Below are 57671 nucleotides of genomic sequence, written 5' to 3'. Positions count from 1 at the left end.
TGCTGTTCGAAAAGCAAAAAACACTATTTGTGGTCGATTGGATAGTCATTGGCAGAATGCCATGGCAAAAACTGTGGAGCTACGATATTCAAGGTATGATTAATTCAACCCAAGCGGTATTAAATTACGACTTTAATACCTTTGTGGGCGGCCATGCCGATATGGGTAATAAAGCCGATGTTGCACGTTATTTAAGTTATATAGAGCAACTGTACAACCAAGTAACCGCCGCAGCGCTTGCAGGGCAAAGCCTAGAGCAAATAAAACAAAACGTTAAGCTCGATGAATTTTCAGATTTAAAGCAATATAAAGCATGGCTGCCACTTAATATTGAGGGCGTATACGAGCGCCTTATGGAAGAGTCGGGCATGGGCTGGCGCAGCGATTTATAAATTGTATGTGTATGCATTTATAGCTTAAATACAAGTGCATACGTATTCACATTGAATTAACAATGCGAGCTTGTGATAGTGCACTTTTTGTATGCTAAGGCGCCACCATGAAATTAGTTGCTTTACTGTTTAGCTTATCAATATTTGTAGTGCATACCAGCTATGCAAACACGGCCAAAGTGCAAGTAAGCAAGGGCCAAATTGAAGTGATCGACAATATAGAATCACAGTTTGTAAAAAACCGTTTTTTAAATGTATGGTTACCGCCAGGTTACAGCAAAAACACCACCTACGATGTACTTTACATGCACGATGGCCGCATGCTGTTTGACGCCAATAGCACATGGAACAAACAAGAGTGGCGCGTAGATGAAGTAGCCGGCTCATTAATAGAGCAAGGCAAAGTACGCCCATTTATTGTGGTAGGCATTCCAAACGCCGTTGAAAACCGCCACAGCGAATACTACCCACAACAACCGTTTGAGGCCTTGAGCAAACAAAAGCAAAATGCCCTATACCAGTTAGAAAAATACCCAGGCCACAAATTATTTGCCTCTAAGGTGTACTCAGACAACTACTCACGCTTTTTAGTTAAAGAAGTTATTCCTTACATAGAGTCTAACTACAACGTAAACAAAGGCGCGCAGCACCGCTATATTGGTGGCTCTAGCATGGGTGGGCTTATATCGTGGTATACACTACTTAATTACCCTAACGAATTTGCCGGCGCTATTTGTATGTCGACCCACTGGCCGGGTATTTTTAGCCACGACGACGAAGTATTTGCCGAGTTTAAAAATTACATTGCCAACAACATCGCAAAGCTGAGTAACCAAAAAGTGTATTTTGATTACGGCGACAGCACTTTAGATGCCATGTACCCTAAGCTACAAGCGCAAATTGATGATTTATTTATGGTGCAACAATACCCAGCAAAGCTATGGCAAAGCCAGTATTTCCCGGGGGAAGATCACACCGAAAACGCGTGGGCAAAACGCTTACACATTCCCCTTGAGTTTATGTTTAGAAAAACCAAGCAAGCTGCCCCCGAATAATCATTTACAAGTATTATCCTATCAGTAATCACAAAAAAGCGGCTTAATGTTTACTACGTTAAGCCGCTTTTTTAATAGACTTTTAAACCGTTTTAAAACGTAGGTCGGAAGCGCAGCACCGTCCGACAATTAACGGCGCTTAAAGCTCATTAGTCTTACCAAGCATTCATAGGAACCTCTAAAGGAACTTGGCTACCATCCTCATTTTCTAAAACTAACTGTAAGATGTCCCCTGACTCCTTTCGCATTAATTTTTTTGCTTTACTGGCAGGGCAGCCCGGAATTTTACAGCCTTCTATAGAAATAATTTTTTGCCCTGCAACAATCCCTGCTTTTTCAGCGGGTGAATTAGGCTTTACGTTTTCAATAATAAATGACATTACTTTTGGGCTAAAAAAGCCATCCGCCCCAACGTTCCCTACAACTCCAAGCTTCACTTCTTCTGCTGCCAAGGCATTAAAAGAAATAATTGATATTAAAATAATTATAATTTTGAACATAAAAATAAACACTCCATGTTATCCAACACTAAATATGTTGGTATCGTTTTTTGTATTATTTGCTAAATATATGACTATTAATCATTCTCTGGGTCGCCGCGTTTGTTATATCGCTCTTTGAATGACTCATAGTCTTCGCTTTCAAGTAATAAAACATTTTGTAAAGTATAACTAGCCGCACCATATGTAAAATCAGCTGAAACAGAAACACTTTCCCCTATTTCAAAATCAGAACGATTAAACCCGCTAATTTCAGACTTGTTTATAGCAGCACACAACGAAGCTAACTTCTTTGGACCACTATTAATACTTATGCATAACTCAGATATTGGTTGGCCTTGCTGATCAACTTCGGGATACATTAGTATTATCCAGCTATCGTCCAAATTTTCACTATTTCCATCAACTAGTCGATGAATGTGTAATTTTTTTGCTTCATCTGAGCTCAGTACATTTTCAGAAATAACAAGCGATGTATTTTCAGCACTACATACCCAAAATGGGCAAAGTAATATAAAAACTAAAAGTATCTGCATACATCTCCTAAAATAAAACATTCAATAATCGCAACTAGTTTGTACTGGATTGCCCTGATTACTATAGAGCAATTTCCCATTCCCAGTTTCACACTCCACTATCGCATACTATTCAATCAAATGTTTAATTTCACATAAAAAACCGCGCTAACACTTTATAAAAAGCCTTAGCGCGGTTATTAATACTTTAAACCTAATTAACCAAATAACTAACTAAAATCGACCACCACTTCATAGCGCCCTGGCTTGTCGTTTACATCGTAAATCCAGCCGTGGCGTTTTATTATTTTTTCGCTTAATTGCAGGCCTAGTCCGTACCCTATGCTGGCGTGTTTTGCTGAAGGCGAGCTCGCTTTAGGGGCCTCGTCCTGCTTACTACAATTAACAATAGTCACTTTACTTCCTTGCTGCGTAATATGTACTTGGCCAAATTGGGTATGTTGGTAGGCATTACGAATTAAATTAGTCAGTACAATGTGGCACGCAGTAGCATCGGTGGTAATAACGCTCTCTTGTTGGGTGTTTAAAACCACCTCAACGTGCTTAGCATTAAGCAGGTAGTTAAGCTCATTACTCAGGGTCGTTATTTTATCACTAAGGTTTACAGGTTCTGGACTACTTTGCTGATCTTCGTTGCGGCTTAGCCATAATAACGTATCGGTTAAATCGCTCATGGTTAAACCGGCGCGCTCTATACGCTCAAGTGTAAGCTGCTGTTTATCACTTAACGGGGCTTTTTCGCTCAGCCGATTGAGTAGCTCAACGTTACTGCGAATAACCGAAATTGGCGTACGCAGCTCGTGGCTGGCATAGCTTAAAAAGCGCTGTTCACGCTCTACGCTTTCATTTGCCGAAAGTAAGCTGCTGCGTATTAATGTGGCTAAAGTGTTTAGTTCGTTATATGTAAAATCGGGCGGTGTTTGCTGTAGATTAGTTTGGTTTAACGATTTAGCCCAACCCCTTAACGACTCCACTGGCTTGGCTATTTTTTTCATTACCATAAACAAAAAAAACGCAAATAACACAATGGCAGCAATGCCTGTAATGGCAATCCATAGCATGCGTTGTTCGGGCTCTATATTAGCGAGCAATTGTGGTTTGTCTTTTTCGAGCATAATGCGCGATATATAACGCGGCTCGCCTTCGGGGTTTGGATAATACACCACAAAAAATAAATTTTGCGGCATAGAAAACATCGATGGCCTGTCTTTTGTTTTATGTAAAAGCCCCACCTCTGTTGGTTTTTTAAAACGCTGCTGAATTGACGCAGGCATGTCTTCCCAGAGACTTGCTATATTAAAGCCCACCAGCTCTTTTGTTTCCCCAGGCTTTACTTCAGTGGTTTGCGAAAGCTTTAACATAACTCCGTTTAAGCCTTTATCTAGCCCATCAATAAAGTAATTTACACTTAAAAACGAAAAGCCAATGGCCATAGCAGAGCTAAGCACCACCATACTGGCAAAAAAGTAGAGCCTTAAACTAGGCCTTATTTTCATTGTGGTTGCCCTTCATTTGCTGTTATTGCAAAGCCCACACTAGGAATGGTTTCAAGTGTAACTTGGTGTGTGGTTGCTTCTAATTGCTTGCGCAAATGATGCACATGCACTTTTAAACTGTTGCTGTCGGGCTGCTCTTCGCCCCATATAGCTTGCATAATGCTACTGCGCGTAACAGGCTGCGGCGCATGGCGTACTAAGGTTTCTAGCAATTTAAATGCAATGGGCGATAACTTTAATGTTTGCCCCTCTACATCGGCACTGCGCTTTGCTAAATCTAAATTTAAATTAGCTAAGGTGAGGCGTTTTGCCTCACCACTTTTGCGCTTTGCCAGTACTTGTACCCTCGCTACTAACTCTTTCATAGCGAAGGGTTTTACTAAATAGTCGTCGCTACCGGCGGCAAAGCCCTCAAGTTTATTATCGAGGCTATCGCGTGCGGTCAACATTAATACCGGAATATCTTTACCTTGTTCACGCAATGTTTTGCACATTGTTAAGCCGTCCATTTTGGGCATGTTTACATCTAAAATAATCATTTGATAATCATTAATTTGCAGTAAATTTAAGCCCAAAACGCCGTTGTTTGCATGGTCACACTCAATGTCTTCTATATCGAGGTAATCAACAATTGTTGTTGCCAGGTCTATGTCGTCTTCAACCAGTAGTACGTTTATCATTAAGAGGCAGCTCCTTGGGTGCGTTTACCACTTAAAAAGTCTAACACATTGGCAAGTAAGCGCTTAATGTCTATTTGAATCATTAATAATGCCGGAATAAGGATTAATGTAATAACCGTGGCAAACAAAATACCATAACCAAGTGATGCCGCAGCAGGGATTAAAAACTGTGCCTGCATTGAGGTTTCGCTTAATAACGGCACTAAGCCCGCATAGGTTGTAATTGAGGTAAGCATTACCGCGCGCAGGCGGCTTGTGCACGACTCTACAATGGCATCGTGCGTGCTCATGCCTTCATCTTTTACCAGCTCGTTAAAGCGCGATACCAATAATAGGCTGTCGTTTACAACGACCCCACTGAGCGCCAAAATACCATTTAAAGAAAGTATGCTGATGGTTAAGTCGTTCCACCAATGGCCTAAAATAGCACCCACAATACCAAACGGAATCGCCACCATAATCAACATAGGTTGAATGTACGATTTAAGTGGAATCGCCAGCAATACGTAAATAACTAATAACGCGGCTATAAACATAGTGGCCATTGAGCCTGTTGTTTCGTCTTGCTCTTCGGCTTCTCCGGCAAAGTGAATACTTAAGTTAGGAAATTGCGCGTTAAGCTCAGGTACTAAATCGCGGCTTAAGTTAGCAACTAATTCGTTAGATGCCACAATGTTTTTATCTACTTGTGCGCTTAAGTAAATTGCACGTAGGCCATCAATGCGGGTTATTTCATCTTGCTGATATTCGCTACTTATATTGGCTACGTTAACCAAAGGTACTACAGTGCCATCGGGTAATCTAATACGCGATTGCATTATATCGGCTGGTGTTTTACGGGCGTTTTCTGGGTAACGCACACGTACTTTTACTTCGTCTTTATCGCGCTGGTAACGCTGTACAATTGCTCCACCAAAAGCTTGTAATACTTGCTCTGATAGGCTCGCCGTATCCATACCTAAAGCGCGCCCTTGTGCATTTAAGGTAAATTTAAGCTGTGGCTGACCTGGGTTTAAATTATCATCTATGCCATTAACACCAGCAGTATTTTGTAAGCGCTCTTTAAACAGTGCGCCTGCGGCCATTACGGTTTCGTCATCCCAGGCTTTTAGCTCCACTTTAAAGTTATCGACCATTTTACGTGTAGCCAATACTTGTAGTTTTTTGCTGCCCTCTGGCATACCGGCAAGGCGCTGCCATTCTTGTGCAAATTCGCTTGCAGTAAAGTCGCCCTCGTTTAATAGCTCAACACTTACCGTACCGCTAGTATCGCTACTGCTCACTAATTGTAAGCTCGTTATTTCGCTCTCTTGCGAGTCAAACTTATCCATTAAATTTTGCTGGGCTTGTAGTGCACTTTGCTCAAGCGCTAACAAGTTTTTATTAGTTTGCCCATACGCTGCATCGTTTTGCATAACAAGTTCAGCGGTTACGGTATCGCCGGCAATACTTGGGAAAAAACCTACTTTTACTGCACCGGTCATAGGCATACCAACAACCAGAATAAAAAAGGCCACAAATGCAGCAACAATGGCGTATCTAAATCGTAACGAGTATTCAATAACGCGGCGGTACACTTTATCGCTAAACCAAGTTAGACCGCTGTCGGCGCCGTGCTGCACCTTTGACCACAAGCCACTAAGGCCCGACTTTAACTGGCGTTTAGTGCTTACGTGGGCTAAATGCGACGGTAAAATAAGTTTTGACTCAACAACCGAAAGCAGTAAACAAATCGTCACTACGGTCGCAAACTGAGAGTAAATTTTACCTAAATTGCCAGATACATTCGAAAGCGCAACAAACGCAGCTACCGTGGTTAATACGCCAAATATGGTGGGGACAGCCACCTTCATGGTGCCTAAAATCGTGTTATTAAGGGTGTCGCCGTGTTTTTTGCGAGTGGTGTAAATACTCTCCCCCACAACCACGGCATCGTCGACCACGATCCCCAACGCCATAATAAAACCAAAGGTGGTCATTTCATTTATGGTCAGCGCGGTGTAGTTGTCGGTCATAAAGTACAGTGTGCCAAAAAATACAAATGGCAAGCCACCTGCAACCCATAGCGCAACGCGTACATTTAAAAATATCGCTAAAATAACAAACACCATAATAATACCGGTTACGGCATTTTTAGTAAGCAGCGATAGGCGCTCGGTGATCATGGTGCTTTTGTCGTGCCAGCTTTCAAGCTCTACATTTTGCGGTAATAAGCCGCGCTCGTGCCATGTATCAATTACGCTTTGTGCTTGCTCAACTATGGTGGTTATATCGCTATTTTCATCCATTAAAATTTCAATGCCTACGGCATTTTGTTGGTTATAACGACTTAGTGAGTTGGTATCTTCTGCGAATGTGTCGGTAACGGTTGCTACATCACCTAATTTAATTTGTGTGCCTGATTGCGTTGTAAGTAACACTATATTGGCAAAGTCGCGCTGCCAGTAAGCTTGATCTGCCGCTTTTAGGCGCATTATTTTATTGCTATCGCGCAAGCTAGTAGAAAGCGGGCTCGATGATTCGTTGTTAATCACCTCGCTTACATCGCTAATTGTTAAACCGTAGGCTTGTAGTTTGCCTTCGTCGATTTCTACCGACATCATAGGGTCAAGCACGCCCGATTGCTCTACATCGCTAATGCCCGATTTAGCTAATAAATCGGCTTTTAGTTTTTCACCTAGGTTTTGCAACGTATGGCGGTCGGCATCACCAAATAATTGTAAAGTTAATGCGTGATCTTGCCTGCGCGCTTTGTCGATCACCGGCTCTTCGGCATCTGCCGGAAAGTTATTTATGGCATCAACTTGGTTTTTAACATCGGTGAGTAGCTCATCAAGCGAGTAATCGGTTTTTTTCTCAATGCTTACATGGCTGCCGCTGGCATCGGATGTAGAGGTAATGCGCTTAATACCCGGTACGGTTTCAAGGGCTTCTTCTACTTTTAGGGCGATGCCTTCTTCTGCTTGTAAGGCATCGCCACTGTCGTAAACCACCGATACCGAAATAGTATCTGGCTCAAGGCTTGGAAACGCCTCTTTACGCAAAGTAGAAAGCGACATTATCCCCATTACTATTACGCTAATGAGTAATAAATTGGCGGCCACTGAGTTGTTAGCAAACCAGCTAATAATGCCGTGCAAAGGGTTAGTATTATTAGGTAATTGCGGTGCTTGATGCGGGCTCATTATGGCATCTCCTCAACAATTGGGTTTACTAACATATCGTTTAAATAGCTTACGAGTGGGCGAGCCACCACACGTAAATTAGTGTGCCCTTCAATAGGAGAGATATAAACGTAATCACCGCGCTCAAATAGTTTTTGCGCTTGAATGCTCACTAACGTGTTTTGATCGTTTACGTACCAAATTAAGCCTTCTTGCGATACTGCTGAGGCGGGTAATTTAATTACGTTGTTAAGCGCTTTACCGGCAATTTGTACCGCTAAAAATGTACCTGGTAACAATGGTGTTTCTTGCTCAAAAGGTTTGTCTAGCGCAACCACTACACTGCGCTGGCGAGAGCTATCGTCAAGATGCTGCTCAAAACGAGCAATGTAACCTTGCCACTGATTCTGTGTTGTTACATCACTTAAAATAACCTCGCCCGACTTATCGCTTGCCAGGTTTTGCCATTGGCTTAATGAAAGCGGTACGCTAATTTCTACTTTGTCGGTGCTGTTTAATGTAGCAAGTGTATCGCCGATGCTTACGTAAGTACCTAAATCTACATCGCGCGATAAAATAACAGCATCAAACGGCGCACTTATATGGGTGTTTTTTTCATCACGCTGCGCAGTTTGTAGTGCGTATTGGGCGTTATCGGCCGTTGCTTGGGCAGCTTCTAGCTGTAGCGTTCTAAATACTAAAGGTGAGCTTGGCGCTTGTGTTACACCCGAGCGCTGCCATTCACGCTTTGCTTGGTTTCCTAAGTCTTGCTCTTCTTGTAGGGCAAGTTTGGCATCTGCTAATGTGGCTTTAGCGCTCGCAACTGCTTGTAAGTATTCGGTGTTATCTATTTGTGCAAGCACTTGGCCTTTTTTAACTACATTACCGGTAGCAAATTGCTCGCTCATATTCGTTATTTCGCCCTTAACTTGTGCTTTTAAGCTAAGCGCCCAGTGTGCTTTAGCCTCACCGTGGCCGCTAACATAGGCTTGATACGTACTTGGCACAGCGTTAATAACCGATACATTGGGTGCCACAGATTTAGCCGGCTCAGGCTTTGGGCCATTTGCTTGCTGCGCCATTTTTTGGCCGTTATATGAAATAGCAAGCCCTATACAAACAATGGCAACAAGAGTTACAACAACAGGTACTGGCGAAATTTTCATGACGATACTCCAAGGCCCAAGGCAAGGCCTAAATCTATACGGTTAGTTAAAAGGGTGTAATTTATTTGGCTAAGCTGAGCTTGTAGGTCGTACACCTGCTGCTGCACGGTTAGTAGGTCTAAAATATCAACCAAACCTTGCTGGTATTTGCTTTGGTAGTTGCTATAACTGCGCTTAGCACTGGCAAGTGCTTTACTAATTTGTAGCTGCTGCTGTGTTAATGATTGCTCTTGGCCTAGTGCGTTTTCTACTTCGTTTACGGCGCTAAGTAGCGTGTCTTGGTATTCCCAAAACGCCTGTTCGGCATTTAATTTTGCAATATCAACTTGTGCACGAAGTGCCCCGCCTTGAAACAACGGCGCACTTAAACTGCCTAATAAGTTCCAAACTGGGCTGGTTAATAATGCTTGGCTGGGTGTAGTTGCTAAATCGCTAAGCGAAGCCGAAAGCGTAATGCTTGGCAGTAAATCTTTGTAAGCAACATCCACTAAATAACGTTTAGATTGAATATTGTAATAGGCACTTTGTAAATCGGGGCGACGCGCTAAATCTTGCTCTGGTAGCGCGCTTAGCGGCTCAATAACCTCAGGTAAAACAGAGGTAGTAGGTAAGTTTTCAAGTTTATCAACGCCCACTAATAATACTAAACCACGTTTAGCTTGCGCTATTTGTTCTTGATAATCGGCAATAGTGGCTCGGGTAGAAGCGGTATTTGTACGCGCGGTATCAAGGGCTTCTAAATCACCTAAGCCGTATTGGTAACGCTCAACAATGCTTTGCTCGTTATTTTCTAAAACCGTTAAGCGCTGCTGCTCAATGTTAAGTAAATCTTGCTGCAAAATAATGTTTAAATACGTGCGCATCACGCTGGCTACTAAGGTGTCTTTAGCGCCTTGGTAAGTGGCCAGATTACTGGCTATGGTCATGTCTTGCGCGGCTACGTTATCAGCAATTTTTTGCCATACGTCGGCCTCCCAGCTAACCCCTAGTGATGAGCTGTACTGTGTGCCAGTTGTTTCGTTGCGCTGAGCGTCAAAATCGGCATCTACACTAAACCACTGGCTTGCTGCGGTAACATCGCGCTGCGCATAAGCAAGTTTTAGCGCCACATGCACTTGGTTAAATGAAGGGTTATTTGCAACGGCTTGGTTAATAAGCGAATCAAGCCCCGCTATATTCACTAAATCAGTGATATAACTTACCTCGGTTGCATTATCTTGTGTGTATTGCCAATTTGCATGCTGCTTTAGCGATTGCTCGGTGCTATTACCTGTATAGCTTGGCTGGCTACTACACGCAGCAAGCGTGCAGCTAAGTGCAAGCAATAAAACCGTTGAGCGCTTTTTAAAATAAACCATTTAACTGTGCCTAATTTACATCATTACACACAGTGTATTAGGGCAAGGGTTAAGGATGGGTTAAAAGGGGTTAACTAAAAACCTCAGTGAAGTATTTTTCACTGAGGTAGTAATATTTAAAGTGAGCGCGAGTAGCTTAGCGATATAAAATCGAGGCCTGGGTTGGGCTTTTTAATACCAGCGTTTGAATAATGAAAATACTTAAGCGACACGCTATGTTGCTCAGCCTCACCAAATTTCATGGCAATGCCTAGGCGGTCTTCAAACTGGTAATGTGTGCTTATGTTTTTTCCCGCAAATTTGGTGTCGTCTAATAAGCTTAAACCAATACCAAACTCGGCAAAAACGCGGTTCCCAGCAATACTGCCAATAGGATAAAAAATAACAGGTGAAAGCGATAAGCCTAAATTAGCGTCGTAGCGTTTTGGGTCATCGTATTCAAAAAAGTTGGCATTGGCTTCTAGGTAAATCTCTAGCTCTTCAAAGCCTTCTATTTGATAATCTAAGGCATATTGATAAGCCACCTTAATCCCTCGCACGTCTCCTTCACCTTGAATATAGCTCATCGAAAAGTAATCTTGTGCAGCCGTTGCAGCGCCTGCGTATAGCGTTATAGCTATTAAAAACAATTTATAAAGTTTCATGTTATTCACCTCAAGCAGCTCTATTTTTATTGCAATTGCTTGACCTAAACACAGCAAATTTAGCTGCTATAGATTAAGTAATGATTCAATGAGGTGCATACTAATTGCATTTAACTATTTTGATAATTGCAATTTAAGTGGAATAACTTTCTTCAATATATTGATAATTAAACAGTGATTGAGCGCACGCTAACGTGTGTTGTTAACCGCTTATATTGCTGCTTAAAAAGCTGCCAACCCACAATACCCGACAAGGTATTACCGCATGCCATACCGATAAATAACCCTGTTAAACCGTAAAAATACGAGCCTAACCAAAGTAGTGGTAAGTAACACAAAAATAGCCGCAATATGGAGATAAATAAGGCCGTGGTCGCAAAGCCCAGCGCGTTACATACCGATACCGTGATCATACATACACCCAAAGCCGCGTAGCTCAGGGGCACAAATGCAAAGTAATCTGTTAGGTTAGCTACTATTTCACTATTATTGCTAAGCGCATTTGCAAGCGGGTTAGCCACACCTAGCATAATAACCGCTAATAAAATTTGTATGCCAATTACAAAACCGCACGCAAGTTTTACTACGCTTAATATTTGCCTAAGCTCGCCCCGCCCTTTTAAATTTCCAACAATGGGGGGCAGCGCCATGGTAAGCGCTAAAATTAAAATAATCGCAATATATTCAATACGGTTTGCAAGCCCCCAAGCTGCTACAGCAAACCCACCATACGCGGCAATCAATGCCGTTACTATCATGGCTGAAATAGGCGGAATAAACTGTGAAAGTAAAGCCGGCGCCATCATTTTGGCAATGGCTTTTATTGCCTGCTCGGTGCGGTTTTTTAAAATGTCAAAGGTTACAAGTTCTCGTTTAATAAGCGTGTAAAACACCACTACTAAGCCTATTGAAAAAGCAACACAGCTTGCCCATGCAGCACCCGCTAACCCCATATCAAAGGTAAACATAAACAATGGATCGAGCGCTATATTTAACACACTGGTTAGCACCATAATTCGCCCAGGCAATAAGGTTTCGTTATGAGCACGGCAAATGCTGTAACCAAAATAAAGCAGCGCTCCAAGCCAGCAGCTTATTAGCCAAGGCAACCAGTAAAGCTCGGTTAAATTAAATAACGAAGGCGTTGCACCCAGCACTAAAATTATAGGCTGCTGAAAAAGCCACAACGCCAAGCACAATAGCGTTACTATTACGGTGCCAATAAATACGATTAAACTACCTAAGTAGCGTGCGTAGTTAACTTTATTTTCCCCAAGTGCAGTAGAAATGGTCGCAGTTGCCGCAATACCTAAGCCTACTTGTACTCCCACAATTACCTGAAAAATAGCAATACTAAAGGCAACTACAGCGAGCGGCTCAGCGCCTAGCTTAGCAATAAAAATACTATCAACCAGCTGGCTTCCCATAATAGAAAACAAGCCAACCAACATAGGCCATGTCTGCTTAAATAAATACTTTAAAAGTAATGATGTATTACGGCTCATAAGGCAGGCTCACTCTAAACTTAAAAATTTAAACGAGAAAAATACCGAAAAAAAAGGCGCTTATAGTAAGCGCCACAGGAAAAGTCACAATGAATAAGCTGCTAGTATATTTACACAACTAAGTATTGATAATATAGTTGTTTAAATAATCAGTTTATTGAAAAATTTGATAATGAACATTGCCCATTTAAATCTGTTTGTCAGAATCGCAACAACACATAATATTAGCTTAGCTGGCAAGGAGTTAGGTTTGTCGGCCGCGGTTTCTAGTGCCCAAATGAATAAGCTTGAAGAAACGCTCGGCGTTAAACTTATTCATCGTACAACCCGAAAAGTATCGCTAACCGAAGAGGGCCAAGCTTTTTTACCCCACGCCGAGGAAGTGCTTGCCAATGTTGAAATGGCACGCGCCTCGGTAGGTATTGGCAGTGTAACTCCACAAGGAAAATTGCGCATTACTGCTCCTGCTTCGTTCGGGCGAATGCATATTATTCCTGCATTGGCTGGATTTATTGAGCAATACCCCGACCTGACAATTGATTTACGCTTAAGCGATAGCATTATTGATATGGTTGGCGGAGGTTTTGATATAGCAATACGCGACGCCGCCCTAAACGACTCAACCCTAATTGCTCGAAAAGTTGCCCGCGATAAACGCTTAATTTGCGCATCGCCTAATTACCTTGCAAAACACGGCACCCCAACAACACCGCAAGATTTAAAAAATCATACCTGTGTTAATTTACATGGTTTAACTACGTGGTCGTTTATTACACCCGAGGGCACACAAAACATTAAAACCAATAACGTATTACAAGCCGATAACGGTGAAGCGGTGCGCGACGCGTGCGTGCAAGGCCTAGGTATTACGTTAATGTCGAGCTGGTGTGCCTATAAAAAACTACAAAGTGGTGAGCTGGTACAAATTTTACAAGACTACCCACTTGCATCCGACACCGCTATTTGGAGTGTTTACCCAAGTTCGCGTTTATTAGCACCAAAAGTAAGGGCCTTTATAGACTACTTTAGCGGCTACTTTGGTGACGAACCCTACTGGGAAAAAATATAATTATTTAACCGTAAAATATAAAAGCACAAACCTAGGTTTGTGCTTTTTGCGCTTTAAATATATGGAGCTTTATTGGTAAACCTTGGGCAAGTAAAAACAGCAGTTGCTAACTTGTACTTTTATACTTCGTATTTAATCGTGTAAGTTTATTAAATAACTTAATAACAACTCCCAATAATGTTAATTAAAAGCTAGCCATGCATCTCAAACATATCATTATCTCTTTTAAAACTTTCATTTTATTTGCACAATTTATTGCCATACTAAAACCTTCGTATATAAATCGTTTTGGGGTAAGTATGAGAACAATTAAACGAAGTCGTTTAAAAGCGCCTAGCGTTAACACTACAAAAACTAAGCTCTCATTTTGCCTGCTTAGTGCCACGGTACTTTTAACTGCATGTGGCGAGCAGATAAAAAGCGAAAGTACACCTGCCTCCCCAGAAGCTAAAAGCGCTAAAAACACGCTTATTAATACCGATGATTTTAATATTAAAGCCATGGTAAAGCTGCCACAAACTGTAGAGTGTACGCTTGAAAACGGCCTACAAACTCAGTGTGCTCAAGTGGTTTTAAAATATCAGCCCGACAACATTGAAGTCGGCCCTTTTTGCCCAGAAACACTCGACGACGTAGGCGGAATTTGGGATTGGGATGGCACCGATGCGGGGCTATATAGGTTAGATAAAGCATTTTTAACCATGCTTAACGAGCAAGGTTTTACCTTTTACGATGAAGACGGCAAAGTGCATATTGTTGATAACGCGACCATTCACCCAACAGTTGATCATGCATGTATTAATGTATCGGTAGATAAAAGCGTAGAAATTACCGCCCTTTTACCACTCCACCCTGTTATGTCTGAGCAATCAACAGCGCTGGGCACTGTATCTAAAGTGGGTATAGCGCTTGCGGGTGTGCCTATTTTTTCGGATGCGCCAAGTGTGCAACATACTGGGCATTTACCCGCGCTTGATACCTGCGCAGGCCATATTGATCCGGGCGGTTGGTACCACTACCACGGCACCGCTAGTGATATAGACAGCGTATATAAACACGAACATGTAAACGCCAACTGTAATAATTTAGCGCAAAAGCCAAGCGCCCTATTTGGTTATGGCTTTGATGGCTACCCAATTTACGGAAGCCAAGAAATTGATGGTACATCCCCAACCGAGCTTGATAGCTGTAATGGCCACACAGGCCCCGTGGGTGAAAGCGGCATAGTTACTTACCACTACCATGCAAGTAATACATTCCCTAACTTACCTAAGTGCTTAAAAGGCGTGGTTGCACAAAACAACTTTACGACCACAGCACAAGCGGGTGTAGGGGCCAAGCCACCTGAAGGCACTATAATATCTCGCCATGAACCACCTGGTGGCGGCGGTCCAAAGGCGGGTGGCCCTAACGGCGGCATGTCGCCACCGGGGTTTGCTGAGGCAGCTAACAAACTAGGCGTTAGCGAAAAAGTGCTTATGCAAGCAATGCAAAAAGCCGGCGGCCCTAATGCCGATTTAACGGTTGTAGCAAAGGCACTTAACGTAACACCGGAGCAATTAAAAGCCGCCTTACCAGAAAAACCTAAACGCTAATTAACCTGAACTCTGGTTAGAGATTTGCTAACATATTGAACTATGGTGATATTTAAGTTTATTTTCTCTAACCAGAAACTTTCAGTGAAAATAAGGCAAATTTACGCGTCAATAGCTGGCCTATTGCAAGTAAGTTAAACGCGGTTTGCACTGAATATAGCTGCCCGAGATAGATTTATTATCCAAATTCAGGCTAATTATAAATTACGTCAAGTGTTAAAAGCACTTGCCGTAACAATTAGTTACGCAACTTATAGCCTATAAAAGTTCCTAAAATCGTCAAAAATGTGAGAAAACGTTGGCTTGTGTCAAGAACAGTAAACGTTAGTAAAAAGCTGTAAACACGCCCCTGTTATCGGTTACATGTCAGTTACCATTCAGTTTAAAGCGCTAGTATTGAACCCAGTTATGTAACAACATACACGAGGCACTAGTATGAAACTGACTCAATTACTCCCTGCTCTACTTGCCATAAGTGCAGTATCTGGCGCTGCATATGCAGCACCCAATGAGCGAGAACACGCAAAAAGTTTTAATAATGAGCGCGCAAAACGCATCGAATACAAACGAGATGAGCGCCGCGATGACAAAAAACAGCGTATAGAATATAAAAAAAACGACCGTAAAGAGCGCAAACAAGCCAAACGCGAGCACCGCAAAGAGCAAAAGCGCAAAGTTGCCCATTACAAACAGCAGCAACGCACTCGTAATTATTTTAAACATAATCGCCACAACGTAGTGACCTACCGGCCTGGGCATTATTTTAATCATTTACCGCGCAATAGTGCTTCAATCAGATTTAATGGCATTACGTTTACATTTAGTGATGGTATTTACTATAGAAAAGCAAAAAGAGGCTACCACGTAGTTAAGCCACCAAGAGGCTTAAGAATACGCTCACTACCAAGGCATTATTCACACTTTAAACGCCATAATACCACTTACTATACCTACCAAAATGTATATTACGTGGCAGATAATAATGGTTATAGAGTAGTTGATGAGCCTAAAATAGTGGTTAATCAGGCTATTAAGGTAGGCAGTGCTAAAAATTATGATTTAGGGCAAACCTACGACACCCTCCCTATTTCGGCAGAGGCTGTCACGATTAACGATCAACAATATTTTAAGTACCAAGATATTTATTTTTTACCGCAAATAAACGGTGACGAAATAAAATATTTAGCGATAAATTTAGGGTAAACAATTTAGCTAAAACGCAGGGCAAGTTGCGCTAAGCATCTTGCTCTTTTGACATTAAGTCGGCCATTCGTTGGTTAATTTCTTGCTCACTTAAATCTTCTTTATGGGTGCCTATGGTCCAAATATGCCCGAATGGGTCTTGTAGGGTGCCGGCTCTATCACCGTAAAACTGGTCGTGCACTGGGCGTACTTCTGTAGCGCCAAGTTCAATTGCCTTTTTAAATACGCTGTCTACATCTTCTACGTAAAGCATTAAACTTACCGGTGTGCCACCAAGTGCATTGGGGCTTTTAAATGACTCATCCGGGCATGAGTCCGAAATCATAATGTGGGAGTCGCCAATTATAATTTCAGCATGGGCTATACCGCCCTCTGGCAGCGGCATTTGCATTACTAACTGCGCACTAAATGCATCACGATAAAAACAAATAGCTTGCTGAGCACCTTCTATAATTAAGTACGGTGTTATCGAACTAAACCCTTTGGGAATTGCTGAAACAGTCATAACGCTCTCCATTATTTTTTATGGGTGTATGCATTTAGCCTATAGGTTAAAAACACTTCTTTCAACGTGTTAACTCATTTAAGTTACTATAAATAAATTAGCCAATTTGTGGTCAATAACTATACTAGCTGTAATATATATCTTACTTTTACTTGCTTAGGACTTTTATAATGTTAGCTAAAATTAGCCTAGCCGCTAAAAAGTATAAAGTTCTGAAGTATTTAGTTTTAAGCTGGTGTGCTTTATTTGCCCACCAAAGCGTGGCTAAAGTTGTGATTGCCATTGTAGGTAAAACAAAAAACGACTCCTTTTATCAGCAAGCCTTTAAAGGCTGTTTGCACTTTAGTAGTGAGCACCCAGAAATAGAATGCAAGTACGATGGACCAAAAGACTTTCAAGACATTCGTAGCCAATCTATGGTCATTAATAGGTTAGTTGATCAAAAAATAGATGGGTTAATTGTAGCAACAACCGACTCTCAGCATTTGGTCACTCGTTCATTAATGGCGCTTAAAAGCAAAAACATTCCTGTTATAACGTTTGATTCTGACCTGCTAGAAAAACACCAACAGTACCGCCTAGCCTACGTAGGCAGTAACAACTTCGACTTTGGCGTTGCCTTAGGCGAGCAAGTAAAAAAACTGACCAACAAAGCAAATAATACGCTTTGCATGCAGTCGGGGCACCATACAACCCCAAATTTAAACAAGCGTATTGCTGGGGTTAGGTATGCGCTGTCTGATCAAGCGACAGCGCACCTATCAGGTAAAAACGGCTGGCGCGAACATAGTCGCTGCCCCTTATTTAGCTTAGGTAAGCGCGAAGAGTCACTAAAGCAGTTAATGCATTTATTAAAAATGGACAACCCACCCATTTTTTTAGCTGTGGCGGGGTTTGCACAATTTAACCCTCATTACGTAAATGCCTTAGCGCCTTTTAAGCAACGTATTGCCGATAAAGACATTATTATTGTTTCTGCCGATACAGAAGAAATACAGCTCAATGTGTTAAGCAGGGGTCTATCTTCGGCTAACATAGGGCAAAACCCTTTTGAAATGGGCCGCTTGAGCACCAAGCTAATGCACGACTATATTTTATATAATAAAAAGCCTGCGCAATCTCACTACTACACCGACTTTCATTACTGTACCCAAAGTAACGCCTCACAGTGCACTGTTAATCATTAAAACTTTACCCTGTTAACTGGGGGTATGCCCTTTTAAGTACGATGCAGTGCACTTTAGCCAGCGTATTATTGCTCTAAGTTTAAACGTTGGTGCCACGCTGCAATGCTTTCATCGGGGTATTCATCAAACTGTTTATCATTCTTTTGAATATGCGGGGTAACCCAATTGGCCTTACTGGCAAGCATTAAATGGGTGTGCTCTGGCGGTACGGGTAATTCGCTGTCTATTGCGCCAGCAAAGGGATGAACTTGCTCAGGCCATCGCGAATCATATAACCACAAGTTACTGCTGCAGTGCTTACAAAAATGGCGCTCAGCGGGGCTGGTTTTATCACCCACTTTGGCATGGTAAATAGTAATATGCTCACGCCCTGTAACCTTAAGCGTGCTGTATTGTGCGTTCAAGTTTATAACAAACCCGCCACTGCCGGCCGTTTTACGACAAATAGAGCAGTAACATAAGTTATAAGGATAAGGGTGTTTAGAGCTCACACTAAACGTTACTTTGCCACAGTGACAAGCGCCTTTAAGCTTCATAATAAATCCAATTAGTTACTGTTTAGAGTTAATACCATAACCAGTTAGCCATAAAAAAACCACACCCTTTACAGGGTGTGGTTATTATTTGCTAAAGCGTTTTGCTCTAACGCTGCCAAAATCTTAAATTGCGCAATGTTTCAATAAATTTATCTGCAGAGTGCATGTTTAAATCTATCCAACCATTGTCGGCTTTACCATCAAGCCCTGCGGCTTCAAATAGAGCCATGGCATCTTTTGTGTAGCCTATGTATTTCATGTGCGCGAACGCATCGCTCACAAAGTCTTTTGCCTCAGGGATACCAGCAAGCTTCTTAGCGCCCTCTTGCGTTGCAAGTACCATAACCGCATCGTAAAGCACCGAAGGGCCGCCATTAATTACTTGATCCGCTGCTACATGCTTACCCTTACTGCAACATGCACCACCTACTTGTGCGGCAACAATTTCGTAGTTAGCACCTTCAGCGTCTAAGGCATTTGTAACCGAATTAAAAATATCAGCATCAAAGCCATCGCTTACTAAAATACCTAACTTACGACCTTTAAAGGTATCTGGCGCATTTTTTAAAATACTTAGCGCATCTGATACAGGTAAATCGTTACGCGTTGGCATAGCAGCTTCAGCCGGCTCTGGCATATCTTGCAGGCGCAGGCCTTTTGCAACTTCTTGCGCTAATGTGTTATCTACATTTAATAAGTGCGAAACCACACGCTCACGAATCGGCACATGCTCTACTTTTGAAAGCTCAAATACAAACGCATATTGAATGTGCGCTTGCTCTACTTCTGTTTGACTTAAGTAAAATTGGCGCGCTTGGCTGTAGTGATCGCTAAATGTTTCTGAGCGATAACGCAGCTTATCTCCACCGCTTACTTCTGGCTCGCTTGAGCTTTTAAAGCCATGCACTGGGCATTCGCGGGGGTTATGCTCATCGCCGCTCCAGGAGTTTGGCTCGTAGTTAGCACGCCCTTTAGGGTTATGCATTGCCATGTGGCCATCTTGTTGAAAATGACGCATTGGGCATTTAGGCGCATTAACCGGAATGTGCGTAAAGTTAGGACCGCCTAAGCGTTTGGTTTGAGTATCTAAATACGAAAAGTTACGCCCTTGCAGTAATGGGTCGGGTGTAAAATCAAGCCCAGGTACAATGTTTTGTGTACAAAAAGCAACTTGCTCTGTTTCGGCAAAAAAGTTATCAACTACACGGTCAAGCACCATGCGGCCCACAATTTTTACTGGTACTTGCTCTTCAGGTATAAGCTTCGTGGCATCAAAAACATCAAATTCAAATTCATCAGCAAATTGCTGATCAAACACTTGCACACCTAGCTCCCACTCTGGGAAGTCGCCTTTACCAATAGATTCCCACATGTCTCTGCGATGAAAATCAGGGTCTGCACCATTAAGTTTAAGTGCTTCGTTCCACACTACTGACTGCATACCGGCTTTTGGTTTCCAATGAAACTTAACAAATTTTTCATCGCCATTTGCATTAATAAATTTAAAGGTATGAACACCAAAGCCTTCCATAAAGCGTAAAGAGCGCGGTATGGCTCTATCTGACATGGCCCACATAATCATATGAATTGACTCAGGCGATAAACTTACAAAGTCCCAAAAGTTATCGTGCGCGGTTTGCGCTTGTGGAAAACCACGGTCTGGTTCAGCCTTAGCTGAGTGAATTAAATCAGGAAACTTCATTGCATCTTGAATAAAAAATACAGGTATGTTGTTACCCACTAAATCCCAGTTTCCTTCTTGGGTGTAAAATTTAACAGCAAACCCGCGAACATCACGTGCTAAATCGGGAGACCCTTTATTCCCTGCCACAGTTGAGAACCGTGCAAATACCGGTGTTTTTTCACCTTTGCGCTGAAAAATATCAGCACAGGTTAAGTCTTCAAGCGTATCGTAGGTTTCAAAATAACCATGAGCACCGTAGCCTCTGGCATGTACCACACGCTCTGGAATGCGTTCGTGATCAAAGTGAAACAGCTTTTCGCGCATTACATGATCTTCTAATAAACCTGGGCCGCGCTTGCCTGCACGTAATGAGTTTTGATCGTCGCTAACAGGGCACCCTTGCGCGGTGGTCATCGTTGGGTATTCATCAGAAGCCTTTTGATGTAATTCGCCACCATGCCCTTTATTGCCTGAGTATTTAAATGATTCAGCCATGTTTAGTCCTTCATACAATTTGATTTAATGGGTCGATAGTTTTTATGGGCTTTAAATTAAAAGCGACTATGCAAATGCAAAATAAAGACCAGCCATCCAACCTAGTAAAAAAGGGCTGTACAGACAAAAAAGTAGTATTTGAGGTAATTTATAAAAGAAAAAATTACACAGGCGTGTAACTTTTTCAGACAAAAAAAGAGCACTTAAAAAGTGCTCTTAGGTTTAAGCCTTAATCTTTATTCTCGTTAACTAAAATAACTTTACGATGTGGGAATGGAATTTCAATATTGTTTTCATCAAGGGCTTTTTTAATCAGCTCTGGCACCGTGTATAAAATTTCGAAGTAGTGCTCGCCTTTACAAAAAGGTCTTACTAAAAAGTCTACCGAGCTGTTGTTTAGTGTTTCTACTTCAACAAAAGGGGCTGGGTCTTTTAGTATGTATGGATGAGCCTCAAGCGCGCTATCAATAACTTTGCGAACAGCGTCGGTGTTTTCATCGTATGCCACACCAAAGTGCATATCTACGCCGCGAATAGGATGATGAGAATGATTAATAATTTGCGCTCCCCAAATTTGGCTATTTGGGATAATAACTTGCTGATTATCGAACGTTTGCAAAATAGTTGTAAACATATCAACCTCGGTCACTTTACCGAAGCGCCCTGCGGCTTCAATAAAGTCGTTTACTTTGTAAGGTCTAAATATAAGTAACATTACACCTGCAGCTAAGTTAGACATAGCACCTTGCAGCGCTAACCCAATAGCTAAACCTGCCGCACCTAATAGCGCAATTATTGAAGCTGTTTCCACACCAAAGCGGTTTAACACGGCAATAAATACAAACGCTAAAATAACATAGCGCGCCATACTGCCTAAAAAGCGAAACAGCGTGTCATCAAAGTGAGTGTATTTATGGCATAAACTAATAATCATATTACGCACTTTACCCGCAAGCCATAAGCCTATTAGTAATATAACAATTGCCATTAGAATATTTGTTGCCCACATTACTGCTGCCGGCAAATACTGATTTACATCAATATTATTTATTATCTCGTCCATTTATTGTTCCTGTTAGGCTGGTTGTAAATATAAAAGCACATCAAAAACCCCATATTAACTTTTTATTAACCTGCCTACGAGTTTTATATCGTATTTTTATATAAAGCAGCTCTATTACGTTTTAAATTTAAATAATCCTTTAATACAAATTACCTCTGGTTTTAAAAAGTAAATTTACCGATAATTGCACCTGTAAATCTCGTGTAGCAGTTAGGTTACTGCTCGCTAAATATTAAAAAGGACTATTATGAAAAAACATTCCCTTCTACTTATGGCCTCCGCACTTACCTTCTTTGTAGGCTGCACAACAACTGTCCCAGTTAAAAATTTTGAGGACCATCCAATTCCAAAAATTTCTTCAACGAATAGCGATCTTCAACAGGTCGAAAAAGGGATAGTTAAAGCCTGTATAAAACTAGGGTGGGATTGTACACCTGAATCTGCAGGAGTAATTAATGGTGTTTTGAACATTAGAACCCACCAACTAACAGTTGCAATTAACTTCGATGAAACTGCTTATAGTGTTAGCTACGTTAGCTCTAAAAACCTTAATTACAATGGCAAAAAAATTCACCGTCAGTACGTAAATTGGGTCACAAACTTAATACGTCACATCGACGCTGAAATGATCTAACTTATTATTGTTTACGGTTGTAGCCTACCTACTTGGGCTACAATAATTCTTTAATTTAGGCATGACACAAAATAAACCGACTACTTAGTGAACAATTCAAGATTTTCATTCGTATAGTTTTACCTATAAACAAAAAAATTAAGTTATTGATACCCAATAATTAAAAATTTCTCTTTAATTATTCAATCTCTAATTTTACTCAGCCCTTACATTTGTAAATAAAGCCAATGTGTTCTAAACCTTTAAGAGACACCTTGTTAAGGAGCGTTGTTATGCCAACAACAAATACGATTAATAAACACTCTGAATTTGCCCGCTGCATTGAATGCAATAAGGTAAACACATTTGCGGCTTTTCACTGGCTAGCACTGGCATTTAAAGACATGTCCCGTGCGCCCATATTGAGCCTTATTTACGGGGTAATATTTACCCTTATTCCTGTTGCTATTGTTTACTGGGCAATGTTTACAGGTACATATTTAGTAATACTGCCTGCAACCGTGGCGTTTGCATTAATAGGCCCAGCCTTTGCGGCAGGCCTTTACGATGTAGCATGGGAGCTTGAAAAAGGTCATAAACCCACACTTAGCCACTCTATAAAGTCGATGTTTAGAAACCCAGTAGGCGAATGGGGCTTTGCAATAATGCTAATGGTTATCATGATTGCTTGGATGCGTTTAGCCGCGCTTGTGCATGCTTTATATCCTAGCCACGCCAATCCCACCTTTGAAGAGTTATCGGCGTTTTTAACATTAGGCAGCATAATAGGAGGGGTATTACTGGTGACTGTATTTTCGCTTTCTGCTTTTGCTCCACAAATAATGATGGAGCGCCGAGTAGATATTATGACCGCTGTAATAAGCTCTATGAACGCTGTAAAAACTAACTTTGCCGCTATGGTGGTATGGTCAATTTGTATATTTTTATTGGTAGCTGTTGGTTTTGCTACCGGCGCCACGGGCTTTATTGTAATTATGCCTTTGCTTAGTTACGCCAGTTGGCATGCTTATATTGCAGTTATTAAAACCAAAAAACCTCGTGGTTACGAGTAGCAACCAACCATTTAAAGTTCCAACCACACTGACTAAAAATAGCGCCAAAAGGCGCTATTTTTTATCAACCTAGCAAAGCAAGCTGTGCTTAAAATACCCAAATAGCATGTAAAAAGGGCTGGTTTTCTATTTTATTAGTCCCTAACTTGTTGTACCAATAGCGCCATTCTACCCCTACCATTAACTGCTGCGGGTTTAAATTAAAGTTTTGCCCTACATCCCAATGCACAGCGGGTTGAGCAAGCAACCACTCATTAACTTTATTGCCTAGTTCGTCATCACGCCCAGAAATATATTCTACGTGGCCGGTAAAATAAAATGCTTGGCTAGCTAGTGTAAAAGGAGCACCCCATGCAAGGTCTATAAAAATGCTGTTGTCTTGCTTGGCTAGCTGATCTTTTTGCACGCCGCCGTTGGCATCAATGTAACCTGCAAAAGTGGTTGTTAAAAAATCAAAACCTGGGGCATCCCAGCTGAGCTTGATGCCTGGGGTGTATTTCATTAACCCCTCTTCACCGGCGTTTATACCAAACACTAAACCTGTGTCTTTTATTGCACCATAACGCACAGAGGTATCAAAGGCTTTTGATAAGCTAAGTGTTGTGTACCACTCGCCATATATACCCGTATCTTGAAAACCATCACTAAGGCTGTCGTTTAAAAAGTCGATAAAAAAGTAGTTATCACCTAAGTCATGCTCTGAGGCATGCTCTATGGTGTAGGTGCGTGTAAATGACGACTCCCCGGTAAAGGGATTTAAGGCATCGCCAAAATTTGTGTGAAGCTGTGTGACGCTCCAATTTTCTGCTAGTGCTGAGTGAGACAAAAGCAGTATAGATGTTGTAAACAGTGTTTTTAAAAAATTCATGATTTATTTACATAACCCCAATTAAAATGCGGCGGGAGTATATCAGTGAGCATTCACCAACTAAAGAGATTAAATAAGTACAAAGGCTGATTTTTAAAATCTAAGCAGTAAAGCCCAGTAGCGCGGCTTTAAAAGAGCAGCGTTAGCCCTTTATAAAACACCTGAATTAATCATTACGCAGGTAATAAATAAGCGCCTTTATATTTTGTATACCCTTGCTTAGCTTATTTACTGGGTTTTATTTAGAGGTTGTAGCGCGTGCAATATTAAGGTGAGCTTTAAAGGCAATTTAATAACGGCGTGAATTGTAAGGCTAGGTACTTTAGGTAGATGTATTACACAGACTACGCCTTATTGAGCATAAACAAATTTCAACTCTTTCGATAAACAGCCACAGCTTTTTTACTACTGTGCACAATTTACAAAAATAAGTGCATAAAATTCATATTCTACGCCTCTCCCTTTTTAACCTTACGTACCCAAGTAAAAACAAAATATTAAATATCAATAACTTAAACAAATAAACTTGGTAGGCATAGGCTTTGCTTCATGTATTGCAAGTTAAATGGTAGCAATGGCTACATACAACAAATTACACAACGGGAGACATTATGAGTAACTCACAACACCCAATTGAATTTACAGCCCCAGGTATGGATAACGAATCAGCAAAAAAAACAATTGAAACACTCGATAACCGACTCGTAGCGCTTTTAGACTTACAACTTACTTTAAAGCATATTCACTGGAATGTAGTAGGCCCAAGCTTTATTGGTGTGCATGAAATGTTAGACCCACAAGTCGATGCTATTCGCGAAATGACCGACACCATCGCAGAGCGTATTGCTACATTAGGCGGTACGCCACAAGGTACACCTAAGTCAATTGTAGATCGCCGCACATGGGAAGAATACTCATTAGGTAAAGCCTTTGTAGTAGAGCATTTAGGTGCATTAGACAAAGTATACAGTGGCGTAAACGCCGACCACCGCAAAGCCATTGGCACGCTGTCTGAATTAGACCCAGTATCAGAGGATATGATCACCAGCCAGCTAGGTGACTTAGAGCAGTTTCAATGGTTTGTACGTGCACACATTGAATCGTCTGCAGGTAAACTAAATCATTAATTTATTACCCACTTTGCCATACAAGGAATGTTAATAAGAGTTAAAGGACTAATAAAGATACAAGGATACGTTACATAAGTAGGTACAGGATGAAGTGCAAACTACAAGGACTCGTTGCTTATTACATAAAGGATGTAGTAAATGCACCAAGGATGACTAAAGCTTGCTAACGGATTTGGTAAACCTACAAGGATTGTTAAAATACAAACGCCTAGTATAAGGCATACTAAGCGTTTGTATTTTTTACCACTTTAAAGCTTAAAACTATCCCAAGAACCAGTAATAGCCAACGTTTTAGTTGGCATGTATACGTTTACAAACAAGGTTTGTCCGTCTGGTGAAAAACACGCCCCAGCAAGCTCTGTTTGCGCATGCAATTTAGCAAAGTTATACACCTCTCCTTTGGGTGTTACCCCGCGTAAATGGTTATTCACCGTGTCTGTGTATTGATCCTCACATACAATTAAATGCCCGTTAGGTGCTACCGTTAAATTATCACCAAAGTTGTATAACGACTCGTTTGTACTTTCTACAAATAGTTGTATTTTACCAGGCTCATTTTGCTCTAACTCAGTGCCTTCGTTTTTTGAAGGTGTGTACTTCATTACCTGACCTAACTGCTTTTTGCCCCCATTAGTACAGCAAAAATAAAGCTCATTTTTACCCCAATGTATTCCCTCTCCTCGTGCAAATAAGGCTGCACCTTTTTTATAACCTTGCTTACGTAGGTCATCATTTGGGCTTTTAGGGTCTGTGAGCGTTATCCATTCAACTAAAAGGTCGCTGTGTAATGGCATGGCCGGTGAATCCCAATTTCGGCTATCAAACTGAGGTTGGTTTTTAATTACCATAGCTTGCAATGTGCCGCCTTTATTTAACTTACCGCGATGATGAGGAATAAACCGATAAAACAAACTATCGCCTCTATCTTCAGTTAAATAAACAATACCGGTTTGTGGGTCTATTGCTGCGGCTTCATGATTAAAGCGGCCCATATCATATAATGGCTCTGGCTTAATTAGGCCTTTGGCGCTGGCTGGTACCTCAAAAATGTAACCGTGAGATTGAGACAAGCCATCGCTTTTATCCATAACGGTTTCTTCGCAGGTTAGCCAACTACCCCACGGCGTAACACCGCCTGAGCAGTTTCTTATTGTGCCACATAGCGATAAATACTCTTGCTCGCGCTTTTGCTCTTTTAAGTTATAAATTATATGGCTAGTGCCCCCAGGCAAAGCTACACCATTTTTAAATGAATCATAGGCTAAGGGGGTTTTGTGGTTACTAATTAAATCAGATGCTTTATTAATGTGTTTAGGTTGTAACTCATGGTTACGTATAAGGGCTACGCGTTCGTTATCTAATACAATACAACCCATGCCATCGGCACGGTCGGGTACGTCTAAACCATCATCCATTTTATCGCCAAGTGCCGATATAACCCGATAACTAAAGCCTTCAGGTAAATCTAATAAGGCCTGAGGGTCGGCTATTAATGGGCCATAAGCAGGTAACTTTGTTGTTACTTCAGGTAAAGCAACGTTACCCATTGCGCTGCGCGATAAGCCAATAAACGCAAGCGAGCCTGCACTAAATAAAAACTCTCTTCTAGAAACCATTATTTTATTCCCGTGTTTTTTATTAAATCTATAGTAAAGGAAATAACCCGCTAGAAGTGCGGCGCTTTGCTAAATTCATCAAAATGTAATAATGTAACATTCCATCCGTACCAGATATCAGTTAATTCAACTTTAAATAATTGCCCTCACTGTTTAATAGTAGGATAGTAAGTTACCCAAATAACAACGGCTTAATTAGGAGTATCATGATCAAAGTATTACTAGCAACCAGCTTAATGGCCTCTTCATTCGCAGCTTTAAGTAATCCACTCACCGTTGAAGAACAACGCATCAGCAAAGCACAAACAGCTATGCCCACTGTGTTAAACGCCTTTAATAAAGAAGTAACCACCTTTGAGCAACAGTTTAAAGCACTCAATAACTTTAAAGAGGCAAAGCAGCTCATTCAAACCTATAGTTTTGAGCTGTGGGAAAGCGCTAAGCAACGCATTATTAAAACTAACAATTACGACGACCGAGCACTTTACTGGGCGCGCTTGCTTTCAAGCAAAATAATACGTACAACCGCAGCTAACGTTGAGCTATCTGACGCGCAAATAAATACGCTGCTAAGCATGCTTGAAGAGGGTAGCCGAGGCCGCACCGATTTAGCTTTTTCATCAGGCAGTGATAAAAAAATTATACTTACCGGATTTGACCCTTTTTTACTCGACAAAAATATCAACCAAAGTAACCCATCTGGGGTCGCCGCATTGTTACTCGACGGCCAAGTTATTAATTACAATGGCGTTAGCGCCGAAATTAACACGGTTATGGTACCAGTACGCTACGAAGACTTTGACCAAGGTATAATAGAATCACTCCTTGCCCCCTACTACGCACTTAACAACGTCGACATGGTTGTAACGGTTAGCATGGGCAGAACCGAGTTTGATTTAGAGCACTTTCCTGGTAAACGCCGCAGCGTAACCGCGCCAGATAACGCTAATATTGTCTACGGCGGTACGCAAACAAGCCCTGTTATACCCAAGCTAAATGGCCGCCCACTACCTGGTAATGAGTTTGTAAAATTTAGCCTACCAGTAAGCGCCATGCAAAACGCCAAAGGCCCATATAAAGTAATCGACAACCGCGAAGTAACTACACTTAATAAAACCTTTAAAGCCGGCTCGTACGGCGCGCTTAAAAACAGTGTTGCGGTAAATGGCGGCGGGGGTGGTTATTTGTCTAACGAAATATCGTATCGTAGTATTCGACTGCGTGACGCGCTAAATTCGAGCATTCCTACTGGGCATATCCATACCCCGCGTATTCAACAATTTGAACCAGAAACAGAAGCCAACATAGTTAAACAAATTAAAGCAATGCTCACGCAAAGCTTAGTGGCATTATAATAAAGCTAAGCAATTAATATACATAAAAAAAGGGCAATATTAATTGCCCTTTTTTACTTTTTAAGCGTTAGCTCTTCGGGTAGTTAGATGGGAAAAACGCACGTTTGGCTTCTTCATCAAACTCTTTTTTAAAGGCGACATCGGTGCCAATTTTGCGTGCACGCGCAACTGCTGGGCGGCTATCAATGCTTTCAAACCAACGTTTTAAATTAGGGTATGGCGCTAGGCCTTCTTCACCAAGTACTACTGGCGCTTTATCAATCCAACCCCAAGCAGATACATCAGCAATAGTGTATTCATCACCCACTATAAATTCGCGACCTTCAAGGTGTGCATCAAGCACTTCGTAATGGCGCTGCGCCTCACGCAAGTAGCGATTAACTGCGTAATCAAGCCCTTCAGGCGCCATGTGTCTAAAATGCACACTTTGCCCTGAATACGGCCCAAGGCCCGATGCTATAAACATTAACCATGAAAGCATTTCGGCGCGATTCTCTACCTTACCTGCTAACTTACCGTGTTTTTCACTTAGGTACATTAATATAGCGTTCGAATCAAACACACGTGTTTCACCATCAACAATGGCAGGTGCTTTTGCATTAGGATTGATGGCTTTAAACTCAGGTGTGTGTTGCTCACCTTTTAAGGTATCAAGTGGCACAAGTTCAAACGGTAAGCCTGTTTCTTCTAAAAACAAAGCAACCTTCATTGGGTTAGGTGTATGGTGAAAATAAAATTTGATCATAAAACGCTCCTAAAAGTAGTAGCTACAATTAAACCACAACTTGAGCAGTCGTTCAAAAAATAGTTAGCTAAAGTACTTAACCAAACAGCTCACTTGTATTAACCCTGCACCAATATAAGCAAATATAAAACGCGCTTCTTCTTGTGCCTTTTTAATAAATGCCACGGCAAAAGTAACTACAATAATAATTACACTTAATGCTAAGCCATATAAAAAAGAGCCACAAAAGTGAGGTAAAACAGCAAGTAAACACGCAATAATTACTGCGCCATAAAAAGCTACAAGCATACGAACGTTAAACAATATCCCAAGCAATGCAGTTATAAACGCAGACGCATATAAAATTACAACCTCCCTAGGCCACGCGTAACTTAGTGGATGTTTAAAATTAAAGTTTGTAGAGTTTAAACTAGTAACCGCAGACGAAGTCGCGTGTATAAAAATACTAACTAATAAAGCGCCGATAAAAAATGCAGCAAATGCCGAAACAGCACCACCGCCTGTATACCCTGCTTTCTCTTTTTCTATCACTATAACCACAACACTCAGTGCCGCACTAAGCTGAAACCATTGCCAGTAATCGTTACTAAAAAGAGGGATTGCTGCAAAGCCAATAACGGGAACTAATATTTTGGCTTCTTCGTTTTTGTGTAATAAATAAAAAGCCATAATAGCTATATAAAACAGTGCCGTTACATCAGGCATAAAATCTACTTCCTTTTAAATTTCAACACTATTTCTACATTTAGGGAATGCACTACAGCCAAAGAACGTATTTCCTATATTAGTACCTTTCTTTGCTTTACGTAGTACCATTTTCTCACCGCAACGTGAGCATATCTGAGTTTCTGAGCGTTCTTTTTTTGGCGCCTGCTTATGTTCAATAATTGTTTTTACATGGCTTACATGTTGGCGATTTGTTTTAAAACTTGGCTTTAATTTTCCGCTTTCAATTGTATTTACTATATCGTTTTTAGTATTAGCACTAAGTACTCGCTCGGTTTTACTTTTAATGTACTCAATACCGCCGCGTGCAAACCTAATATTTTCAGGTAGTTTAGTTTTAAATGTGCTGTCGCCAATAAAAATAATAACCGAAAATAATGCGTTACTGTTTATACCTAAACACGACTCAAGTGTTTTTAAATGCTTGTAGTTTTGATGCAGGGGGTTTTGAAATTTTGATGAGTGTTTAAAAATTTTTTGTGTCCACATTTTTTGATTCGCTGAACCAAAAATCCAACCTTTCATGTTTTTAGTTTCCACCACAAACACACCAAACTCAGACACAATAATATGATCAATTTGCGTAGTACCATTTTCGATGCCGTTTTCAAAAGTAGGCAGCGTCACATTTTTAATTAACGTGTAATCTGCCTTATTTAAAAACAGTTTAATTAGCACATTAACTTGCCACTCTCCTATCGCTCCTTTAAACCAAGGTGTTTTAAAAACCCCAATACAAATAAACAGCGGTATAAAATACCAAAGCTGGCCTAATAACGTGGCCAAAATCGTAGAAAAATCCATATTTAGTTAATCCTTTAAGCTATACAAATGGCATAATAGAGCCGCGAAATTTAACAAAAATAAACTAGCAGTACACGTAATAATGCACGTTCAATATTAAACACATTTAAGCATTGTTTTTAATACGCCCTTTCTAAGGCATGTTCATTAACATGTTCAATTAACTCAGGAAAAAATGCTAAAAATACCGATTCTAACTCATGGTAGTTTTGCGCTATATCCTCAGCGGAACCTGCAAAGTTATTAGTAAAACGAATGCGTTTGGCTATGTTATCAAGCGCAAGCCCTACCCCTTCTATAGTTTCGTATTCTTTAAACCAATCGTTTGTAGTCATGCTGGTTACAACATGCTGCATGCGCGCTGGCATAACCGCTATGCGCTCATTTAAAAGTGCGTAGCTGCTGCGTTTAAAATCATTTAAAGGGTGTTTGTTAAATTGCTGCCAATGCCTAATTAAAAAGTGATCAAACAGCACGTCAATCGCTACGCCTGCAAAGCGCTTACGCTCGGGTGAAAAGTACTGCTTAGTGGTTTTTACTAACGGGTGAGAGTCGGTAAATTTATCGACTAAGTAATGGTTTTCTAGTGCACTTTTAACGCTATTGGGCAGGTATTCTGCGTGCCTGCGTCCACCAAAATCACCTAATAAATTGCCAAAGTGTGAATCGGCAGTTGGTTGTGCAAAGTAAAGGTGAGCTAAATAATTCAACGTAATCCCAATGGGTTTAAACAAACTTAATTTTGCCAAATAGTAACGCACATTTAAGCGAAACTCACACGAGTGTTTAGCGCGCTCCCTGTGTAATTACCTAACACTTTAGTTTGAAAATTATACAAACACTCTGTAAAGCCGTTGCACTCAATTCAGCATTAAATATTTAAAATAGAATTATCAATAACTTAAAATTTAAAAATCGCTGGAATATATATTGCTACTTAGCGTATTTAGCACTCAAACATGTATAGCTCTTTTTATTAGTGAGTAGTTTAAAGGAGCATAAAACATAGGTTAAATCAGTTATGGGTATAGCTATATTTTTTAAGTCGTTACTACTACTGGCCTTTTTTTTAACGCTAGGTAATTTAATTAAGTACACATTTTTAAAGGGCTTAATTGTGCCCTCATCTTTAATTGCTGGCGTATTAGCTCTTTTATTAGGGCCACAATTACTTGGTGAGTATATTAATTTGTCGCTCCAAGGCACTAATTTATGGATAGATGAAAAGGTCACAAGCATATGGAAGGAGTTACCTGGGTATTTAATTGTAGTGGTGTTTGCAGGTTTATTTTTAGGTAAAAAAATACCTACAATTAAACAATCGCTAAATCAAAGCCTACCCAATTTAAGCTTTGGCTACAGCATTGCTATAGGCCAATATGTGGTGGGTATGATCACGGCATTATTAGTACTTGCCCCTTTATTTGATACCAACGAAGTTGCCGGCGCACTCATTGCGGTGGGATTTCAGGGCGGGCATGGCACCGTAGCTGGCCTGCAATCCACTTTTGAAAGTATCGATTTTGCAAAAGGTATGGACTTGGGGTTAGGTATAGCAACAATAGGCCTTATAAGCGCCATCATATTAGGGACTATTATGTCTAACCGCACCGATGGGGGCGACCAAGAACTTGAAATTAGCCACGACGAAAAAGTAGAAGTAAAAGACCGCCCATTTGGCCTGCACTTTGCTATTTTAGGCACGGTTGTTATTGTTGCTTGGCTTATTCTTAGTGGCTTACAAGTAGCCGAAAAAAGCCTTTTTGCCGATTCATCGGTAAAAATACTTGAGTACATGCCTTTATTCCCCATTGCGATGATGGTGGGTTTAGTGGTGCAAATAGTGCTTAATAAATCAGGCATGGGTAACTTAATTAGTCACTATCAAATAAACCTGCTTTCTAACCTCTCCCTCGATTTACTAATAATTGCCGCACTGGGTGCGCTTAACTTATCGGTACTTGCTAAATATTGGCAAAGTATTTTAATTTTAGGCGCAGTGGGGGTTGCCTATAGCGCAGCTATTTACTTTTTCTTTGGTGGGTGGTTTTTCCCAAAAGATTGGAAAGTGAGAGGAATTGGCGAGCTTGGGCAATCTATGGGCACTACGGCGGTTGGGCTGTTAATGCTAAAACAGGCTACCTCAAACCCAAGCGAGCATATTCGCCCCTTTAGTTACAAACAACCACTTTATGAGCCCGTGGTTGGCGGCGGTATTGTTACTGCCCTTGCACTTCCTGCCATTGCTAATTTTGGGCCGTGGGCATTTACTATTATTATGGCGGTTATATTAACCTGTGTAGTGGGTGGTTTTGCCTTTTATAAACGCCGCAAACACAAAAGCGAGTAGCCTAATTGCGCTATAAAAAAGCCGCTATAACTTTTGTAGCGGCTTTTTTATGCATTGGTTTTTTTACTTGTACCAGTAACTAATTATTCGACTTAACCCAATTTCCATTATCATTTTTACTGTAGCTATTTTTAACCGCAGACCAAGCCACTTTATGCGCTGTGGTTTCGCGGTCGTCGTCGTTTTTTCTATCGCTTGAGTCCTCGTAGGTATCCCACGCGCTATTAAACGCTTCTTGATATATCTCTTGGGCATGTTTAGGTAAGTTACTTTTTACCGAATCCGGTAACTCGTTTGTGTTTTGATAAGGCATAAATAATCTCCGTATTACTTAATTACGCCGCACGCAACACGTTTACCGCCACCACCTAATTTCTTGGGTTCGTCGGCATAATTGTCGCCCCCTTTGTGGATCATCACTGCGTGTTGTTTAAGCTGCTCAAGCTTGAGTCTTGGCGCTAAAACAGGCGATTTAGCTTCGCCGCGCTCATTTACAAATAACGCAGGTAAATCGCCTAAGTGGCCATTACTCCAGGGTTCATCGTGGTGTTTAGCGCTGTTAGGATCAAAGTGCCCACCAGCAGCACCGGCCGGTACAACTTTACCGTTTTTTTGCTTTGGCTCGCAGCTAGCATATTGATGAACATGAAAGCCATGCTGCCCAGGCGTTAAGCCTTTAAGCGCAGGGGTAAATACCACCCCGTGCTCATTTTCTGTCAGTGTAACGGTGCCAAGTAGCTCACCTTGCCCCGACTTACTTACTGCATGCATATCAACATCTACATTCGCCAATGCGCTATTTTGTAGCATTGCAGCGGTAAATAATATGGCGCAAGCTGGTTTAAAAATACGTGCTACGCTTTTTTTAGCGGTTGAATCAAACTGTAAACAATTCATCGTGATCTCCTCATGTAGTATCAGGTTTGTAAATAACGCGACTGCTCAGTTATTAGGTACAATCTCTATACCAAGCTCACTGTAGGCAAAAAATTTCACCTGCGCTAAACGTAACGCATTGATTAAAAATAAAATAAACAAAGCTAGATAATTAGCCACTACACATACTTAAAATTTACTGCGTGTTTTTGTTTAAACGCTGTACAAAAACTAGTGCAAATTTACAAAAGAAATGACAACTTTACAGGCTTAACACGCCCACCCGCCTAATACTAAGTACCGCTCAAAACGGGTAAAAAAGCAGCTTAAACACTTAATAGTGCATTAACTAATACCGCGCTAAGCCAATAGCACAGCGCGTTTAATCAAAATACGCGCCTATGCACACGCTAAAATAAACCATGCTCACCACGCCTGCTGCGCTATCGGTATGCTAATTGCTGAACATACTAGTGTTATTAAACGGGTTATAGATGACCCTATCGCTATTAAACAATCGAGGGAATTATGAGTAACAAGCAACTAATTAAAACACTAGGTATAGGCCTAGCCGCCGCATCAGCTGGCATGCTAACCAGAAAAAGTTTACAAAAGTCGTGGGAAAAGGTAACCAACGAGCCCGCCCCAAAAGACAAGCCAAGCGAGCATACAGATCTTAAAGAAGCCGTTACATGGGCGGTGGTATCTGGCATTGGTGCAGGCGTGGCAAGAATGGCCGTACATTATGTGCTCGACAAACGTAAATCTAAGTAAGCCAATAGCTACTCAAGTGCAACGTAAAAAAGCATAAAAAAAGGTGAAACTAAGTTTCACCTTTTTTATTACTTTAAACTAATTAGCTTTACGCGGTAGACACACTACTCGCGCCTGCATTTTTAAGTATTTCTTCAATCGCGCTTTTGTTATCGCTGTCGTACTTAACACCAATTAATATAGAGCCTTTTTCAATGGCGTCTTCGTAAAATTTAACTTCGTGCTCAGGAATAAACGCCCCAATAGCAGCGCCTAAACTTCCGCCAACGGCAGCACCAGCGCCGCCCGCTGCAAATGCAGCCACTAATGGGCCTGCTACTAATAAACCTGTACCACCGGTTGCCACGGTACCTACGGCAGTAAAACCGCCAACAATTGCAGCTATAATACCACCAGACGCTGCACCAACAATGCCGCCTTCAGCCGCTTTGGTTCCCTCGTCTAAGGCAAAGTCTTCCTTTGCGTATGAGTCATTGGCTACAATGCTTATATCAGCTTCATTAATACCTAATGCTTCTAATCTATAAATAGCCAGTGTTGCTTGTGATGCGCTTTCAAATAACCCAGTAATAACCGTGCTCATAATAACTCCTTTATTTATTTAAAAAATACAGCTATTACTAAGCAAAACCTAAACCACTTAAATTATTACTATTAATCAATGAGTTAAATAACAAACCTAAACTACTGCTTTCATTTACACAGTAAATATTGCTAACCGTTGTAAAAAACTCCTACCACATAAATAAATGCACTAACGCTTAGCGCTTTTGTATAACGCGTTAATAAACTCAATTACTTAGACCACGTAATTTCGGCTAATTGATTAGTAGCCGTTTGATGAATAATTAAGCCGTTATTGCCCATACGCATGTGCCTAATTAAGCCAGAGTAAACCCCTTCTTTACTGGGAATTTGCCAGCTTTGCATGGTTTGAGTTTTTAAATCAAACCTAACCAGCGTTTCGGGGCGCTTAGCCGACTCATTAAACCAAATAGCGTTATCGGCATACTCAATGGCATACGGGTGGCTGTTTTTACCGCTTGGGTTATCCCACTCGGTGATATTGCCGTTTTTAGGGTTATAGCGGCCAAGTTTGCCCATGCCAGAGTTTACATAAAACACCATATCATCAGGCGTAATGGCAAGGCGCCTAGTATGTGTTTTAGCACCTGGGAGTTTTATTTCGCTAAGCTCCATGGTGTTTTTATCAACTTTAACCAAACAGTTACTGCCATTACACGACACCCACGGCGTCCCGCTAGAATCAAGCTTTATACCATAAGGCCGCGAGCCTTTAGTGGGTAAAGTAGCCAGCTTAATATCGCCGCTTTTAGGGTTTAGCCTGCCAATCATGTTGCTGTGCTGCAGGGTAAACCAAAATATACCTGCATCATCAAACACGCCTGTATGCGGGTCACGGGCGTTTTTATCAGGCATTTTATACACTTTAAATTTTTCGGTTTTTAAATCTAAATACCCAACCGTGCCATTTTTATTACCTAAAAACCAAGGGGTTTGGTTTTTATCAAGCGATACACTGTGTGCATACGTACCACTTGGCAACGTGTACTCTTTCATTTCACCGGTTTTAGGGTTTAATCTACCTAAAATATTACCCCACTGACCAACCCACCAAATAAGCCCGTTTTCACCTTGCACAGGGTCGCGAGCGCGTTGCCCAAGCGTAGGCACTTGCCAGTATTTAAAGCTAAGTTTTAAATCGCCTTTAACCACCGTTGACTCACGCTTATTATTAACAGGGTAATGCTTGGCCAAATACGCGCTAATATCTTTACTAAGCGCAGTGCCCTCGCCTGTATCTACCATATAACTTATGAGTGTTTGCCAATCCGCTTGGCTATAACCCGCACTGCGATCAAGGTTGTTTAAACTATGGCAACTGGCACAAAGCTGCTCAACTAATACCCCAGGCTCGTTGCTCAATACAGGTAACGGCGCAGCTAAAGCCCCTAGCGCAACCGTTGCCGCAAAGTGTTTATTAAATAAAAATCGATTTTTACGCATAACGCCCTCCCTTTTTTAATATTAAAGCATAGGGCGAAAGTGTTTACTATATGAGCACTTTTAGCTTTTAGCTTTTAGCTTTTAGCTTTTAGCTTTTAGCTTTTAGCTTTTAGCTTTTAGCAGAATAGCGTCGTTTTTATTTTCGGTGTGAAAATCGTTATTTTTTGTAGGGGTAATAGTAATTCAATTAGTTTTGAGCTGGGTTTCGCTTCGCTCAAACCAACCTACGGTTGTTGCATAGCTACAAGCTTGCGTATAATGCCCGCACTCTGGCTGTATCTATTAGCCGCTAATTTGGATTTTAATAATGAAAAAACTCTCTGCAGTGCAAGTAAAACAACAAGCACTTGTGCTTAACGTTGCCGATAAAATAGAAGCGCAAGGTCGCGAAGAAATCCCTGGTATGTTGCAGTGCTGGTTTGATGTGGAATATCACTTATTTCCAAGTTCACTACTGCTTTGTTTTCAGTTCGAAAACGAACAAGCTTTAGCAGCCGCAGAGCCTGATTTATTAAAGTGGCAAAAGCGCTTAAGCGCCGCAATGCTTAAAAAAGGAGTGATTTTAAAAGATATGCGTAAACATTTAGTGTTTACTTTAAAAGGCCCTGATGATTAGGAAGGTTTTAAGTTAGCTAAGGGCTAGCGTTGCCGCAAGCTTGTTAAAACACAACAAAAAGCCAAAATTACAGCCTTTTATCATGCTATAGAAATAATAAACCCCTCGCAGGGCGCTGAGCTTACGGGTAGCGGGAGGGGTGTTGTTACGCGTAACTATAGAGCTTAAAAGTATAATTTCAAGATATTTATAGTTTGGCTTCTATTATTTTTCGGGGGGATTACCGTACTAAACGATGGCTGAGGCGAAAGCCAAGAGCATTAATTTATATGGAGTTCTTTGTTCAAGCCACGGTGCATATTCACACAAATCGACGTCATTACTAAGTGCGTAGGCATATTTAAATAGAGTTTAAATAATAAAAACACTTGTTTTTTTTGAATAAGAAGGTCAAGCAAACACAGCTGCCTGCTTGATCGAAACTTTCTAATGGGCGGCCCTTTGGTTTTAATCCAAACCATGAATAAACTTAAGTGCTAAGATAACGTTTAGACCCGCAGTCCATAATAAGAAGCCGATACCTACTGAGAACATACACAAACAAATATACCTACTAAAAGTAAATTTAGTATCTAAAACCTCCGTAACGTTCCAGTAAGAGTCTCGAAGTTTAGATTCATCATAGAACTGGCTGATATATTCCCCAGCCCCCCCTCTTAAAGTAACTAAATTCAAGTTAGAACACTCTTTTTCATTATCATGCTTTTTAAGTTCACTTTCTATAAATTTGCAAGATACTGAAGATAAAATTTGATCCACAGAACTATAGAAGTAGTTGACCAGTTGCTGCATACCCATGCCTTTTTCTAGAAAATCGTTATAATTTCCATTTTCTTTGATTAATTTTGGGCAGCGGATAGTATATGTGAACGAGCCAAGCATAAAAAAAATGGATGAATAGAATAAAGTAGTTAATTTCAGTGGAAGTTCAAAACTAATTTGATGATTGACTTCAATGTAGTTTAAAACTTTAATAAAAATAGGGATTACGAAAATCCATAAATAATTACTTTTAACAAGTGTACTATTTCCAAGCCACCTCAAATCAGACCATTTGATGCTCATACAGTAAAACGCCCTCTTGCTTTAGTTACTTGCTTTTTATCTAATAATGTCAACAACTCTTTATATGAGCTTTTTAGACCATCTAAAGGGATTTTATTGAGCTCACTTAGAAACCAGTCTTCTAATTCAAACTCTTCAATAACGACATCCAAAGCTATAACCCTAAACATAACTGAATCATCTTTTTTCTTAGTACAATTAGCCTCAATCAGCTCTTTGAACTCTCTTTGCCTGCTTCTTCCTACTTCTTTAATTCTTTTGCCAATAGAATTAAAAGCCTTTGATAGATTAACCTTTTTATTGGAAGATCTTTCGAAGGGATAAGCGCCTTGTCTGAAATCTTTTTTAAAAATAAAGTTAGTTTCAGGCATCAAAACGATAAGGGAGTGAGTATCCACAACAGTAATATCATCAGAATCGTGCATTTCAACCTCAATATATGAGATATTTTTAGCTACAATTAAAGATGAAGATTTAGTAAATCTAAAAACTTTTGGAAGTAATTTTTTTTCAAAAAGTCCTTCAAGCTCCTTCTTATAAAAAAATCTACAATACCTTATTTTATCAATATCTTTCAAAAACAATAAAACGTCATACCACTTAGACCATTTATCCCTACATGTTTCATAAAACTCTTTAGCATCGTCATCGTCAGCATTATTTTTTAAATAAGATGCAGCAAAATAGCACTCAATATTTTCGTGTATAAATCTATATTTATGATTATCGAGTTGAATCAAACAGGTATTTTTTGTTAGATCGTACAATACTTTCTCTGGCTCTGCAGTTAAGCTAAGCTCAGATAAAGCATGCCTAATAAGCAATTTAAAGCCTTCTTTCGTTGACTCCCTTTTGAGCATTAATGAGTATGCAACATTTTCTAATATAAGCTTTAAATCATCTGCTCTTACGTTACTTTTAGTAGGCCTAGTAAAGCCAACTTTTAAACCGTCATGCTCAGAAACCAAAGTATCAAATAACTTTTGATAAAATTCTGAGTGGCTCTCAGGAACTTTAACTTTATTCCTATAAACCATTGAAAATAGTGTTAAAACTAAAGGGGAACCTAATATTTTCCTTAGCTCTATTGACAAACTGTCAATATTTCTTAGTAAATAGTCTTGCTGAAAAACGTTTTCATAGTTATGAATTAGCTTATTAACAAATTTAATTTGTTCTTCTTCATTGAGGGGACATATACTAAATATTTCAAAGCCTTGAACTTGCTGAACTTCATTACCAGGGCGAGAAGTTACTATTATTCTTGAGTGCGCGCAACGGTTATTGATCCAACTAATAAACTGTACTAAATCAGCACGATCTTTATACTCTACCTCATCAAATCCATCAAAAAAAAATGAAAATAGCCCAAGGTCAAGAAGAGTATCAAATAACTCTTCATCACACCTTAAACCTAGGCTTTCATGTATGAATTCAATGATCAGATCTTTTATAGGTATATTTGAATCAGCATCTTTTAATTCAATGAAAATAGGTAAAGTAACACCTTTATTTAACTCCTTATTATGTAAGTACCTCAATAATATGGATTTTCCCTGTCCAACAGTCCCTTCAACTATTATAGCTTTGTCAGTTTTAAAATCATCATAACACTCAACAATTAGCTCTTTTGTTGCCTTATAACCATTATGCTGTTTTCTTACTACCTTGGTCGCATAATAAAAATTACCAATCCTATCTGGTTCCTCTTTCCTAAAAATAGTAGGTACATACTCAATTGTTCTTAGGAACTCAACTGCCTTTTTAACGCGTTCACGATCAACCCATTGATTAAAAAAAGCTTGCTGTCTACCTTCCAATTCTTTGTGCTTTTGTAAAAACAATTTCTGATGTTTAGTAAAAGGTGTACTTTTCATTTTTTTTTATAGCATCCAAGAACACTATACTCCCTGTTATATTATTTTTAATTTTTTATTAATGTACCTTAAAAGAAAACTATACAACAAAATCATTTAGTTCAAAAGCATAGCTAGGCTTTTAAAAAATCTACAGCTCAAAGAGAAGACTTAACTCCCATAAAATAACGTACGAAAAAAAGATTAATAAGAGATGCTGCGCATGACAGTTTTTTCTCGCAAATCCATATAGGCAATGCGCGATAAGGCAAAACTTGGTCTGGGACCAAAAGCGTAGCTTTGGACGAGAGGTCATTGGAAATACAGAGGGTCAGGTCTTGCTTCTTGCTAAAACCAAACTCTAGCCTCACGTTTAACACCCCCCCGTCATCACGCCCTGAAAATAAGTAATTGATGAGTAATGCATTTCATGGCAGGATTTTGTTCCCGACAAATCCTAAGTACCTACATCCATGCAGGCAATGAAATGAAAGCCATACTTGCACATGGATGTGCTTTCATGGCGTTTACATTCACATCAATTGTGTTTTGAAGGATTAAGCGTGATGCTCGGGTGGCGCTGGGAGAGTCCAGAGAGGGGTCAGCGGCAGCCCCTCTTTGGCTGCTGTCGCCAGCGCGACAAAACCTTGAATAAGGTTTCTAATCTTTAAAAGTACGAAACGCATTCACATTATCGGTGATGGTAACCTCAAACACCTATTCAAATACTTATTCGGGCTGCCGCCCGCGCGTCAGCAAGCTAAACGCCTACAACTAATAACACATACTCTTGGCTTTTGAGCGAGTAAGTATATTTGTGTTTCGTTGGGTTTCGTTTCACTCTACCCAACCTACGTTCATATAATTTATGGCGAATCACCACATACAAAAAAGCCGTTGCATTGCTGCAACGGCTTTTATAATTTTGATAAATTTTCAAAATATAATGGAACTTACTACCCATTAAAGTTCAAAAATTAGTCGCGGTTCTTAGTCGCGATATGTCTCAACCGCTGGGCATGAACATACCAAGTTACGGTCGCCGTATACGTCATCTATTCGTGTAACGGTTGGCCAGAACTTGTCTTTTGCTACCGAAGGCACTGGGAATGCAGCGTAAAAACGCTCGTAAGCACGGTCCCATTCGTTACCAAGTACGTCAGCTTGTGTATGCGGTGCAAATACAAGTGGGTTGTTTTCAATTGACCATTCGCCAGAGATTACTTTGTCGATTTCGCCTTTGATTGACACCATTGCTTCGATAAAGCGGTCTATTTCGCCTTTTGACTCAGACTCCGTTGGCTCAATCATTAACGTGCCCGCTACTGGGAACGACATAGTGGGTGAATGGAAGCCGTAATCTTGCAAGCGCTTAGCTACGTCCATTTCAGTAATGCCTGATTGCTCTTTAAGTGGGCGTAGGTCAACAATACATTCGTGCGCAACGCGGTTGTTACGGCCACGGTATAAAATTGGGAAGTGCTGGCTTAACTCGTGTGTTAAGTAGTTAGCATTCACAATCGCCATTTCAGTGGCTTGTTTTAAGCCCTCTGAGCCCATCATGGTAATGTAAGCCCATGAAATAGGTAAAATAGCGGCTGAGCCGTAAGGCGCTGCTGATACTGCACCGTTGTTGATGTTTGTACCCGGTACGTTAATTACGCTGTGGTTTGGCATAAATGGCGCAAGGTGCGATTTAACACCAATTGGGCCTACACCTGGGCCGCCGCCACCGTGCGGAATACAAAACGTTTTGTGCAAGTTTAAGTGCGATACGTCTGAGCCTATAAAGCCTGGGCTTGTTACGCCTACTTGCGCGTTCATGTTTGCGCCATCCATGTAAACTTGGCCACCGTGCTCGTGCACAATGTCACAAATTTCGCGAATGGTTTCTTCGTAAACGCCGTGAGTAGATGGGTATGTGATCATAATACACGATAAGTTTTCAGACACTTCTTCAGCTTTCGCTTTTAGGTCGGCCATGTCTACGTTACCGTTTTTATCGCAATCAACCACTACAATTTTCATGCTGGCCATTTGCGCAGATGCAGGGTTAGTACCGTGCGCTGAGCTTGGAATTAAACATACGTTACGGTGCGCATCGCCGCGCGACTCGTGGTATTTACGAATAGCAATTAAGCCTGCGTATTCACCTTGTGCGCCAGAGTTTGGCTGTAGTGAAACTGCATCGTACCCCGTAATATTAACTAGCCAGTCGTGCAGCTCGTTAATCATTATTTGGTAACCTTCGGCCTGATCGAGCGGGCAGAATGGGTGCAAGTTTGCAAATTCAGGCCATGTAATTGGGATCATCTCAGCGGTCGCGTTTAGTTTCATGGTACATGAACCTAACGAGATCATTGAGTGGTTAAGCGCTAAATCTTTGTTTTCTAGGCGCTTAATGTAGCGAAGCATGTCTGTTTCGCTGTGGTAGCTGTTAAAGTTTGGATGCGTTAATACTTCGTCATCACGTACTAAACTAGCTGGAATAGAGTCGCTACCGTTTGCTTCAATATCGGCAGCAATACCATCTACGCTTAGGCCATGGCCTTCACCTAGTACAATATCAAATAGCTCAGCTACATCGGCGCGTGTTGTAGTTTCTGAAACCGAAATAGAGTATTCGCCGTCGTGGTTTGTGGCAAAGTTAACGCCTTTGGCAAGAGCACGTGCTATTACGTCGTCTTTGCTGTCGCTAACTACTGTTAGCGTATCAAACCAGGTGCTGTGTTTAAGTGCTACACCTTTAGCTTTTAGGCCAGCAGCTAAAATATCAGCAAAGCGATGTATACGCTGCGCGATAGTTTTTAAGCCTTGTGGGCCGTGGTACACCGCGTAAAACGCTGCCATGTTGGCAAGTAGTACCTGCGCTGTACAAATGTTTGAGTTGGCTTTGTCGCGGCGAATGTGTTGTTCGCGCGTTTGCATTGCCATACGGAGTGCGTCGTTACCTAAACGGTCTTTAGATACACCAATAATACGCCCTGGTAATGAGCGTTTGTATGCGTCACGTGTTGCAAAAAATGCAGCGTGTGGTCCGCCGTAACCCATAGGTACACCAAAACGCTGAGCCGAACCAAGTACTACGTCGGCACCTAATTTACCCGGCGCTTTTAATAGTAATAAGCTCATAATGTCGGCAGCAACACAGGCAATGGCCTTTTTGCTTTGTACGCCAGCAATTAGGTCGGTTATATCGACTACTTCACCTGTTGTAGATGGGTATTGGAAAAGTGCGCCAAAAATGTCGTGGTTAACGGCATCTTCTGCTTTACCTACAATTATTTCAAAACCAAACTGCTCAGCACGGGTGCTTACTACGTCAATAGTTTGTGTGTGTACGTCGTCGGCAATAAAAAAGGCATTGGCTTTTTTAGCTTTAGATACGCGTTTTGCAAGGCCCATAGCCTCAGCAGCAGCGGTTGATTCGTCAAGTAATGAGGCACTTGCTAAATCTAGGCCTGTTAAATCTAGGGTCATAGTTTGAAAATTTAATAACGACTCTAAACGCCCTTGCGCAATTTCTGGCTGGTATGGCGTGTACGCAGTATACCAACCTGGGTTTTCTAGTACGTTACGTAAAATTACGTGCGGTACGTGCGTTGGGTGGTAGCCTTGGCCAATGTACGATTTGAAAACTTTATTTTTGCTTGCTACCGATTTTAAGTAGCTTAGTGTTTCAACTTCAGTACGGCTTTCGCCAACTGTTAATGGCTGCGCTAAGCGAATGCTTGCAGGTACAGTTTGGTCGATCAGCTCTTGCACACTTGATACTTCTAAAGCACTTAGCATATCGCTTACTTGTGCTGGGCTTGGCCCAATGTGGCGGCGAATAAAATCTTGCTTTTGCTCTAACTGTTCAAGAGATTTGGCGTTTGACATGCGTCTAGATTCCTATGATCCTAAATACTAACGGGTAATTAGTATTGATTAAAATATGTGATGATTTAATAACGTACTGTGTATGGGAAGTAGGCCGTTAAATCATAAAAGCCCCAAAAACAGTGAATGGGGCTTTTGTCATCTACTTAGAGTATTACTCTTCGTCGATTGTGTTAGCGTAGTCTTCTGCGCTAAGTAGGTTTTCAAGCTCTGACTCGTCAGTTGCTTTAATGCGGAATAACCAGCCGTCACCGTATGGGTCGTTGTTAACCGTTTCTGGTGCGTCTTCTAGCTCTTCGTTAATCGCTACAATTTCGCCGCCAACTGGTGCGTAAATGTCTGATGCAGCTTTAACCGACTCTGCTACTGCACAATCTTCGCCTGCATCTACTGCATCGCCTACTTCTGGTAGTTCTACAAATACCATGTCGCCAAGCAGCTCTTGCGCATGCTCAGAAATACCCACAGTAAATGTACCGTCACCTTCGTTGCGAACCCACTCGTGAGAAGAGGCGTATTTTAAATCGCTAGGGATATTGCTCATTATTTTGTTCCTTTGGTTTATATTGGGAGGATACCAATCACAATAATTATTGTGATTGGTATAACCAAATTTTTAAATGATTGATTTGCCGTTACGTACAAAGCTAGGCTTTACTACTTTAACGTTAACTAATTTTTTGCGCATTTCTACTTGGGCTGTATCCCCTGTTGAACGCGGTACACGTGCAAGGGCTACACTAAAACCAAGCGTTGGTGAGAAAGTACCTGAGGTAATTACCCCTTCACCACCTTCAACAATTACTTTTGAGCCGCTACGCAATACGCCTTTTTCTTCAAGCACTAAACCAACAAGTTTATGGGTGCTTTTTTCGGCGCGTTGCTTAACAAGTACGTCACGACCAATAAAGTCACGATCTTCTGGTTCCCATGCAATAGTCCATGCCATGTTAGCTGCAAGTGGCGATACGCTTTCGTCCATATCTAGGCCGTAAAGGTTCATACCTGCTTCTAAACGTAGCGTGTCGCGTGCACCTAAACCGGCTGGCGCTACACCTGCATCTAGCAGTTGTTGCCATAAATCGGCTGCTTGCTCGTTCGGTACTACAATTTCGTAACCGTCTTCGCCAGTATAACCCGTTGTGGCAATAAATAAATCACCCACTTGTACGCCAAAAAATGGCTTCATGCCTTCAACGGCTGCTTGTTGCTCAGCATTTAAAAGTGTGGCTGTTTTTGCTTTTGCATTAGGGCCTTGTACTGCAATCATTGCAAACTCTGGGCGCTCAGTTACGGTTACTGTAAAGTCGGCAGATACTTTAGCTAAGTGAGCTAAATCTTTTTCGCGGGTGGCAGAATTTACCACTAAGCGATAAAACGTTTCGCTAAAGTAGTAAATAATTAAATCGTCGATTACGCCGCCTTGCTCGTTAAGCATGCCCGTGTAAAGCGCTTTACCTGGTACGGTTAATTTTGCTACGTCGTTTGCTACTAACTTGCGTAAAAATGCTTTTGCTTGTTCGCCTTCAATATCAACAATGGTCATGTGTGATACGTCAAACATACCTGCATCGGTACGCACTGCATTGTGTTCTTCTATTTGTGAGCCGTAGTTGATTGGCATTTCCCAGCCATGAAAATCAACCATTTTTGCGCCTGCTTCAAGGTGCTTAGCATGTAGTACAGTTTTAGAAGTCATAACATTCCTTCACTTTTAAATTAACCCTGTGCGGGCGTGGCTTAAATAGATTTAATTAAACAGGTAAACACGGTTATGTTTACCGGTTATTTTATGTATTAGGCAGCTTCGTTTTGCATTAGGGCAAAACCTTGTGCTTGTAAGTGCTGTTGCCATTTTTGTAGTTCTTGTTGCTTGGCTACTAACACAAAGTGCTGTTCGTCGTTTTTATCTATGGCGGTAATAAATACTTCGCCGCTTTGCGCGCCATAACATAGTTGCGGGTTTGATAAACGCAGCCCTGGCGTTAATTTAAACGCGCTAATTAAGGTATCAAATGCGTTTGCTCCACACAGCGCAAGAGTTGCAAGGTCGCTACGTAGTACATAATCAATATCAAAACGAAGTTGCTGCTCGTTTATAAGTGCTTGTAATTGCAAGCTTGCGCTGTGCGGTAATACAAATCTAAATGCGGTTTCGCTAAAGTAATAAACGGCAAAGCTGTAATCAGAATTTAAATCACCATCTAGCGTGCCTTTTAGGCCTAAGCCGCTGGCTGTAAGCTTTGTGAGATCTAACCCTAAAATAGTGCTTAAAAATACACTGGTTTCACTGCCACTAAAATCCATTACAACGAGGTTGTTATTTGCTTGCACGGCATTGGTAACTGCACTTGCAGCATTGCTGTGGCGGGCAAACATTATTGGGTTAAAAGTCATAACAAACACCTGTGTATTTTTGATACCAAAAGTATATTGCGCCACTGTGACAACAACAAATTGTAATTATTTATCAATTGATAAATAATACTTATATATGTAGCTATATAAATTGTAATTTTAAATATGAAAAACATATCAACCGACAGTTTGCGTACCTTTGTAATGGTTGTTGAGGTAGGTGGATTTGCAAAAGCCGGCGACCTACTGGGGTTATCGCAACCTGCGGTAAGCTTACAAATTAAACGCCTTGAAGATTTACTCGGTTATAAATTATTTAAAAAGCAGGGCCAGCGCCAAGTGCTTAATCAGTACGGTGAGCTACTTTTGCCTATGGCAAAACAAATGATGCAGTATAACGATGCTATTTTGCAGCAGTTCACCTCAGAAAGCATAACCGGTAAAGTGCGCTTGGGTATTCCTAGCGAATTTGCAGCACGTATTTTGCCCTCTATTATTGGTGATTTTGTCTCGCTTTATCCTGAGGTATCGCTGGAGGTTAAATCGCGTTTAAGTAAACATTTACTGTCGGCCTCAAGGCAAGATCAATTTGATCTTGTTTTAGCGCTTAACGAGCGCCTTAATTCAGACAAATTCCCTATTTTTATGCAAGACGAGCTAGTATGGGTGGGCGATTTAGCACAGGCAAAAAATGAGGTAGTAACCTTAGTCACCGCGCCCGAGGGCTGTATTTATAGGCGCCGCGCTACAGATGCACTTAAAAGTGCCAATATAAAATACCGAATTGTTTACAGCAATGCCGATTTAACCGGATTAATAGCCGCCATAAAAGAAGGCTTAGGTATTACTGTACTGGCTAAAAGTACGGTGCCAAGCGATCTTAATTTTCAGGCGAAAAGTAAATATTTACCAGCTCTTGGTAGCATAGGCATTAGCTTAATAAAAAGCGGTGGGGAGTCGGAGCACGCAGTAGACAAACTCGCTGAGTTTATCGCATTACGTTTAGGCTATTAGTGCGCGTTGGCGATTTGCTTAACCTGTAAAATTACCAACTACGCTACATAAAAAACGCCGAGGTTAAACTAACCTCGGCGTTTTGTAAGCTAAACTTGGCGATAACTAAAACCCTCATTTAAACCATTAAATAACGAATTTTTGCCTATCGACACGCTTAGCTGCCTAAAAATAAATATATTAATTAAGCAAATGGATATTAGTTATTTACGTTACGTTGGCGTAGCACTTCAAATAAACAAATACCGGTGGCTACCGATACATTTAAGCTAGAAACACTTCCTGCCATCGGAATTTTAACTAACACGTCGCAATGCTCACGCGTTAAACGGCGCATGCCCTCGCCCTCTGCTCCCATTACTATTGCCATTGGCCCAGTAAGGTTTGCATCAAACACGTGGGTGTCTGTTTCACCAGCGGTGCCCACAACCCATACGCCTGCATCTTTAATTTCGCGAAGCGTACGCGCCAGGTTTGTTACCTGAATAAGCGGTACGGTTTCGGCTGCGCCACAGGCTACTTTACGTGCTGTGCCGTTAAGCTTGGCCGACTTATCTTTAGGTACAATTATAGCGTGTACACCTGCTGCATCTGCGCTACGTAGGCAGGCACCTAAATTATGCGGATCGGTTATGCCATCTAGTACTAATAAAAACGGCGTGTCTTCGCGAGCAATGATCTCATCTAAATCTTTTTCGTTGTAAACACGCGCAGCTTTTACATTGGCAATAATGCCTTGGTGCTGCTCATCGTTTGCTTTGTTATCTAGCGCTTTTCGCTGCATAAATTGTACAGAAATACCAAATTTACGTGCTTCATTAATAATCGGGGATAAGCGCTTATCATCACGACCTTTTAGGGCATAAATTTCTAAAAAACGCTCTGGCTCTTTTGCTAAAATTGCTTCAACAGAGTGAAAGCCAAAAATTAATTCATTACTCACGTATTGTTTGCTCCTGGGCTATTACGTTTACGGGCATTTTTGCCTGGTCTTTTAGGCTTTTTAACTGCCTTTTTTTTCGGTTTTTTCTTAGCGGTGGTTTCAGCGGCTTTTTTTCCGGCTGGCTTTGCGCCAGACTTACCCGCTGGTTTGCCTTTGCTTTTACTGGCTGGTTTTTTACCAGCTTTGGGTTTTTCATCGCCTGATGTGTTTTTGCCAGGGATTTTACCCGCTTTAAGCTGCGATCTTACACTTGCTGGTGCATGGCTTGATTTACCGCGCCCTGCACCTTTAGCTGAGCCACGGCGACGCGCGTATCTATCTTGAGCTACATCACCACTGAGCGTTAAATTTATACGGCGCTCATCTAAACTTACCGAAGCAACTTGTACCGTTACTTTATCGCCAAGGCGGTAAACGGTATGTGTATGCTCGCCAATTAGGGTGTGTTTTGCACCATCATGATGGAAGTATTCATCACCTAAATTAGTAACATGAATTAAACCATCAATTTGTAAGTCGTCTAGGCGTATAAATAAACCAAAGTTAGTAACGGATGAAATAACCCCGTTAAACTCATCACCCACGTGGTCTTGCATAAACTCACATTTAAGCCAGTCGGCAACTTCACGCGTTGCGTCGTCTGCGCGGCGCTCGGTGGTTGAACACTGCTCGCCTAGTTGGTCTACTTCATCATCGGTGTACGCGTATGCGCCCGATGTTTGCTGACCTTGTGCTTTTATTATCGCTTTAATTGCACGGTGTACCACTAAATCAGGATAACGGCGAATCGGTGAGGTAAAGTGTGCGTACGCAGGCAGCGCTAAGCCAAAGTGGCCTATGTTGTCTGGCTGATAAACCGCTTGCTTCATTGAGCGAAGTAGCATGGTTTGAATAAGCTCGGCCTCTGGGCGGTCGCCTAAACGGGCTAACACTTGGGTAATTTCTTTCGGTGTTGGCTCATCACTTAATGTGCTTTGAATGCCAAGTTCACTTAAAAACTGAGTAAAGTTACCTAGTTTTTCTTGATCTGGCTCATCGTGCACACGGTAAAGCGCGCTGGCTTCGTGTTTTTCTAATAATTTAGCCGCCGATACATTGGCTAAAATCATACATTCTTCAATCAATTTGTGCGCGTCGTTACGAACAACCGGCACAATTGATTCTATTTTACGGTGTGCGTTAAATACAAAACGCGTTTCGAGCGTTTCAAACTCAATAGCACCACGGGTTTGGCGCGCCGATTTAAGCGCCATATACATTTGCTGTAAGTCAGTTAAATGTGGCACAACGGGTGCGTATTCTTCGCGTAGTTTTTCATCGCCTTGTAAAATGGCATTTACTTTGGTGTAGGTTAAACGCGCATGTGAGTTCATCACCGCTTCGTAAAACTTATAACCCGAAAGCTTACCTGCGTCTGATACCGTCATTTCGGCAACCATACACAGGCGGTCTACTTTAGGGTTAAGCGAACATAAACCGTTCGACAACACTTTTGGCAGCATTGGAATTACTTGCTCAGGAAAGTACACTGAGTTACCGCGAGCAATCGCTTCTTTATTTAGCGGCGTGTTCATACCTACATAATGCGATACATCGGCAATGGCTACCCATAAGCGCCAGCCGCCAGATTTTTTACGCTCACAATATACGGCATCATCAAAGTCGCGGGCGTCTTCACCATCTATGGTGACCAGTGGCAGGTCGCGTAAATCTACACGGCCTTGTTTGTCGGCTTCATCAACAAATTCACCTAAATGAGCAACTTGTTCTTCCACTTCTTCTGGCCAAACATGAGGAATATCGTGATTGCGCAGTGCCACCTCTATTTCCATACCTGGCGCTAAATGCTCGCCCAGTACGTCAATAATTTTACCTACCGCGTTCATGTTGCGGCTAGGATTTTGAGTGATTTGCACTTGCACCATTTGGTTATGGCGCGCGCCATTTTCACTGCCTGGCAGAATAATAATATCTTGGGTAATACGTGGGTCTTCTGCTACAACAACTGCAATACCATGCTCAACAAAATAACGCCCTACAATAGGTGCGCGCTCGTTGGTGAGTACTTTAATTATGCGGGCATCACATTTTGAGCCTGAGCCACGTTTTGTGCCTTTAGCAAGTACGATGTCGCCGTGCAGCACCATGTTCATTTGATGCTTGGCTATAAACCAATCTTTGCTCTCGCCTTCAACTTCTAAAAAGCCAAAACCGTCTCTGTGGCCAATTACTTTGCCTTTGGTTAAACCGGCTTCGTCAATTAGGGCGTAACATTTAAACTTATTAAAATACAATTGGCCATCGCGCTCCATGGCACGAAGGCGGCGCTTAAATGCAATTTGGCGTTCGGTATCGTTTACAGCTAATTCATCACAAAGTTGCGTGAAGTTAGCAGGTTTTGAACGCTCTTGAAGGTGAGTAAGTATAAACTCACGACTAGGGACTGGGTTTTCGTACTTTTCTTGTTCTCGGCTGAGATTTGGATCTTGGTTTGACATTCACTATCTTGTTAGTTGGTTATGTAGGTATTTTAACCCATATACGTAAAATGAGACAGGTAAAAGCGTATGAAACTTTTAATAAACCGCTTTAATAAGTAAAACATACGCTTAATGGCCTTAATCATCACTTAATATAAGTGCGATTATAACCAGCCTTTTTGCTTTGCAATACGCGCTGCATCAACGCGGTTAGTGGCATTGAGTTTTGCGATAGCATCGGATAAATAATTACGTGTTGTGCCTTCGCTTATAAACAGCTGTTTGGCTATCTCGCTTGTTTTTAAGCCATCACTTGCAAGCTTAAGTGCTTTGCGCTCTTTATCGGTGAGCGGGTCGGCATCGTCAAGCGCGTTAATGGCAAGCTCTGGGTCTATAACCTTTTGCCCTTGCATTACTTTTTTAAGTGCATTGATAAGCTCATCACTTGGCGCTTCTTTTAAAATGAAACCTTTAACGCCTAGGGCGAGCGAGCGCCTAATATAACCAGCTCGCGAAAACGTGGTCATAATAACCATTTTAATGGTTGGGAACGTGGCCGCTATTTGCTCACTTAGCTCTATACCGCTCATGTGTGGCATTTCAATATCGGTTAAAATTATGTCTGGCAATGCCTCATCGGCCAGTGCTTTTATTGCATTAAGGGCATCTTGGCCGTTACTGGCTTGGCCTATCACTTCAATATTAAAATCAAGGCTTAACAATGCCCCTACTGCGTCACGCACTAGCGCTTGATCTTCCACTAAATATACTTTGATCATTGTTAATCCTTAGCTGAAATTGGCAGCATTACGTTTAAAGTAAACTTCTCGCCACAGGTAAACGTGGCATGGCCATTAAGTTGCTCTGCACGCTCTTTAATACCATTTAAACCGTTACCTGCGTTTAACGTGCTGCAAGGTGCGTTATCAACCACACTTATATGCAGCTGATGCTGTGTTTGCTCTATACTTATTTCGCCGTTTTTATTACTGCTATGGCGTAATAAGTTAGTTACCGCTTCTTTAATTATAAGCCCTGCGATCCCTTCTACTTTAGGGGGTAAGGTATTTAATACAACATTAAAGTTAACGTTAAAGTCTTGCTCTATTAGCCTTTGTTTAAGCTGGGCTATTTGGCTTATTAAATTAAGTTGTTTTAAATCGCTTACGGCGTTTCTTACATCGCTAAGTAACTGCCTTGCTAGATCTGCTACTTGTGCTATTTCGTTATTGGCTTGTTCGTAGCGCTCTCCTTGATTTAGCTTATTAGCAAGCTCAGCTTTTAAAGCAATAGATGATAGTGAGTGGCCTAAAATATCGTGTAGGTCGCGCGCTATACGTTCGCGCTCAGCAATAGCAGCTAATTGCTCTAATTGGTTAGCGCTTTCTTGTTCGCGCTTTTTATGCAGGCGCTCTTTTTGGGTTGCAATGCCAAAGGCCAACAGCGCTCCTGAAATTAATAAAGTGCCGGCTAAAAAGTATTTTATGTTTGCTATATCAGCCAAATAGGCGCTTAACGCCACCGTAAATATAAGGCTAAAAACGGCATATAATCTGCTTTTTTTAGCGTATGACTCACCAGCTATAAACGCGATAAAACCAAATAATGTAGAGGTCCCGGTGGTATAAAATGTGGCGCTAAAACACACCACTAACATAATAACAAACAGCGTTGTTATACGCTTTGTTTCACAGTGCATGGCTTTTATGTAAAGCAAAATAAATACAATATAAAACGCCACGCTCATTACAATGGTATTGACTGGCAAGTTAGATAGATTAAATAGAGTCGGAAGCAAATAAAACCCAGTAAAAATTAAAGGTGCGTATTCCCAAAACTTTTTATTACTGGGCTTTGAAAGCGTATTTGTTGTACTCATGCCACTGCCCCTAGTTCATTGTTATTGCTTATAACATTATTTTTATTAATAAATATAAATAACACAAAAATACTAATGAGTATAAAGTAATCATTTATTGAAACACTAAAGCTAAGTGATTCTAAAAACTCGCTAATAGCGAGACTTATTAAAATTAACGTATTCATAGCCACCTCCCATTAAGATAAGTTAACTATGCCAAAGCCAAAAAATAATAAGAGTGTGAAATGTCATTAACTTTGCTGACATTTGTCATGTTTTAAAAATTTCATCCTGTGAGTTCGCACCCAGTGATAAGATAATAAAAAAAGGAGTTCTCATTTAAATGCAGCCACAACAGCAAAGCCTGATTTACTTACATATTGCCGTGTTACTTTTTGGGGGCACCGCCCTTTTTGCAAAGTTAATAGGGTTAAATGCAATTGATATTACGGTGTACCGTACCGCTATTGCTGGCATGGCAATTTTGGCTATGCTGTATTTTCAAAAAAAACAAATTAAGTTAAACAAACCAAAAGATTACCTCATTGCGTTATTTTTAGGTGTAGCGGTAGGCATGCATTGGGTTACTTACTTTGCAGGCATGCAAATGGCGGGCGTAACTGTGGGTATGCTGGCTTTTTTTAGCTACCCAGTAATGACGGTATTTTTAGAGCCCTTGTTTAATAAAAGCAGGCCCCAAGCAAAAGATATTATAAGCGCAGCTGTGGTTGTATTAGGTATATATTTACTCGTACCCAGCGCAAATTTAGGCGACGATGTAACCTTAGGGGTTATTATGGGTGTGGTTTCGGCTTTGTTTTTTTCGATTAGAAATATTACCCATAAGCGTTTTTTTAGCCAGTATGGCGGCCCACAAACCATGTTTTATCAAACCTTAGTGGCAAGTGTTATGCTTTGCGCATTTATTAAGGTCCCTGTGTATGAGGTGAGTAACCACGACCTTATTTTAATTGCTGTGGCGGGTATTATTTTTACCGCTACACCGCACTCGCTGTTTGCAGCGAGTTTAAAGCACTTATCGGCAGCTACTGCGGGGTTAATTTCATGCTTGCAGCCGCTTTACGGCACTTTGTTGGCTATTGTTATTATTCATGAGCGCCCAACGCTACTAACACTTATTGGCGGTGCACTTATAGTCAGTGCAGCCTGTTTTGAAACGTGGTCTATTACTCAAAAGGCTAGAAAATGAAAATATTTGCGCACCGCGGGGCAAGCGGCAATTACCCTGAAAACACTAAAAGCGCTATTTTAGAAGCGTTAAATGTAGGGGTAGATGGCATTGAAGTTGATATTCAAAGTGCGCTTGATGACTATATGCTTATACACGACTCGTGGCTAGATAGAACCACCAGCGGGCACGGTAAAGTAAGCGACTTTACGGCGCAGCAACTTAGTCTGTTGGATGCCGGTAACGGCGAGCAAATCCCCACTCTACAGCAATTACTTGATTGGAATAACAATAAAACATTACTCAATATAGAGCTTAAACATACCTTTGAGCTTGAAAAGTTTGCCACTATTTTAAACAACAATATTGCTAAAGGCGTTATTACTAAAGGTAATATTTTAGTGTCGTCGTTTGATCACCATCAAATTCATTGGCTTAAGAATAGGTTACCGTGGTTACACATTGGCGCGTTAACCTCATCAATTCCATTAAATTATGCACAGTTTGCTCAACAGTTAAATGCGTATAGTGTTCATGTAGACAAAAGCTTTGTAAATAAAGCTTTTGTAGATGATGCCATAGCGCGAGGCCTGCAAGTTTATGCCTACACCGTAGATAGGCCAGAAGACATGGATTTTATGCTAAAAATTGGGGTGCATGGTATTTTTACTAATTACCCCGCTCGTTCTAAAAAATATTTAGCAAACATTATTACTTGAGTTAACGGTAACTTAGTCGATAATCTAGCTAGGGCGTGATGATCTTTGCGGATTGAAATTTGTTCAATCTAGGGGCGATTAAATCGCGGCGCAAGGCTTGTAACCTAGTGAGCTAAGTAAAAACCGAGTAAAGCTTCCGCGTCCTGCTCACGCCCCTTACCTACATCCATGTAGGCAACAAAGAGTTTATCGCCCTTAGGCAGAACCCAAAGGGCAGCGCATGTTTGGCATTTATGCAGCGTTATCGCCTATTTATGGGGAATAACCACACTTCATAGGCTCTGCCTTGCCTAAAAGCCAAACATACTGCTGCAAATTCAACCATCAAAGGTCAACACGCCCTAGATGGGTAAGCAATAAATGAGTGGTGTAATGCAATTTTATAATTATATTGAGCGAACATTTTTTTATACACTTACGCGTAAAATAGTGGGTAATTTAAGCTTTGTTTTTTTGTTTCAGGCCATTACCTTATTTTGGTTATATCAAAGCTTAAGCGAGCAGCACAGTACTAGCGCATTTTGGTTGTTAACCTTGGTTATTGTAGCGGGCTTTGCCTTTACTATTTTTTATATGCGCTATTTAATAGTGCGCCCTGTAAAAGCTATGTGCGACACTTTAGTAAACATAAACCAGCAAGAGGCTAATTTAGCCGCCAACTTACCGCAATTTTCTTTTGACGAATTTAAAGAACTAAGTACGCAATATAACTTATTTACTAACCACTTAAGTGATTTACTAAGTACAACTCACGCCAGCGCTAAAGCCAGCGAGCAAAGTAATGTTGATGTAAATACCGCTATGCAAAATACGCAGCAGTTAAGTGAGCAGCAAACTCAGCTAAGCCACAATATTATTAATGCGAGTAACCAAATAGTGCAAAGCTTAGAGGGCATAGTGAGCAATACCGACAGCGTGCATAGCGTTAACAGCGAGCACTTAGACTTTGTTAAGCTTTCGTCGCAAGAGCTTGCAAGCTTAGTCGATAAGGTGTCGCTTATTGGTACCTTGCTGCAAAGATTTTCTAAAACGGTGTCTGGCCTTAAAGAAAACAGCGAAAATATTCGCAGCATTTTAAAAATGGTTGAGGAGTTTTCGGATCAAACTAATTTACTGGCACTAAACGCTGCCATTGAAGCGGCACGCGCTGGTGAAGCTGGCAGAGGATTTGCTGTTGTTGCTGATGAAGTACGTACATTATCGGTAAAAGTAAGTGGTGCAACCCGACAAATAAGCGACTTTATTAACCAAATGAATGAGCTGGTTAACGAAACCAATCAAGAAAGTGAGCAGTTAATTAGCCACTCAAGTACCGCACAAAGCGCCATTAGTAATACCTCTGAAGGGTTTAAAACAATGCTAGGTGAGTTTGAACAAAACCAACAGCAGCTACAGCAAATAGCGGATGCGGTGCATACGCTAGAGCAAGCGCAGCAGCACACTCACCAATCGGTAGAGCAAATTGTTACCTTAGGCGAGCAAGCTAAAAGCGCTATTGATCATGCACTAAGTAATAGCCAGCAATCACATGCACTTAGCCAACAAACACAACAGCAATTAAAGCGTTTTGTGCAATAAGCAATTACAAAACAAAAGCCGAGCGGTATATTGCCTTAATATTTTAACTGGCAACATTCAACAGCGCTTTATAAATATGGTAAATTACGCAGCTAATTATTTAAGTGTGTAATGTGTGTGAGTAACTCAACCCCTAACTATCAACAGCTAGCCAAAAATATTAAAGCCTGGGGCCAAGAACTCGGCTTTAGTGAGGTAGGTATTACCGATATAGACCTATCTAAACACGAAGCACAATTACAGCGCTGGTTAGATGCGGGCTACCATGGCTCTATGGATTATATGGCAGCCCACGGCATGAAACGCGCACGCCCTGCTGAACTAGTCCCTGGCACCCAGCGGGTTATTTCGGTAAAAATGAACTACCTGCCCCCTGATGCTAGTTTTGCCAAAACACTAAAAAACACCGAAAAAGCCTATATTAGCCGCTACGCATTAGGGCGTGACTATCACAAATTAATGCGCAACCGACTAAAAAAGCTGGGCCAAAAAATAGAGCAAGAAATTGGCGATTACGGTTTTAGGCCATTTGTAGACTCTGCGCCTGTGCTTGAGCGCCAGCTTGCTGAAAAAGCGGGATTGGGCTGGCGAGGTAAACACTCTTTATTAATAAACCAAGAAGCTGGGTCGTGGTTTTTTTTAGGTGAGCTTTTTGTTGATTTACCCCTGCCAATAGATAATGAAAACACGTTTGAAGGCTGCGGAAAATGTGTAGCTTGCATTACGCTTTGCCCAACAGGCGCAATTGTAGAGCCGTATGTGGTAGATGCACGCAAATGTATTTCGTACTTAACCATTGAGCACCAAGGCCCTATACCTGAGCAATACCGTGCATTATTGGGGAACCGAGTTTATGGCTGCGACGATTGCCAATTGGTTTGCCCATGGAACCGTTATGGTCAAATTACCGATGAGCAAGACTTTCACCCCCGTACGCAATTAAAAAACAAAGACTTACTTGGGCTATTTACCTGGGACGAACCTACTTTTTTAAAAAATACCGAAGGCAGCCCAATTCGCCGTATTGGTCACGAACGTTGGCTGCGTAATTTAGCGGTGGGTTTAGGCAATGCCGATTTTAGCCCTAGCATTATTAACGCTTTAGAAAGCAAACATGAGTCTAGCTCGCAGCTAGTAAAAGAGCATATAGAGTGGGCGCTTGAGCAACAAAATAATAAACAACGAGAACAACTTCGTAAAACACAGCGCCTAATTAGAATTGTCGAAAAAGGCTTACCTCGTGATGCGTAAATCACTCAGGTGAGCCTTATTGTGAGAGGTTTATTTTTTAAGTAACAAAGATAAATCTTGTTCAATTT

General features: G+C 41.2%; 53 protein-coding genes (2 of these 53 only partly in view). 18 read left to right on the top strand and 35 right to left on the bottom strand.

Annotated features, from left to right (window positions below; genetic code table 11):
• Together SJY38_RS01890 and SJY38_RS01885 are read left to right on the top strand one after the other, a co-directional pair.
• Positions 1-392, top strand: partial view of an MBL fold metallo-hydrolase gene (locus SJY38_RS01890; RefSeq protein WP_377109203.1) — the 3' portion only. It extends 466 nt beyond the left edge of the window; the window shows 392 of its 858 coding nt (coding positions 467-858); the start codon falls outside the window, past its left edge; it ends in the stop codon at positions 390-392.
• 107 nt (positions 393-499) lie between these two features.
• Positions 500-1447: an alpha/beta hydrolase gene (locus SJY38_RS01885; protein ID WP_377109202.1), complete on the top strand. Its 948-nt coding sequence runs from the start codon at positions 500-502 to the stop codon at positions 1445-1447.
• A gap of 155 nt (positions 1448-1602) precedes the next feature.
• Here the strand turns inward: SJY38_RS01885 and SJY38_RS01880 are convergent, their stop codons facing one another.
• The 9 genes from SJY38_RS01880 to SJY38_RS01840 form a co-directional block, all read right to left on the bottom strand.
• A complete protein-coding gene (locus SJY38_RS01880; protein ID WP_024033228.1) occupies positions 1603-1947 on the bottom strand; it encodes a PDZ domain-containing protein in 345 nt (114 codons plus the stop codon).
• Positions 1948-2024: 77 nt separating this feature from the next.
• Positions 2025-2483, bottom strand: coding sequence for a hypothetical protein (locus tag SJY38_RS01875; RefSeq protein WP_248451228.1), 459 nt, complete (start codon positions 2481-2483; stop codon positions 2025-2027).
• 209 nt (positions 2484-2692) lie between these two features.
• Positions 2693-3979 (bottom strand): sensor histidine kinase, encoded by a 1287-nt coding sequence (locus SJY38_RS01870; RefSeq protein WP_377109201.1) that lies wholly within the window; start codon positions 3977-3979, stop codon positions 2693-2695.
• Entirely contained in the window at positions 3976-4659 is a 684-nt protein-coding gene (locus tag SJY38_RS01865) for a response regulator transcription factor (protein WP_377109200.1), read from the bottom strand. Before SJY38_RS01865 ends, SJY38_RS01870 begins: the two co-directional genes overlap by 4 nt.
• The gene (locus SJY38_RS01860) at positions 4659-7844 is read right to left on the bottom strand and encodes an efflux RND transporter permease subunit (protein WP_377109199.1); all 3186 of its coding nucleotides are present in this window, start codon (positions 7842-7844) and stop codon (positions 4659-4661) included. Before SJY38_RS01860 ends, SJY38_RS01865 begins: the two co-directional genes overlap by 1 nt.
• Entirely contained in the window at positions 7844-8989 is a 1146-nt protein-coding gene (locus SJY38_RS01855; RefSeq protein ID WP_377109198.1) for an efflux RND transporter periplasmic adaptor subunit, read from the bottom strand. The genes SJY38_RS01860 and SJY38_RS01855 overlap by 1 nt, the downstream gene beginning before the upstream one ends.
• Positions 8986-10347, bottom strand: a complete 1362-nt coding sequence (locus tag SJY38_RS01850) for a TolC family protein (protein ID WP_377109197.1) — start codon at positions 10345-10347, stop codon at positions 8986-8988. The genes SJY38_RS01855 and SJY38_RS01850 overlap by 4 nt, the downstream gene beginning before the upstream one ends.
• 116 nt (positions 10348-10463) lie before the next feature.
• Complete coding sequence (locus SJY38_RS01845; protein WP_377109196.1) at positions 10464-10991, bottom strand: acyloxyacyl hydrolase; 528 nt, start codon at positions 10989-10991, stop codon at positions 10464-10466.
• 167 nt (positions 10992-11158) lie between these two features.
• Positions 11159-12496, bottom strand: coding sequence for an MATE family efflux transporter (locus SJY38_RS01840; protein ID WP_377109195.1), 1338 nt, complete (start codon positions 12494-12496; stop codon positions 11159-11161).
• Between the two features lie 172 nt (positions 12497-12668).
• Between SJY38_RS01840 and SJY38_RS01835 the strand changes: the two genes are divergently transcribed.
• From SJY38_RS01835 to SJY38_RS01825, 3 genes are all read left to right on the top strand, one after another.
• A complete protein-coding gene (locus SJY38_RS01835; RefSeq protein ID WP_039972407.1) occupies positions 12669-13565 on the top strand; it encodes a LysR family transcriptional regulator in 897 nt (298 codons plus the stop codon).
• Between the two features lie 299 nt (positions 13566-13864).
• Positions 13865-15160, top strand: a complete 1296-nt coding sequence (locus SJY38_RS01830; RefSeq protein WP_377109194.1) for a YHYH protein — start codon at positions 13865-13867, stop codon at positions 15158-15160.
• A gap of 435 nt (positions 15161-15595) precedes the next feature.
• The gene (locus tag SJY38_RS01825; protein ID WP_004588873.1) at positions 15596-16363 is read left to right on the top strand and encodes a DUF6515 family protein; all 768 of its coding nucleotides are present in this window, start codon (positions 15596-15598) and stop codon (positions 16361-16363) included.
• 31 nt (positions 16364-16394) lie between these two features.
• On the opposite strand, the gene SJY38_RS01820 is transcribed toward SJY38_RS01825, so the two are convergent.
• The gene (locus SJY38_RS01820) at positions 16395-16868 is read right to left on the bottom strand and encodes a VOC family protein (RefSeq protein ID WP_377109193.1); all 474 of its coding nucleotides are present in this window, start codon (positions 16866-16868) and stop codon (positions 16395-16397) included.
• A 170-nt stretch (positions 16869-17038) separates the two neighbouring features.
• On the opposite strand from SJY38_RS01820, the gene SJY38_RS01815 reads away from it, so the two are divergent.
• Positions 17039-18055: a substrate-binding domain-containing protein gene (locus tag SJY38_RS01815; RefSeq protein WP_029772924.1), complete on the top strand. Its 1017-nt coding sequence runs from the start codon at positions 17039-17041 to the stop codon at positions 18053-18055.
• Between the two features lie 65 nt (positions 18056-18120).
• Here SJY38_RS01815 and SJY38_RS01810 read toward each other — a convergent pair whose 3' ends face one another.
• From SJY38_RS01810 to SJY38_RS01800, 3 genes are all read right to left on the bottom strand, one after another.
• Positions 18121-18591 (bottom strand): GFA family protein, encoded by a 471-nt coding sequence (locus tag SJY38_RS01810; protein ID WP_055252766.1) that lies wholly within the window; start codon positions 18589-18591, stop codon positions 18121-18123.
• A gap of 106 nt (positions 18592-18697) precedes the next feature.
• Positions 18698-20770, bottom strand: a complete 2073-nt coding sequence (locus SJY38_RS01805; RefSeq protein WP_064386432.1) for a catalase — start codon at positions 20768-20770, stop codon at positions 18698-18700.
• Between the two features lie 229 nt (positions 20771-20999).
• The gene (locus SJY38_RS01800) at positions 21000-21833 is read right to left on the bottom strand and encodes a mechanosensitive ion channel family protein (RefSeq protein WP_377109192.1); all 834 of its coding nucleotides are present in this window, start codon (positions 21831-21833) and stop codon (positions 21000-21002) included.
• 247 nt (positions 21834-22080) lie between these two features.
• Between SJY38_RS01800 and SJY38_RS01795 the strand changes: the two genes are divergently transcribed.
• Together SJY38_RS01795 and SJY38_RS01790 are read left to right on the top strand one after the other, a co-directional pair.
• Entirely contained in the window at positions 22081-22467 is a 387-nt protein-coding gene (locus SJY38_RS01795) for a hypothetical protein (RefSeq protein WP_377109191.1), read from the top strand.
• A gap of 272 nt (positions 22468-22739) precedes the next feature.
• Positions 22740-23519, top strand: coding sequence for a DUF2189 domain-containing protein (locus tag SJY38_RS01790; RefSeq protein ID WP_377109190.1), 780 nt, complete (start codon positions 22740-22742; stop codon positions 23517-23519).
• A gap of 88 nt (positions 23520-23607) precedes the next feature.
• Here the strand turns inward: SJY38_RS01790 and SJY38_RS01785 are convergent, their stop codons facing one another.
• Positions 23608-24387, bottom strand: coding sequence for a nucleoside-binding protein (locus SJY38_RS01785; RefSeq protein WP_055252763.1), 780 nt, complete (start codon positions 24385-24387; stop codon positions 23608-23610).
• A gap of 611 nt (positions 24388-24998) precedes the next feature.
• On the opposite strand from SJY38_RS01785, the gene dps reads away from it, so the two are divergent.
• Positions 24999-25514, top strand: coding sequence for a DNA starvation/stationary phase protection protein Dps (dps, locus tag SJY38_RS01780; RefSeq protein WP_004587573.1), 516 nt, complete (start codon positions 24999-25001; stop codon positions 25512-25514).
• Between the two features lie 251 nt (positions 25515-25765).
• Here the strand turns inward: dps and SJY38_RS01775 are convergent, their stop codons facing one another.
• Entirely contained in the window at positions 25766-27133 is a 1368-nt protein-coding gene (locus SJY38_RS01775) for an alkaline phosphatase PhoX (RefSeq protein ID WP_377109189.1), read from the bottom strand.
• A 206-nt stretch (positions 27134-27339) separates the two neighbouring features.
• Between SJY38_RS01775 and SJY38_RS01770 the strand changes: the two genes are divergently transcribed.
• The gene (locus SJY38_RS01770; protein WP_377109188.1) at positions 27340-28488 is read left to right on the top strand and encodes a hypothetical protein; all 1149 of its coding nucleotides are present in this window, start codon (positions 27340-27342) and stop codon (positions 28486-28488) included.
• A gap of 67 nt (positions 28489-28555) precedes the next feature.
• Here the strand turns inward: SJY38_RS01770 and SJY38_RS01765 are convergent, their stop codons facing one another.
• The 4 genes from SJY38_RS01765 to SJY38_RS01750 form a co-directional block, all read right to left on the bottom strand.
• A complete protein-coding gene (locus tag SJY38_RS01765) occupies positions 28556-29233 on the bottom strand; it encodes a glutathione S-transferase family protein (RefSeq protein WP_377109187.1) in 678 nt (225 codons plus the stop codon).
• A gap of 63 nt (positions 29234-29296) precedes the next feature.
• Positions 29297-29938 carry a hypothetical protein gene (locus SJY38_RS01760; protein WP_377109186.1) on the bottom strand — a complete coding sequence of 214 codons (642 nt, stop codon included), beginning with the start codon at positions 29936-29938 and terminating at the stop codon, positions 29297-29299.
• Positions 29939-29953: 15 nt separating this feature from the next.
• Positions 29954-30763, bottom strand: coding sequence for an NERD domain-containing protein (locus SJY38_RS01755; RefSeq protein WP_273587186.1), 810 nt, complete (start codon positions 30761-30763; stop codon positions 29954-29956).
• A gap of 119 nt (positions 30764-30882) precedes the next feature.
• A complete protein-coding gene (locus SJY38_RS01750) occupies positions 30883-31473 on the bottom strand; it encodes an ACP phosphodiesterase (protein WP_273587185.1) in 591 nt (196 codons plus the stop codon).
• 311 nt (positions 31474-31784) lie between these two features.
• On the opposite strand from SJY38_RS01750, the gene SJY38_RS01745 reads away from it, so the two are divergent.
• Positions 31785-33113: a sodium/glutamate symporter gene (locus SJY38_RS01745; protein WP_377109185.1), complete on the top strand. Its 1329-nt coding sequence runs from the start codon at positions 31785-31787 to the stop codon at positions 33111-33113.
• 79 nt (positions 33114-33192) lie between these two features.
• Here SJY38_RS01745 and SJY38_RS01740 read toward each other — a convergent pair whose 3' ends face one another.
• Together SJY38_RS01740 and sodC are read right to left on the bottom strand one after the other, a co-directional pair.
• Positions 33193-33426 carry a ChaB family protein gene (locus tag SJY38_RS01740; protein WP_024033266.1) on the bottom strand — a complete coding sequence of 78 codons (234 nt, stop codon included), beginning with the start codon at positions 33424-33426 and terminating at the stop codon, positions 33193-33195.
• Positions 33427-33440: 14 nt separating this feature from the next.
• Positions 33441-34010 carry a superoxide dismutase family protein gene (gene sodC, locus SJY38_RS01735; RefSeq protein WP_138611278.1) on the bottom strand — a complete coding sequence of 190 codons (570 nt, stop codon included), beginning with the start codon at positions 34008-34010 and terminating at the stop codon, positions 33441-33443.
• A gap of 507 nt (positions 34011-34517) precedes the next feature.
• Between sodC and SJY38_RS01730 the strand changes: the two genes are divergently transcribed.
• Positions 34518-34763: a DUF4235 domain-containing protein gene (locus SJY38_RS01730; protein WP_004587585.1), complete on the top strand. Its 246-nt coding sequence runs from the start codon at positions 34518-34520 to the stop codon at positions 34761-34763.
• A gap of 88 nt (positions 34764-34851) precedes the next feature.
• On the opposite strand, the gene SJY38_RS01725 is transcribed toward SJY38_RS01730, so the two are convergent.
• Both SJY38_RS01725 and SJY38_RS01720 read right to left on the bottom strand, forming a co-directional pair.
• Complete coding sequence (locus tag SJY38_RS01725; RefSeq protein ID WP_004587586.1) at positions 34852-35346, bottom strand: hypothetical protein; 495 nt, start codon at positions 35344-35346, stop codon at positions 34852-34854.
• A 212-nt stretch (positions 35347-35558) separates the two neighbouring features.
• Entirely contained in the window at positions 35559-36791 is a 1233-nt protein-coding gene (locus tag SJY38_RS01720; RefSeq protein WP_377109184.1) for a cytochrome C, read from the bottom strand.
• Between the two features lie 307 nt (positions 36792-37098).
• On the opposite strand from SJY38_RS01720, the gene SJY38_RS01715 reads away from it, so the two are divergent.
• Positions 37099-37407 (top strand): hypothetical protein, encoded by a 309-nt coding sequence (locus tag SJY38_RS01715; protein WP_096740153.1) that lies wholly within the window; start codon positions 37099-37101, stop codon positions 37405-37407.
• Positions 37408-37854: 447 nt separating this feature from the next.
• On the opposite strand, the gene SJY38_RS01710 is transcribed toward SJY38_RS01715, so the two are convergent.
• The 6 genes from SJY38_RS01710 to SJY38_RS01685 all read right to left on the bottom strand — a co-directional run bounded on the left by SJY38_RS01710 (position 37855) and on the right by SJY38_RS01685 (position 46607).
• The gene (locus SJY38_RS01710; RefSeq protein WP_377109183.1) at positions 37855-38472 is read right to left on the bottom strand and encodes a hypothetical protein; all 618 of its coding nucleotides are present in this window, start codon (positions 38470-38472) and stop codon (positions 37855-37857) included.
• The gene (locus SJY38_RS01705; protein ID WP_377109182.1) at positions 38469-40349 is read right to left on the bottom strand and encodes an NACHT domain-containing protein; all 1881 of its coding nucleotides are present in this window, start codon (positions 40347-40349) and stop codon (positions 38469-38471) included. The genes SJY38_RS01710 and SJY38_RS01705 overlap by 4 nt, the downstream gene beginning before the upstream one ends.
• 969 nt (positions 40350-41318) lie before the next feature.
• Positions 41319-44210: an aminomethyl-transferring glycine dehydrogenase gene (gcvP, locus tag SJY38_RS01700; protein WP_377109181.1), complete on the bottom strand. Its 2892-nt coding sequence runs from the start codon at positions 44208-44210 to the stop codon at positions 41319-41321.
• A 154-nt stretch (positions 44211-44364) separates the two neighbouring features.
• Positions 44365-44754 carry a glycine cleavage system protein GcvH gene (gcvH, locus tag SJY38_RS01695; RefSeq protein ID WP_004587592.1) on the bottom strand — a complete coding sequence of 130 codons (390 nt, stop codon included), beginning with the start codon at positions 44752-44754 and terminating at the stop codon, positions 44365-44367.
• A gap of 72 nt (positions 44755-44826) precedes the next feature.
• Positions 44827-45909, bottom strand: a complete 1083-nt coding sequence (gcvT, locus tag SJY38_RS01690) for a glycine cleavage system aminomethyltransferase GcvT (RefSeq protein WP_004587593.1) — start codon at positions 45907-45909, stop codon at positions 44827-44829.
• Positions 45910-46007: 98 nt separating this feature from the next.
• A complete protein-coding gene (locus SJY38_RS01685; RefSeq protein WP_004587594.1) occupies positions 46008-46607 on the bottom strand; it encodes a hypothetical protein in 600 nt (199 codons plus the stop codon).
• 126 nt (positions 46608-46733) lie between these two features.
• On the opposite strand from SJY38_RS01685, the gene SJY38_RS01680 reads away from it, so the two are divergent.
• Entirely contained in the window at positions 46734-47582 is an 849-nt protein-coding gene (locus SJY38_RS01680; protein ID WP_024033279.1) for a LysR family transcriptional regulator, read from the top strand.
• Between the two features lie 199 nt (positions 47583-47781).
• Here SJY38_RS01680 and rlmB read toward each other — a convergent pair whose 3' ends face one another.
• From rlmB to SJY38_RS01655, 5 genes are all read right to left on the bottom strand, one after another.
• A complete protein-coding gene (gene rlmB, locus SJY38_RS01675; RefSeq protein ID WP_029772012.1) occupies positions 47782-48525 on the bottom strand; it encodes a 23S rRNA (guanosine(2251)-2'-O)-methyltransferase RlmB in 744 nt (247 codons plus the stop codon).
• Positions 48522-51023, bottom strand: coding sequence for a ribonuclease R (gene rnr / locus SJY38_RS01670; protein WP_377109180.1), 2502 nt, complete (start codon positions 51021-51023; stop codon positions 48522-48524). The genes rlmB and rnr overlap by 4 nt, the downstream gene beginning before the upstream one ends.
• Positions 51024-51169: 146 nt before the next feature.
• Positions 51170-51784, bottom strand: coding sequence for a DNA-binding response regulator (locus SJY38_RS01665; RefSeq protein ID WP_029772010.1), 615 nt, complete (start codon positions 51782-51784; stop codon positions 51170-51172).
• Between the two features lie 2 nt (positions 51785-51786).
• On the bottom strand, positions 51787-52884 hold the full coding sequence (locus tag SJY38_RS01660) for a histidine kinase (protein WP_031289819.1): 1098 nt from the start codon (positions 52882-52884) through the stop codon (positions 51787-51789).
• Positions 52881-53051, bottom strand: a complete 171-nt coding sequence (locus SJY38_RS01655) for a hypothetical protein (protein WP_264390527.1) — start codon at positions 53049-53051, stop codon at positions 52881-52883. The genes SJY38_RS01660 and SJY38_RS01655 overlap by 4 nt, the downstream gene beginning before the upstream one ends.
• Before the next feature lie 158 nt (positions 53052-53209).
• On the opposite strand from SJY38_RS01655, the gene SJY38_RS01650 reads away from it, so the two are divergent.
• The 4 genes from SJY38_RS01650 to queG all read left to right on the top strand — a co-directional run bounded on the left by SJY38_RS01650 (position 53210) and on the right by queG (position 57603).
• Positions 53210-54076, top strand: a complete 867-nt coding sequence (locus tag SJY38_RS01650) for a DMT family transporter (RefSeq protein ID WP_024033283.1) — start codon at positions 53210-53212, stop codon at positions 54074-54076.
• A complete protein-coding gene (locus SJY38_RS01645) occupies positions 54073-54774 on the top strand; it encodes a glycerophosphodiester phosphodiesterase family protein (protein WP_055252750.1) in 702 nt (233 codons plus the stop codon). Before SJY38_RS01650 ends, SJY38_RS01645 begins: the two co-directional genes overlap by 4 nt.
• A 360-nt stretch (positions 54775-55134) precedes the next feature.
• On the top strand, positions 55135-56352 hold the full coding sequence (locus SJY38_RS01640) for a methyl-accepting chemotaxis protein (RefSeq protein ID WP_054982669.1): 1218 nt from the start codon (positions 55135-55137) through the stop codon (positions 56350-56352).
• 117 nt (positions 56353-56469) lie between these two features.
• Positions 56470-57603, top strand: a complete 1134-nt coding sequence (gene queG / locus SJY38_RS01635; protein WP_248451251.1) for a tRNA epoxyqueuosine(34) reductase QueG — start codon at positions 56470-56472, stop codon at positions 57601-57603.
• Between the two features lie 30 nt (positions 57604-57633).
• Here the strand turns inward: queG and SJY38_RS01630 are convergent, their stop codons facing one another.
• Positions 57634-57671, bottom strand: the end of a protein-coding gene (locus SJY38_RS01630) for a PleD family two-component system response regulator (protein ID WP_064384744.1). The gene runs 1090 nt beyond the window's last position; only the last 38 of its 1128 coding nucleotides appear in the window; its start codon lies beyond the right edge, outside the window; its stop codon occupies positions 57634-57636.

This window comes from Pseudoalteromonas sp. R86517 (assembly GCF_042466295.1).
Lineage (GTDB): Bacteria > Pseudomonadota > Gammaproteobacteria > Enterobacterales > Alteromonadaceae > Pseudoalteromonas > Pseudoalteromonas atlantica.
This window is presented reverse-complemented; position numbering and strand designations above follow the sequence as displayed.

Coding starts and splice junctions, on each gene's coding strand:
- dps (WP_004587573.1), top strand. CDS start 24,999: ATGAGTAACTCACAACACCCAATTGAATTTACAGCCCCAGGTATGGAT.
- SJY38_RS01710 (WP_377109183.1), bottom strand. CDS start 38,472: ATGAGCATCAAATGGTCTGATTTGAGGTGGCTTGGAAATAGTACACTT.
- SJY38_RS01855 (WP_377109198.1), bottom strand. CDS start 8,989: ATGAAAATTTCGCCAGTACCTGTTGTTGTAACTCTTGTTGCCATTGTT.
- SJY38_RS01720 (WP_377109184.1), bottom strand. CDS start 36,791: ATGCGTAAAAATCGATTTTTATTTAATAAACACTTTGCGGCAACGGTT.
- SJY38_RS01745 (WP_377109185.1), top strand. CDS start 31,785: ATGGGTATAGCTATATTTTTTAAGTCGTTACTACTACTGGCCTTTTTT.
- gcvH (WP_004587592.1), bottom strand. CDS start 44,754: ATGAGCAATATCCCTAGCGATTTAAAATACGCCTCTTCTCACGAGTGG.
- SJY38_RS01760 (WP_377109186.1), bottom strand. CDS start 29,938: ATGCCTGATGTAACGGCACTGTTTTATATAGCTATTATGGCTTTTTAT.
- SJY38_RS01730 (WP_004587585.1), top strand. CDS start 34,518: ATGAGTAACAAGCAACTAATTAAAACACTAGGTATAGGCCTAGCCGCC.
- SJY38_RS01865 (WP_377109200.1), bottom strand. CDS start 4,659: ATGATAAACGTACTACTGGTTGAAGACGACATAGACCTGGCAACAACA.
- SJY38_RS01795 (WP_377109191.1), top strand. CDS start 22,081: ATGAAAAAACATTCCCTTCTACTTATGGCCTCCGCACTTACCTTCTTT.
- SJY38_RS01875 (WP_248451228.1), bottom strand. CDS start 2,483: ATGCAGATACTTTTAGTTTTTATATTACTTTGCCCATTTTGGGTATGT.
- SJY38_RS01820 (WP_377109193.1), bottom strand. CDS start 16,868: ATGACTGTTTCAGCAATTCCCAAAGGGTTTAGTTCGATAACACCGTAC.
- SJY38_RS01885 (WP_377109202.1), top strand. CDS start 500: ATGAAATTAGTTGCTTTACTGTTTAGCTTATCAATATTTGTAGTGCAT.
- SJY38_RS01785 (WP_055252763.1), bottom strand. CDS start 24,387: ATGAATTTTTTAAAAACACTGTTTACAACATCTATACTGCTTTTGTCT.
- SJY38_RS01705 (WP_377109182.1), bottom strand. CDS start 40,349: ATGAAAAGTACACCTTTTACTAAACATCAGAAATTGTTTTTACAAAAG.
- SJY38_RS01715 (WP_096740153.1), top strand. CDS start 37,099: ATGAAAAAACTCTCTGCAGTGCAAGTAAAACAACAAGCACTTGTGCTT.
- SJY38_RS01830 (WP_377109194.1), top strand. CDS start 13,865: ATGAGAACAATTAAACGAAGTCGTTTAAAAGCGCCTAGCGTTAACACT.
- SJY38_RS01755 (WP_273587186.1), bottom strand. CDS start 30,763: ATGGATTTTTCTACGATTTTGGCCACGTTATTAGGCCAGCTTTGGTAT.
- SJY38_RS01815 (WP_029772924.1), top strand. CDS start 17,039: ATGTTAGCTAAAATTAGCCTAGCCGCTAAAAAGTATAAAGTTCTGAAG.
- SJY38_RS01850 (WP_377109197.1), bottom strand. CDS start 10,347: ATGGTTTATTTTAAAAAGCGCTCAACGGTTTTATTGCTTGCACTTAGC.
- SJY38_RS01725 (WP_004587586.1), bottom strand. CDS start 35,346: ATGAGCACGGTTATTACTGGGTTATTTGAAAGCGCATCACAAGCAACA.
- SJY38_RS01655 (WP_264390527.1), bottom strand. CDS start 53,051: ATGAATACGTTAATTTTAATAAGTCTCGCTATTAGCGAGTTTTTAGAA.
- SJY38_RS01845 (WP_377109196.1), bottom strand. CDS start 10,991: ATGAAACTTTATAAATTGTTTTTAATAGCTATAACGCTATACGCAGGC.
- SJY38_RS01805 (WP_064386432.1), bottom strand. CDS start 20,770: ATGGCTGAATCATTTAAATACTCAGGCAATAAAGGGCATGGTGGCGAA.
- sodC (WP_138611278.1), bottom strand. CDS start 34,010: ATGAATTGTTTACAGTTTGATTCAACCGCTAAAAAAAGCGTAGCACGT.
- SJY38_RS01870 (WP_377109201.1), bottom strand. CDS start 3,979: ATGAAAATAAGGCCTAGTTTAAGGCTCTACTTTTTTGCCAGTATGGTG.
- SJY38_RS01800 (WP_377109192.1), bottom strand. CDS start 21,833: ATGGACGAGATAATAAATAATATTGATGTAAATCAGTATTTGCCGGCA.
- SJY38_RS01765 (WP_377109187.1), bottom strand. CDS start 29,233: ATGATCAAATTTTATTTTCACCATACACCTAACCCAATGAAGGTTGCT.
- SJY38_RS01740 (WP_024033266.1), bottom strand. CDS start 33,426: ATGCCTTATCAAAACACAAACGAGTTACCGGATTCGGTAAAAAGTAAC.
- gcvT (WP_004587593.1), bottom strand. CDS start 45,909: ATGACTTCTAAAACTGTACTACATGCTAAGCACCTTGAAGCAGGCGCA.
- SJY38_RS01825 (WP_004588873.1), top strand. CDS start 15,596: ATGAAACTGACTCAATTACTCCCTGCTCTACTTGCCATAAGTGCAGTA.
- SJY38_RS01660 (WP_031289819.1), bottom strand. CDS start 52,884: ATGAGTACAACAAATACGCTTTCAAAGCCCAGTAATAAAAAGTTTTGG.
- SJY38_RS01790 (WP_377109190.1), top strand. CDS start 22,740: ATGCCAACAACAAATACGATTAATAAACACTCTGAATTTGCCCGCTGC.
- rnr (WP_377109180.1), bottom strand. CDS start 51,023: ATGTCAAACCAAGATCCAAATCTCAGCCGAGAACAAGAAAAGTACGAA.
- SJY38_RS01880 (WP_024033228.1), bottom strand. CDS start 1,947: ATGTTCAAAATTATAATTATTTTAATATCAATTATTTCTTTTAATGCC.
- SJY38_RS01810 (WP_055252766.1), bottom strand. CDS start 18,591: ATGAAGCTTAAAGGCGCTTGTCACTGTGGCAAAGTAACGTTTAGTGTG.
- SJY38_RS01650 (WP_024033283.1), top strand. CDS start 53,210: ATGCAGCCACAACAGCAAAGCCTGATTTACTTACATATTGCCGTGTTA.
- SJY38_RS01770 (WP_377109188.1), top strand. CDS start 27,340: ATGATCAAAGTATTACTAGCAACCAGCTTAATGGCCTCTTCATTCGCA.
- SJY38_RS01835 (WP_039972407.1), top strand. CDS start 12,669: ATGAACATTGCCCATTTAAATCTGTTTGTCAGAATCGCAACAACACAT.
- SJY38_RS01840 (WP_377109195.1), bottom strand. CDS start 12,496: ATGAGCCGTAATACATCATTACTTTTAAAGTATTTATTTAAGCAGACA.
- SJY38_RS01645 (WP_055252750.1), top strand. CDS start 54,073: ATGAAAATATTTGCGCACCGCGGGGCAAGCGGCAATTACCCTGAAAAC.
- SJY38_RS01665 (WP_029772010.1), bottom strand. CDS start 51,784: ATGATCAAAGTATATTTAGTGGAAGATCAAGCGCTAGTGCGTGACGCA.
- SJY38_RS01860 (WP_377109199.1), bottom strand. CDS start 7,844: ATGAGCCCGCATCAAGCACCGCAATTACCTAATAATACTAACCCTTTG.
- SJY38_RS01685 (WP_004587594.1), bottom strand. CDS start 46,607: ATGACTTTTAACCCAATAATGTTTGCCCGCCACAGCAATGCTGCAAGT.
- SJY38_RS01640 (WP_054982669.1), top strand. CDS start 55,135: ATGAGTGGTGTAATGCAATTTTATAATTATATTGAGCGAACATTTTTT.
- SJY38_RS01775 (WP_377109189.1), bottom strand. CDS start 27,133: ATGGTTTCTAGAAGAGAGTTTTTATTTAGTGCAGGCTCGCTTGCGTTT.
- gcvP (WP_377109181.1), bottom strand. CDS start 44,210: ATGTCAAACGCCAAATCTCTTGAACAGTTAGAGCAAAAGCAAGATTTT.
- SJY38_RS01680 (WP_024033279.1), top strand. CDS start 46,734: ATGAAAAACATATCAACCGACAGTTTGCGTACCTTTGTAATGGTTGTT.